At 41.5% G+C, this 57,671-nt stretch carries 46 protein-coding genes, 2 tRNA genes and 2 pseudogenes; 29 read left to right on the top strand and 21 right to left on the bottom strand.

The annotated features are described in order from the left end of the window. The first annotated feature begins 22 nt into the window (after window positions 1–22). Complete coding sequence (locus HMPREF0106_RS02365) at window positions 23–1,336, top strand: UDP-glucose dehydrogenase family protein (RefSeq protein WP_004315344.1); 1,314 nt, start codon at window positions 23–25, stop codon at window positions 1,334–1,336. 36 nt (window positions 1,337–1,372) lie between these two features. Then, complete coding sequence (locus tag HMPREF0106_RS02370) at window positions 1,373–2,170, top strand: DUF4738 domain-containing protein (protein ID WP_009041063.1); 798 nt, start codon at window positions 1,373–1,375, stop codon at window positions 2,168–2,170. Window positions 2,171–2,252: 82 nt separating this feature from the next. Here HMPREF0106_RS02370 and HMPREF0106_RS02375 read toward each other — a convergent pair whose 3' ends face one another. Then, entirely contained in the window at window positions 2,253–3,515 is a 1,263-nt protein-coding gene (locus HMPREF0106_RS02375; protein ID WP_008022427.1) for a DEAD/DEAH box helicase, read from the bottom strand. A gap of 46 nt (window positions 3,516–3,561) precedes the next feature. Next, a complete protein-coding gene (gene serB / locus HMPREF0106_RS02380) occupies window positions 3,562–4,791 on the bottom strand; it encodes a phosphoserine phosphatase SerB (protein WP_008017556.1) in 1,230 nt (409 codons plus the stop codon). A gap of 266 nt (window positions 4,792–5,057) precedes the next feature. Here serB and HMPREF0106_RS02385 point away from each other — a divergent pair, with 266 nt between their 5' ends. Next, the gene (locus HMPREF0106_RS02385) at window positions 5,058–5,561 is read left to right on the top strand and encodes a thioredoxin family protein (protein WP_009041062.1); all 504 of its coding nucleotides are present in this window, start codon (window positions 5,058–5,060) and stop codon (window positions 5,559–5,561) included. Between the two features lie 250 nt (window positions 5,562–5,811). Here HMPREF0106_RS02385 and HMPREF0106_RS02390 read toward each other — a convergent pair whose 3' ends face one another. From HMPREF0106_RS02390 to lon, 3 genes are read right to left on the bottom strand one after another with little or no spacing between them, the layout of a single operon-like run. Beyond that, on the bottom strand, window positions 5,812–6,909 hold the full coding sequence (locus tag HMPREF0106_RS02390; RefSeq protein ID WP_004315349.1) for an LptF/LptG family permease: 1,098 nt from the start codon (window positions 6,907–6,909) through the stop codon (window positions 5,812–5,814). A gap of 3 nt (window positions 6,910–6,912) precedes the next feature. Further along, on the bottom strand, window positions 6,913–8,043 hold the full coding sequence (gene tgt, locus HMPREF0106_RS02395; protein ID WP_004315350.1) for a tRNA guanosine(34) transglycosylase Tgt: 1,131 nt from the start codon (window positions 8,041–8,043) through the stop codon (window positions 6,913–6,915). Further along, window positions 8,040–10,505, bottom strand: coding sequence for an endopeptidase La (gene lon / locus HMPREF0106_RS02400; RefSeq protein ID WP_008022420.1), 2,466 nt, complete (start codon window positions 10,503–10,505; stop codon window positions 8,040–8,042). Before lon ends, tgt begins: the two co-directional genes overlap by 4 nt. 215 nt (window positions 10,506–10,720) lie before the next feature. Between lon and HMPREF0106_RS02405 the strand changes: the two genes are divergently transcribed. Continuing rightward, complete coding sequence (locus HMPREF0106_RS02405) at window positions 10,721–11,431, top strand: tRNA1(Val) (adenine(37)-N6)-methyltransferase (RefSeq protein ID WP_009041061.1); 711 nt, start codon at window positions 10,721–10,723, stop codon at window positions 11,429–11,431. 64 nt (window positions 11,432–11,495) lie between these two features. Here the strand turns inward: HMPREF0106_RS02405 and HMPREF0106_RS02410 are convergent, their stop codons facing one another. The 5 genes from HMPREF0106_RS02410 to HMPREF0106_RS02430 all read right to left on the bottom strand — a co-directional run bounded on the left by HMPREF0106_RS02410 (window position 11,496) and on the right by HMPREF0106_RS02430 (window position 13,671). Further along, entirely contained in the window at window positions 11,496–11,864 is a 369-nt protein-coding gene (locus tag HMPREF0106_RS02410; RefSeq protein WP_009041060.1) for a hypothetical protein, read from the bottom strand. Window positions 11,865–12,124: 260 nt separating this feature from the next. After that, entirely contained in the window at window positions 12,125–12,487 is a 363-nt protein-coding gene (locus HMPREF0106_RS02415; protein WP_009041059.1) for a membrane lipoprotein lipid attachment site-containing protein, read from the bottom strand. A 132-nt stretch (window positions 12,488–12,619) separates the two neighbouring features. Further along, window positions 12,620–12,694 (bottom strand) — tRNA-Pro (locus tag HMPREF0106_RS02420). A gap of 34 nt (window positions 12,695–12,728) precedes the next feature. Beyond that, window positions 12,729–12,803, bottom strand: a tRNA-Pro gene (locus HMPREF0106_RS02425). Window positions 12,804–12,933: 130 nt separating this feature from the next. Then, window positions 12,934–13,671: a class I SAM-dependent methyltransferase gene (locus HMPREF0106_RS02430; RefSeq protein WP_009041058.1), complete on the bottom strand. Its 738-nt coding sequence runs from the start codon at window positions 13,669–13,671 to the stop codon at window positions 12,934–12,936. Between the two features lie 892 nt (window positions 13,672–14,563). On the opposite strand from HMPREF0106_RS02430, the gene HMPREF0106_RS02435 reads away from it, so the two are divergent. Next, the gene (locus tag HMPREF0106_RS02435; RefSeq protein ID WP_008022408.1) at window positions 14,564–14,758 is read left to right on the top strand and encodes a hypothetical protein; all 195 of its coding nucleotides are present in this window, start codon (window positions 14,564–14,566) and stop codon (window positions 14,756–14,758) included. A 63-nt stretch (window positions 14,759–14,821) separates the two neighbouring features. Here HMPREF0106_RS02435 and HMPREF0106_RS02440 read toward each other — a convergent pair whose 3' ends face one another. Both HMPREF0106_RS02440 and HMPREF0106_RS02445 read right to left on the bottom strand, forming a co-directional pair. After that, window positions 14,822–16,111, bottom strand: coding sequence for a sensor histidine kinase (locus tag HMPREF0106_RS02440; RefSeq protein WP_008022406.1), 1,290 nt, complete (start codon window positions 16,109–16,111; stop codon window positions 14,822–14,824). Next, a pseudogene (locus HMPREF0106_RS02445) lies at window positions 16,108–17,484 on the bottom strand (sigma-54-dependent transcriptional regulator). Before HMPREF0106_RS02445 ends, HMPREF0106_RS02440 begins: the two are co-directional and overlap by 4 nt. A gap of 191 nt (window positions 17,485–17,675) precedes the next feature. On the opposite strand from HMPREF0106_RS02445, the gene HMPREF0106_RS02450 reads away from it, so the two are divergent. The 6 genes and pseudogenes from HMPREF0106_RS02450 (at window position 17,676) to HMPREF0106_RS02475 (ending at window position 28,294) form a co-directional block, all read left to right on the top strand. Further along, on the top strand, window positions 17,676–19,148 hold the full coding sequence (locus HMPREF0106_RS02450; protein WP_009041057.1) for a TolC family protein: 1,473 nt from the start codon (window positions 17,676–17,678) through the stop codon (window positions 19,146–19,148). A gap of 75 nt (window positions 19,149–19,223) precedes the next feature. Beyond that, window positions 19,224–20,474, top strand: a complete 1,251-nt coding sequence (locus HMPREF0106_RS02455) for an efflux RND transporter periplasmic adaptor subunit (RefSeq protein WP_009041056.1) — start codon at window positions 19,224–19,226, stop codon at window positions 20,472–20,474. A 13-nt stretch (window positions 20,475–20,487) separates the two neighbouring features. Further along, window positions 20,488–22,884, top strand: coding sequence for an ABC transporter permease (locus HMPREF0106_RS02460; RefSeq protein ID WP_009041055.1), 2,397 nt, complete (start codon window positions 20,488–20,490; stop codon window positions 22,882–22,884). Window positions 22,885–22,910: 26 nt separating this feature from the next. Next, window positions 22,911–23,585 (top strand): ABC transporter ATP-binding protein, encoded by a 675-nt coding sequence (locus HMPREF0106_RS02465; protein ID WP_009041054.1) that lies wholly within the window; start codon window positions 22,911–22,913, stop codon window positions 23,583–23,585. 27 nt (window positions 23,586–23,612) lie between these two features. Beyond that, on the top strand, window positions 23,613–25,958 hold the full coding sequence (locus HMPREF0106_RS02470; RefSeq protein WP_009041053.1) for an ABC transporter permease: 2,346 nt from the start codon (window positions 23,613–23,615) through the stop codon (window positions 25,956–25,958). Between the two features lie 15 nt (window positions 25,959–25,973). Continuing rightward, window positions 25,974–28,294, top strand: a pseudogene (locus HMPREF0106_RS02475) (ABC transporter permease). Between the two features lie 81 nt (window positions 28,295–28,375). On the opposite strand, the gene spt reads toward HMPREF0106_RS02475, so the two are convergent. Further along, window positions 28,376–29,560 (bottom strand): serine palmitoyltransferase, encoded by a 1,185-nt coding sequence (spt, locus tag HMPREF0106_RS02480; RefSeq protein ID WP_004312889.1) that lies wholly within the window; start codon window positions 29,558–29,560, stop codon window positions 28,376–28,378. A gap of 219 nt (window positions 29,561–29,779) precedes the next feature. On the opposite strand from spt, the gene HMPREF0106_RS02485 reads away from it, so the two are divergent. From HMPREF0106_RS02485 to HMPREF0106_RS02495, 3 genes are all read left to right on the top strand, one after another. Next, entirely contained in the window at window positions 29,780–30,805 is a 1,026-nt protein-coding gene (locus HMPREF0106_RS02485; protein WP_004312888.1) for a diacylglycerol/lipid kinase family protein, read from the top strand. Between the two features lie 108 nt (window positions 30,806–30,913). Further along, entirely contained in the window at window positions 30,914–32,677 is a 1,764-nt protein-coding gene (gene aspS, locus HMPREF0106_RS02490; RefSeq protein ID WP_009041051.1) for an aspartate--tRNA ligase, read from the top strand. Then, window positions 32,674–33,063, top strand: coding sequence for a GtrA family protein (locus HMPREF0106_RS02495; RefSeq protein WP_009041050.1), 390 nt, complete (start codon window positions 32,674–32,676; stop codon window positions 33,061–33,063). The genes aspS and HMPREF0106_RS02495 overlap by 4 nt, the downstream gene beginning before the upstream one ends. A gap of 294 nt (window positions 33,064–33,357) precedes the next feature. Here HMPREF0106_RS02495 and HMPREF0106_RS02500 read toward each other — a convergent pair whose 3' ends face one another. The 3 genes from HMPREF0106_RS02500 to HMPREF0106_RS02510 all read right to left on the bottom strand — a co-directional run bounded on the left by HMPREF0106_RS02500 (window position 33,358) and on the right by HMPREF0106_RS02510 (window position 36,017). Next, window positions 33,358–34,242 (bottom strand): carbon-nitrogen hydrolase, encoded by an 885-nt coding sequence (locus HMPREF0106_RS02500; protein ID WP_008022391.1) that lies wholly within the window; start codon window positions 34,240–34,242, stop codon window positions 33,358–33,360. Window positions 34,243–34,271: 29 nt separating this feature from the next. Continuing rightward, window positions 34,272–35,387, bottom strand: a complete 1,116-nt coding sequence (locus HMPREF0106_RS02505) for an agmatine deiminase family protein (RefSeq protein WP_009041049.1) — start codon at window positions 35,385–35,387, stop codon at window positions 34,272–34,274. 87 nt (window positions 35,388–35,474) lie between these two features. Beyond that, a complete protein-coding gene (locus tag HMPREF0106_RS02510; RefSeq protein WP_008022389.1) occupies window positions 35,475–36,017 on the bottom strand; it encodes a ferredoxin domain-containing protein in 543 nt (180 codons plus the stop codon). A gap of 86 nt (window positions 36,018–36,103) precedes the next feature. Between HMPREF0106_RS02510 and HMPREF0106_RS02515 the strand changes: the two genes are divergently transcribed. From HMPREF0106_RS02515 to HMPREF0106_RS02525, 3 genes are read left to right on the top strand one after another with little or no spacing between them, the layout of a single operon-like run. Next, on the top strand, window positions 36,104–36,724 hold the full coding sequence (locus HMPREF0106_RS02515) for an ATP-binding cassette domain-containing protein (protein WP_009041048.1): 621 nt from the start codon (window positions 36,104–36,106) through the stop codon (window positions 36,722–36,724). Window positions 36,725–36,775: 51 nt separating this feature from the next. Next, window positions 36,776–37,570, top strand: a complete 795-nt coding sequence (locus HMPREF0106_RS02520) for an ABC transporter permease (protein WP_009041047.1) — start codon at window positions 36,776–36,778, stop codon at window positions 37,568–37,570. Continuing rightward, window positions 37,567–37,827 carry a ClpXP protease specificity-enhancing factor SspB gene (locus HMPREF0106_RS02525; protein ID WP_009041046.1) on the top strand — a complete coding sequence of 87 codons (261 nt, stop codon included), beginning with the start codon at window positions 37,567–37,569 and terminating at the stop codon, window positions 37,825–37,827. The genes HMPREF0106_RS02520 and HMPREF0106_RS02525 overlap by 4 nt, the downstream gene beginning before the upstream one ends. Window positions 37,828–37,898: 71 nt before the next feature. Here the strand turns inward: HMPREF0106_RS02525 and HMPREF0106_RS02530 are convergent, their stop codons facing one another. Together HMPREF0106_RS02530 and HMPREF0106_RS02535 are read right to left on the bottom strand one after the other, a co-directional pair. Then, window positions 37,899–38,312: a DUF4891 domain-containing protein gene (locus tag HMPREF0106_RS02530; RefSeq protein ID WP_004312873.1), complete on the bottom strand. Its 414-nt coding sequence runs from the start codon at window positions 38,310–38,312 to the stop codon at window positions 37,899–37,901. 232 nt (window positions 38,313–38,544) lie between these two features. Then, a complete protein-coding gene (locus HMPREF0106_RS02535; RefSeq protein ID WP_004312907.1) occupies window positions 38,545–39,048 on the bottom strand; it encodes an RNA polymerase sigma factor in 504 nt (167 codons plus the stop codon). A gap of 280 nt (window positions 39,049–39,328) precedes the next feature. On the opposite strand from HMPREF0106_RS02535, the gene HMPREF0106_RS02540 reads away from it, so the two are divergent. From HMPREF0106_RS02540 to HMPREF0106_RS02560, 5 genes are all read left to right on the top strand, one after another. Then, complete coding sequence (locus HMPREF0106_RS02540) at window positions 39,329–40,423, top strand: Nif3-like dinuclear metal center hexameric protein (protein ID WP_009041045.1); 1,095 nt, start codon at window positions 39,329–39,331, stop codon at window positions 40,421–40,423. Window positions 40,424–40,428: 5 nt separating this feature from the next. Beyond that, window positions 40,429–41,259: a zinc ribbon domain-containing protein gene (locus HMPREF0106_RS02545; protein ID WP_004312909.1), complete on the top strand. Its 831-nt coding sequence runs from the start codon at window positions 40,429–40,431 to the stop codon at window positions 41,257–41,259. A gap of 220 nt (window positions 41,260–41,479) precedes the next feature. Beyond that, complete coding sequence (locus HMPREF0106_RS02550; protein ID WP_008022376.1) at window positions 41,480–42,877, top strand: efflux transporter outer membrane subunit; 1,398 nt, start codon at window positions 41,480–41,482, stop codon at window positions 42,875–42,877. A 34-nt stretch (window positions 42,878–42,911) separates the two neighbouring features. After that, window positions 42,912–44,045 carry an efflux RND transporter periplasmic adaptor subunit gene (locus tag HMPREF0106_RS02555; protein WP_015531120.1) on the top strand — a complete coding sequence of 378 codons (1,134 nt, stop codon included), beginning with the start codon at window positions 42,912–42,914 and terminating at the stop codon, window positions 44,043–44,045. 141 nt (window positions 44,046–44,186) lie between these two features. After that, window positions 44,187–47,342, top strand: a complete 3,156-nt coding sequence (locus HMPREF0106_RS02560; protein ID WP_009041043.1) for an efflux RND transporter permease subunit — start codon at window positions 44,187–44,189, stop codon at window positions 47,340–47,342. A 166-nt stretch (window positions 47,343–47,508) separates the two neighbouring features. Here the strand turns inward: HMPREF0106_RS02560 and HMPREF0106_RS02565 are convergent, their stop codons facing one another. Further along, the gene (locus HMPREF0106_RS02565; RefSeq protein ID WP_009041042.1) at window positions 47,509–47,958 is read right to left on the bottom strand and encodes a type I restriction enzyme HsdR N-terminal domain-containing protein; all 450 of its coding nucleotides are present in this window, start codon (window positions 47,956–47,958) and stop codon (window positions 47,509–47,511) included. Window positions 47,959–48,021: 63 nt separating this feature from the next. On the opposite strand from HMPREF0106_RS02565, the gene HMPREF0106_RS02570 reads away from it, so the two are divergent. The 5 genes from HMPREF0106_RS02570 to HMPREF0106_RS02590 all read left to right on the top strand — a co-directional run bounded on the left by HMPREF0106_RS02570 (window position 48,022) and on the right by HMPREF0106_RS02590 (window position 53,278). Next, the gene (locus tag HMPREF0106_RS02570; RefSeq protein ID WP_004312914.1) at window positions 48,022–48,798 is read left to right on the top strand and encodes an AMP nucleosidase; all 777 of its coding nucleotides are present in this window, start codon (window positions 48,022–48,024) and stop codon (window positions 48,796–48,798) included. 24 nt (window positions 48,799–48,822) lie between these two features. Next, window positions 48,823–49,842 carry a DNA polymerase III subunit delta gene (gene holA / locus HMPREF0106_RS02575; protein ID WP_004312915.1) on the top strand — a complete coding sequence of 340 codons (1,020 nt, stop codon included), beginning with the start codon at window positions 48,823–48,825 and terminating at the stop codon, window positions 49,840–49,842. Between the two features lie 1,213 nt (window positions 49,843–51,055). After that, window positions 51,056–51,526 carry a helix-turn-helix domain-containing protein gene (locus HMPREF0106_RS02580; RefSeq protein ID WP_009041041.1) on the top strand — a complete coding sequence of 157 codons (471 nt, stop codon included), beginning with the start codon at window positions 51,056–51,058 and terminating at the stop codon, window positions 51,524–51,526. A 76-nt stretch (window positions 51,527–51,602) separates the two neighbouring features. Next, window positions 51,603–52,379, top strand: coding sequence for a dihydroorotate dehydrogenase electron transfer subunit (locus HMPREF0106_RS02585; RefSeq protein ID WP_004312917.1), 777 nt, complete (start codon window positions 51,603–51,605; stop codon window positions 52,377–52,379). Next, window positions 52,367–53,278, top strand: a complete 912-nt coding sequence (locus HMPREF0106_RS02590) for a dihydroorotate dehydrogenase (RefSeq protein WP_004312918.1) — start codon at window positions 52,367–52,369, stop codon at window positions 53,276–53,278. Before HMPREF0106_RS02585 ends, HMPREF0106_RS02590 begins: the two co-directional genes overlap by 13 nt. 215 nt (window positions 53,279–53,493) lie before the next feature. Here HMPREF0106_RS02590 and trmD read toward each other — a convergent pair whose 3' ends face one another. After that, the gene (trmD, locus tag HMPREF0106_RS02595; RefSeq protein ID WP_004312919.1) at window positions 53,494–54,171 is read right to left on the bottom strand and encodes a tRNA (guanosine(37)-N1)-methyltransferase TrmD; all 678 of its coding nucleotides are present in this window, start codon (window positions 54,169–54,171) and stop codon (window positions 53,494–53,496) included. Window positions 54,172–54,246: 75 nt separating this feature from the next. Between trmD and ligA the strand changes: the two genes are divergently transcribed. Then, window positions 54,247–56,247: an NAD-dependent DNA ligase LigA gene (ligA, locus tag HMPREF0106_RS02600; protein ID WP_009041040.1), complete on the top strand. Its 2,001-nt coding sequence runs from the start codon at window positions 54,247–54,249 to the stop codon at window positions 56,245–56,247. Window positions 56,248–56,306: 59 nt separating this feature from the next. Further along, a complete protein-coding gene (gene dapA, locus HMPREF0106_RS02605; RefSeq protein ID WP_009041039.1) occupies window positions 56,307–57,200 on the top strand; it encodes a 4-hydroxy-tetrahydrodipicolinate synthase in 894 nt (297 codons plus the stop codon). A gap of 263 nt (window positions 57,201–57,463) precedes the next feature. Here the strand turns inward: dapA and HMPREF0106_RS0125250 are convergent. Then, a partial coding sequence (locus HMPREF0106_RS0125250) for a transposase domain-containing protein (protein ID WP_032851628.1) occupies window positions 57,464–57,671 on the bottom strand: 208 nt, incomplete at its 5' end.

The raw sequence follows: 57,671 nt of genomic DNA, 5'->3' as shown, positions 1-57,671 counted from the left end.
CTAAACAAACAATAGATTAAGTATGAAAATTGCAATCGTGGGAACAGGGTATGTGGGTCTGGTATCAGGTACATGCTTTGCCGAAATTGGCGTGAATGTAACGTGCGTAGACACAAATAAAGAGAAAATCGAATCTTTGCAGAAGGGGAATATTCCGATTTATGAGAATGGATTGGAAGAGATGGTGCTCCGTAATATGAAAGCAAAGCGATTGAAGTTTACAACCTCATTAGAAAGCTGTCTGGACGACGTGGAAGTTATATTCAGTGCGGTTGGCACCCCTCCGGATGAAGACGGCAGTGCTGATTTGAAATACGTGTTGGAGGTGGCCCGTACCATTGGTCGCAATATGAAACAATATAAACTGGTAGTTACCAAAAGTACCGTTCCGGTGGGTACTGCCAGTAAGGTTCGCGCGGTTATTCAGGAAGAATTGGATAAGCGAGGCGTGAAAGTTGATTTTGACGTGGCTTCTAATCCGGAATTCCTGAAAGAAGGAAATGCGATCAGTGACTTTATGAGTCCGGATCGTGTGGTAGTGGGAGTGGAGTCGGCACGTGCAGAGAAATTGATGTCCAAACTATACAAGCCATTCTTATTGAATAATTTCCGTGTGATTTTCATGGATATTCCATCTGCAGAAATGACTAAATATGCGGCAAACTCGATGTTGGCAACCCGTATCAGTTTTATGAATGATATCGCAAACTTATGCGAAATCGTTGGCGCGGATGTGAACATGGTACGTAGCGGAATAGGTTCGGACACCCGTATTGGACGTAAGTTCCTGTATCCGGGCATCGGATATGGTGGTTCCTGTTTTCCTAAAGACGTGAAAGCATTGATTAAGACTGCGGAGCAGAACGGTTATAGCATGCGGGTGCTTAGTGCTGTGGAAGAAGTGAACGAACAACAGAAAAGCGTCCTGTTTGAGAAGCTAAAGAAACAGTTTAATGGTGATTTGCAAGGTAAGACTGTTGCTTTGTGGGGGCTGGCATTTAAACCGGAAACGGATGACATGCGTGAGGCTCCGGCATTAGTCCTGATCGATAAATTGCTGGAAGCTGGTTGTCGGGTGCGTGCATACGATCCGGCTGCCGTGCAAGAGTGCAAGCGTAGAATTGGAGAAAAAATCTATTATGCTTGTGATATGTACGATGCAGTGCTGGATGCTGATGTATTGATGCTGGTTACCGAATGGAAAGAATTCCGTCTGCCCTCATGGGCCGTTATCAAGAAGACAATGGCCCAGCAGATTGTGTTGGACGGACGTAATATATATGATAAAAAAGAGATGGAAGAGCTCGGATTTGTTTACCATTGTATTGGTAAATAAAAAAAATAGGAGTATCTTTATACAAAACTAAGATAGATGATGAAAAATGTGGCTGTATCGTTAATGGCAATCCTTTTCGCGGCATGTAGCGGCAATAAGAGTCCCCATTCTCTTCAACAGGAGAAAGAGGATCTTAGCGCAAAAGAGTTACTGCAGGGAATTTGGCTGGACGATGAAACGGAGAGCCCGTTGATGCGTGTGGAAGGAGATACCATCTACTATGCAGACGCACAAAGTACTCCCATTGCATTTAAAATAATGCGGGACATTCTTTACACTTATGGAAATGATACCACTTATTACAAGATTGATAAGCAGGGAGAACATATATTTTGGTTTCATTCCATTACGGATAATGTAATAAAACTGCATAAATCCGAAGACCTCAATGATTCTATCTATTTTGTCCGTCAGGAACTAGTGGTTCCGACTTATACGGAAGTAACCAAACGCGATAGTGTAGTGACTTACAACGGCACTCGCTATCGTGCATACGTATATATCAATCCATCTAAAATGAGAGTCATCAAGACGACTTATTCCGAAGACGGGATTAGTATGGATAATGTGTACTATGATAATGTGATGCACATCTGTGTGTACGAAGGTAAAAAGAGCCTGTTTGCCAGCGATATAACCAAACAGATGTTCGACAAAGTGGTTCCTGCGGATTTTCTGGCGCAATCAATCCTGTCAGATACAAAGTTTGTGAAAGTAAACCGGAATGGTTTTCATTATCAAGCTGTATTAGCCATTCCGGAAACTTCCATATATAGCATTGTAAATATGGAAGTGAGCTTTAAAGGCGATTTGGAGATTACCTCATCCAAATAAGGTCTCTACATTCTATCCAAATAGGAATCAGGTTTCTCAAAATAAGAAATACAGATTCTATCCAAACAAGGAAATACAGATTTTATTTCTGTCTGGGCGCAGGGTAGTTGCTTTTCTTCCCTCCGTTGTTTCTTTTTCCCCGGAAATCTTTTCTTTTAGAGAAATTCCCGTTCCTGTTTTTGTTGAACGAACGCGGTTTGTATTCCGGAGCCTCTCCCAATCCTTCAGGGATAGGAATCTTATAAATCTCTTTCTCCAGAAAATTCTCAATGCTTTTGAAGTTACTCTGTTCCTTTTCGTTGATAAACGTAAGTGCCACCCCGTCATTGTTGGCACGTGCCGTACGGCCGATGCGGTGCACGTAGTCCTCGCTGTCGTGAGGCACGTCGAAGTTGATAACCAGGCGGATATCATCGATGTCGATACCACGTGCAACGATGTCCGTAGCTACCAATATATTGATTCGTCCGGCTTTAAACTCGTGCATGACCGTTTCCCGTTGAGCCTGTTCCAAGTCCGAATGCATTTCACCTACGTTCAGCTTCATTGATTTCAACGCCTTGGCAACTTCTTTAACCTTGATTTTGGAAGAAGCAAAGACAATCACACGTTCCGGAACCTCATCCATAAAAAGACTGCGTATGATGCCCAACTTTTGATTTTCATAGCAGACGTATGCCGCCTGAATAATCTTTTCCGCAGGTTTGGAAACAGCGAGCTTTATTTCTGACGGATCGTTTAAGATCGTATTTGCCAATTGCTGTATCTTTGCCGGCATTGTGGCTGAAAACATGATAGTCTGTCGTTCCTTCGGCAGATATTTAGCTATTTGCATGATATCTTCGTAGAATCCCATGTCGAGCATCCGGTCTGCTTCATCCAGAATAAAATAAGAAACCTTGGAAAGATCGACATATCCAAGGCTCAAATGGGCGATCAGACGTCCGGGAGTAGCAATGACAACATCAGCTCCCAATGTGAGTCCCTTTTTCTGTTGTTCGAACAATATTCCGTCATTTCCGCCATATACAGCAACGCTCGATACCGGCATGAAATAGGAAAATCCTTCCATTTGCTGGTCAATCTGTTGAGCCAATTCCCGGGTAGGAGACATGATGACACAATTAATCGCATCCTCCGGATGTTTACCTTCAGATAATTTGTTCAATACAGGAAGCAGAAACGCTGCTGTTTTACCTGTCCCTGTCTGTGCTACTGCGATCAAATCTTTACCCTCAAGTATGATTGGAATTGCTTGTTCTTGTATAGGCGTACATTCGTCAAATCGCATGGCATCAAGCGCCTCAAGCACATTTGCATTTAATTGTAGTTCGGAAAACTTCATTCTTTTATTTTATTTGTCAGCAAAGATAATCTATTTTTTGGTCTAATTACATATTCAAGTAAGAATCTTTGAACCCGAGGAAATAGAGCACTCCATCCAGTCCGATAGTGTTGATTGATTGCTTGGCATTTGCCACCACTTTGGGCTTGGCGTGGAAGGCGATTCCTAGTCCGGCAACCCCCAGCATAGGAAGGTCGTTGGCTCCGTCTCCTACGGCGATGGTCTGTGCTATATCCACCTTTTCCACTTGTGCAATGAGGCGGAGCAGTTCGGCTTTTCGTTTTCCGTCTACTACATCCCCCAGATAACGTCCGGTCAGTTTGCCGTCGATGATTTCCAGTTCGTTGGCATAAACATAATCTATACCGTATTTCTTTTGTAGGTACTGGCCGAAATAAGTGAATCCTCCCGAAAGGATGGCGATCTTGTAACCGTACTTCTTCAATACATACATCAGTCGCTCTACACCCTCTGTGATAGGCAAGTTCTCGGCTATTTCCTGCATTACCGATTCGTCTAACCCCTTCAATAAGGCTACGCGACGGGTAAAGCTCTCTGTAAAGTCTATTTCTCCACGCATGGCGCTTTCCGTGATGGCTTTCACTTCGTCGCCTACACCGGCACGGATAGCCAGTTCGTCAATCACTTCTGTCTCGATTAAGGTAGAGTCCATATCAAAACAAATCAGGCGGCGCATACGGCGGTACATATTATCCTGTTGGAAAGAAAAGTCCATTTCCAGTTCGCTGGCCAGCTTCATCAGCTTCTCCTGCATGGCAATGCGGTCTTTCGGAGTACCTCTTACTGAAAATTCGATGCAAGCCCGGGTGCGTGTATCAGTCTGACATTCGTCCAACGGGATACGGCCTGTCAGACGCTTGATAGCGTCGATATTCATACCCTGTTCGGCTAATATGCTTGTAGCGGCAGAAATCTGGCGGGCGGAAAGTTTGCGTCCCAATACTGTCAGGATATAGCGATTTTTTCCTTGCATGCCTACCCAGTTGTCATATTGTTCGGTGGTGATAGGTTCAAACCGGATGGTCACTCCCAATGAAGAAGCTTTGAACAGGAGTTCCTTCATAATGAATCCGGAGTGTCTTTCTTCACTCTTGAACAGAATTCCCAGCGATAATGTATTATGAATATCTGCCTGGCCGATGTCAAGGATCGTAGCATCATATTTGGCAAGGATTTCAGTCACAGAAGCAGTCAGTCCCGGACGATCTTCGCCGGTAACTCGAATCAGAATCAATTCAGTATTTGATGGTTGCATAAAAAATAGACTTTAACTCTGCAAAAGTAGAGAAAAAAGTTCGTTTTTATGCTAAATAACATAAAAAGTTATACCCAAAAAGTGAGATTTTTGCTTATTTGCTTGGAAGTTAATTTAATATTTACTTACCTTTGCACCCGGTTTCAAAAATAAAGGCTCTGATAATCAGCGGATTCCTCTTCGCCTGATGCCTGAAAAGACAACGTTTCGGGAAGAAACCACTGTTTAAGGACAGTCCCGGATAGTATTAACTAAAACCGAATTACATGAAGCATGTAAAATGGATTTTTGTTGTATTACTAATTTGTTCCTTGACCGCTTTCGTTGAGAAAGACAAACCTACCGGAGGTTTGAGTGAGGGCGACGTAGCCCCTGATTTTAAGATCGAATCTACGTCAAATGAGCAACCCGCCTTTAAGTTGGGAAATTTGAAAGGCAAATATGTGTTGCTAAGTTTCTGGGCAAGTTATGACGCGCAGTCCCGGATGCGAAACGTAAGTTTAAGCAATGCGCTTCGTTCTTCTCATAATGTGGAAATGGTTTCTGTTTCATTTGACGAATATCAGTCAATATTTAAGGAAACCGTTCGTAAGGATCAAATAGTTACGCCCACTTGTTTCGTGGAAACAGAAGGCGAGGATTCCGGATTATTTAAGAAATACCGTTTAAATCGGGGATTCACTAACTATTTATTGGATGGAAATGGTGTAATTATAGCCAAAAACATCTCTGCTGCAGATCTTTCTGCTTATGTAAAAGAAATCGGTTAACGATTTTAGGAATGTAAGGAGAAAGAGGGATTTTCCGGATCACCGTCAGGTGAAAACAATGGAGAATAGACAAAAGAGGAAATGGATACAACAAAAAAGTTCCGCCTACACTTGCATTAGCAGGAATAGGCGGAACTTCTTATTTTTATATCTTTCTTTCTGCGGTATATCCGAAACCTTGGGACAGTCTGCGGATCGAGTTCCTGAAGACTGCGGAAGGCTTGCAATCCTTTTATTTGTTGCTTTCTGGTTATTTGGGTGCTTTCTGATACAGGAAGAATGCGATACCTGCATAAAGGATATTGGGAATCCAGACTGCAATGGCAGGAGGCACATTTCCGTTCACGGCAAAGGTGGAGGTAATCGTTTGGAACAGGATATAAGAAAAACTTAATCCTAATCCGATACCTAAGTGGAGCCCCATACCACCTTTTGTTTTCCGGGATGAAAGCGATACACCGATGATGGTAAGGATGAAAGAAGCGAACGACATGGCAATGCGTTTGTGATATTCAATCTCAAACTCCTTGATGTTGGCAAATCCTCTTCGCTTTTGTTTTTCTATATAGTCACTTAGTTCGGGGCTGGTCAACATCTCCTGCTGATTTTTCATGATGAGAAAGTCAGAAGGTTCCATATTGATAATAGAGTCGATTCGATCTCCCTTAGTGATTTTTTCTTTTAAACCATCTAATTCGCGTACCATATAGTCGTGAATTGTCCATTTATGAACAGTTGCAGTGTCATAAGTGATACGGCGTGCAGTTAAATGCGAGACCAGCTTCTTGTCAACGAATTTATCCAATGAAAAACGGTTACCGGTTTTCATGGCGTTGTTATAGTTGTCAATGTAGGCTATAACCCCGCTGTCTACCTCTAACTGTACATTGCTTACCGAATTTTGTTTCTTGGGTTTAATATACCGGTCTTCAAAGTTCAGACGCGTCACGCTTCCTTTAGGAATCACGTACGAACTTAGCGTGAAGGTGGTCAGCGCAATGATAGCGGCCGAAATCATATAAGGACGCATCATCCTCTTAAAACTCATGCCGGTGGAGAACATAGCGATGATTTCAGAGTTCTCTGCCAGCTTGGAGGTAAAGAAAATAACAGCAATGAATACGAACAGCGGACTGAACAGATTGGAGAAATAGGGGATAAAGTTCATGTAGTATTCAAAGATGATCTTATCCCAGGGAGCTTCATGCTCCATCAATTTGTCCATCTTTTCGTTGAAATCGAATACCACTGCAATAGAAATGATCAATGCAATAGCAAATACGTATGTCCCCAAGAACTTCTTGATGATATACCAGTCCAGCCGTTTTATAAATCGATTGCTTTTCATTTCTTATAATCTAGTTGATACTCTTTTGACCATCATCGGCTTCCAGGTCGAGAAATCTCCGGCAATAATATGCTTTCTTGCTTCTCCTGCCAGCCACAGATAGAATGCCAGGTTGTGTATCGAGGCAATTTGCATGGCCAGTAGCTCTTGCGCATGGAAAAGATGGCGCAAATAAGCCTTGCTGTACAACGTATCTACGCTGGAAGCCCCGTCGGCTTCGATGGGAGAGAAGTCGGTTTCCCATTTCTTGTTTCGCATATTGATAATGCCATCTTTGGTGAACAACATGCCATTTCGTCCGTTTCGTGTAGGCATAACGCAGTCAAACATATCCACGCCACGCTCTATTCCTTCAAGAATATTGACAGGAGTTCCGACGCCCATCAGGTAACGAGGTTTGTCTTTGGGAAGTATTTCATTAACAATCTCGATCATTTCATACATCTTGTCTACCGGTTCGCCTACTGCCAAACCGCCAATAGCGTTCCCGTCGGCCCCTTTGGACGCGATAAACTCTGCTGATTGTTTGCGCAGGTCGGGATAGACACAACCTTGCACGATAGGAAAGAGAGCCTGATTGTAACCATATTTAGGTTCCGTCTCGTTAAAACGTTGTATACAACGGTCGAGCCATCTGTGCGTCAAACCTAATGACTTTTTGGCATACTCATAATCCGAGTCACCGGGAGGACATTCGTCAAAAGCCATCATAATGTCTGCGCCGATGGTGCGTTCTATGTCCATCACCTTTTCCGGAGTGAAGACGTGCTTGCTTCCGTCGATATGCGAGCGAAATTCGGCTCCTTCTTCCCGCAGCTTTCTGATTCCGGCCAAAGAGAATACCTGAAAACCACCGCTGTCAGTCAGCATCGGGCGGTCGAAACCGTTAAAACGGTGCAGTCCGCCTGCTTTCTCGATCACGTCCAGTCCCGGACGCAAATAGAGGTGATAGGTATTACCCAGAATAATCTGCGCCTGAATATCCTCTTTCAATTCGGTCAGATGTACTCCCTTAACCGTGCCCAGTGTGCCCACCGGCATAAAGATCGGTGTTTGTATCTGCCCGTGGTCTGTGGTAATCAGACCCGCACGGGCATTACTTTTAGTGTCTGTATATTGTAACTCAAATGTCATTCCTGGCTGGGTTTCTTAACGGATAAATCAATAGCATCCGACACTTTCTCATTGGTCAGCGCAATGGCAAATACCTCTTTTATATCGTTTACATAGTGGAAAGTCAGTCCTTTCAGATAAATCTCCTGAATCTCATCTATGTTCTTTTTGTTCTCGGCACTCATGATGATTTCCTTGATTCCGGCACGCTTGGCTGCCAATATCTTCTCTTTGATGCCACCCACGGGAAGCACTTTGCCGCGAAGGGTAATTTCGCCTGTCATGGCAATGTTGGCTTTCACTTTTCTTTGAGTCAGGGCAGAAGCCAGAGAAGTAGCCATCGTGATACCTGCCGACGGACCGTCTTTCGGAATTGCGCCTTCGGGAACGTGGATATGGATATTCCAGTTGTCGAAGATTTCTTCGTCCAGATTCAGGATAGAAGCGTGTGCCTTGATATATTCAAGTGCCAGCATGGCAGATTCTTTCATCACATCTCCCAGGTTACCGGTCAGTGTGAGACGTCCGCCCTTGCCACGGCTCAAGCTCGTTTCTACAAATAAGATTTCGCCTCCGACGGCTGTCCATGCCAATCCGGTGACTACGCCTGCGTAATCATTTCCCTGATACTTGTCACGTGTATATTCCGGTGCTCCCAGAAAGTCATACAAATCCGACGGTTTGATTTCTGTCTTGGCGAAATAACCGTCCGTAGCATATTGACGGGCTGATTTACGAAGGATTTTACCAATCTTCTTTTCCAGCTCACGGACGCCGCTCTCACGGGTATATGACTCGATGATAGCTTCCAACGTATCTTTGGGAAGCTTGATATCTGTCTTTTTAAGTCCGTTGGCTTCCAGCTCTTTGGGAACCAGATGCTTGCGGGCTATCTCTACTTTCTCTTCCGTGATATATCCGCTAACCTCAATCAATTCCATACGGTCGAGCAATGGGCCGGGGATTGTGTTCAGGTTGTTGGCTGTTGCGATAAACAATACCTTTGAGAGGTCGTAGTCTACATCCAGGAAGTTATCGTGGAAAGCAGTATTTTGTTCCGGATCAAGCACTTCCAGTAATGCGGAAGAGGGGTCTCCCTGACGGTCGGCGCTGACCTTGTCTATTTCATCCAGGATAAAAACAGGATTGGATGCACCGGCTTTAATCAAGCTCTTGATGATTCGTCCGGGCATGGCACCGATATAAGTTTTCCGATGTCCGCGGATTTCAGCTTCGTCATGCACGCCGCCCAAAGACATACGTACATACTTCCGTTTGAGCGCAGATGCAATGGATTTTCCAAGAGATGTTTTACCTACTCCCGGAGGGCCATATAAGCAGATAATCGGTGATTTCATATCACCTTTCAGCTTTAATACAGCCAAATGCTCCAAAATGCGTTCTTTCACTTTTTCCAGTCCGTAATGGTCTTTGTTCAACGTCTTTTCTGCGTTTTTAAGGTTCAGATTGTCAGTTGTATACGTACCCCACGGAAGATTGAGCATGGTTTGCAGATAGTTAAGCTGTACGCTGTAATCCGGAGATTGTGGATGGGTGCGTTCCAGTTTAGCCAGTTCTTTCATAAATGTTTCCCTGACTTCTGCGTTCCAACGCATTCTTTCTGCCTTTTGGCGCATTTCTTCTATTTCTTGTTCCTGGCCGCCGCCACCTAGTTCATCCTGGATAGTCTTGATTTGCTGTTGCAGGAAGTATTCGCGTTGCTGCTGGTCGATATCTTCACGGGCACGCATTTGGATGGATGCCTTGATTTCTGCCAGTTGCACTTCGCGGTTCAGGATTTCCAGTAAGTGATATGTGCGTTCACGTAATGAGTGGATGCTTAACAAGTCCATCTTCTCGTCTTTCTTGAACGGCAGGTTCGAGCAGATGAAATTGACCAGAAACATCGGGCTGTTGATATTCTTAATAGCAAATGCCGAATCCTGATGCATCACATCTGACGATTTGATATATCTCATTGTCAAGTCCTTGCAGGTTTCCACCAAGGCTTGAAACTCTTTATCGTCTTTGCTTGGAATGTCTTCTTCCAAAAGTTCTATTTCACCTTTCAGATACGGATGGGTTTCGATAATGTTTATCAGGTTCAGACGTTTCATTCCTTGAAGGATGACAGTCGTTGTCTGATCGGGCATTTCCAATATCCGCACAATTCGTCCTACGGTACCGATATTGTGTAAATCTTCCAACTTCGGGTCCTCTGTATGTGCCGATCTCTGACATACTACGGCAATATCTTTATGCTTCTTGTCAGCGTCTCGTATGAGTTTCAGAGAAGACTTACGGCCCACTGTGATCGGCAGGAATACTCCAGGAAACAACACCATGTTACGTAGAGGGAGTACCGGAAGAATTTCACCAGATTTCACATTTACATCAAATGCCTGTTCATCGTTCCCATCATAGTCAGTGATTAGCGAGAAGCCGTTATCGCTTCCATCTTCCAATAAATATCTTTCTTTCATCTTTTCGTTTTAATTTAGTTTATGTCATACTGATATGCATAAATCGTTTGCAAAGTTAATTGATTCTCTCTAATAATAAAGCACTGCGCAGAATAAAAACACAAAAACAATGCCAAAATATCGGCTTGTAGAGGGAGTATTCCATAATTATTATTTATTTTTGGCGATTTGCAATAAAATAGTAGAATAAAACAGCTTTAAGACAAACGGATAAAATGTCGAATCCTTATTTTCAATTTAAGCAATTTACAGTGTGGCACGACCAATGTGCTATGAAAGTTGGTACGGATGGGGTGCTTTTGGGAGCTTGGGCTTCGGTTGAGCGCGCGCGCCGGATATTGGATATTGGTACGGGGACGGGCTTGGTGGCTTTAATGTTGGCTCAACGCAGTTTGCCAGACGCAAAGATTGTGGCATTGGAGATAGACGAGGCGGCGGCCGGACAGGCCAGGGAAAATGTGGCTCGTTCTCCTTGGCAGGAGCGGATAGAAGTGGTGCAGGCTGACTTTAAGAAATACCGGTCTTCGGATAAATTTGATGTGATTGTTTCAAATCCCCCTTATTTTGTCGATTCGTTGGAGTGTCCGGATCGGCAGAGGGCTGCTGCCCGTCACAATGATTCTTTAACCTACGAAGAATTGCTGGAAGGGGGAAATAGGTTATTGGCAGCAGACGGACTTTTTACGGTCGTGATTCCAACGGATGTGGTTGATCGGGTAAAGGCGATAGCTTCTATGAATAAGTTGTATGCGATTCGTCAGCTCAATGTAATTACTAAGCCCGGCGGTATTCCAAAACGTACGCTGATTGCTTTTTCTTTTTCCAATCGGGAGTGTGTGATAGAAGAGTTGTTGACGGAATTGGCGCGTCATCAGTATAGTGAGGAGTATATAGCGTTGACGAGGGAGTATTATTTGAATATGTGATATGGATATATGTAAAAAATAAGGCTGATACTCGTTATGTCAGCCTTATTTTTTTCTCTATTGTTTAAAGTAGATACATCTTTGGTTCTTCGTATTTATTAAAGTCAGGAGCTGGCTTATCTATTTTTTTGAAGATACGGGTATATTTTTCTTTTATTTTTATATAATTATCGATCCAATCTTCATAAGATTCAGATGATTTAGAAAGCAAAGCTACTTCCTGCAGAAAAGCTTCATTTGCCAACCTTTCAGTTTCTTCCAAGTTGCCTTTTATATAAGAAACACAAGCATCGGAAAGAAAGTCCTTATTATCTATTTTCTTCCAAATGCGTTTGACGTTATTAGTCATTCCCCAAATTTTAAAGAAAAGGATGATTTGCAGTATTCCAAATACAATCATCACTATACCTGTAAATTGTATTAATCCTTCCATGATTTATTGTTTTGTTTTTGGTAAGCGATCATAAAGCAAATGAAAATCAAAGTCCATGCTATGAAGATGATAATGGATTGGATGTAATATGTCGGATACAAATAATCGGGGCGATTCATTATGATCATTTGGACAAACGAATAAAGGTGGCATAATAGAATTAGTCCTGACCCTATGCTGCCCAATAAAAAAGCTGTTTTCATAAATATTATTTTTTGTGTTATACAATCAATTCTAAGCATTTTTAAGTTTGGAAGTAGTTAGTATTCTAATTTTTCGTAAGTACCAGATTCCTCACCATTTTCAATTTTGAGTTTATTCTTTGATATTTTACAGTCCAAATAATATGGTGACTTACCTTTTGGGAATACATCATAGATGTAAATCTTACTATCTTCGACTTTGTATTTGAACGTTTGGAAAGAAATGGGATCTGCATTGCTATAAATTCCAAAAGAGCCTTTGTCATCGTCTCCGAAATTTAAAAACTTATGCGAGCCTTTAATGCCTGTCGACCAATTACCCACGATATTGTTTTCGTTAAGCTCGATCCAGTTATCATCATCTTTGCTACAGCTAGTTAAGATCAGAATAGCAAAAAGTGTAAATAAAATGTTTTTCATAATAATAATAATTTATAAGTTGTTTTGTTTTAGCTTGTTTAGTTGTTTCTTCGATGGCTTTTGGAGTTTTTGAATAAAAAGAAAACGCTGATAGCCAAGTTTGCAACTTAATTATCAGCGTTTTCTTTTTCGTCGGGGTAGCGGGATTCGAACCCACGACCCCCTGCTCCCAAAGCAGGTGCGCTAACCGGACTGCGCTACACCCCGAAAAACTTTTAACCGAACTCCCTCTTTTTTGTAGTCGGGGTAGCGGGATTCGAACCCACGACCCCCTGCTCCCAAAGCAGGTGCGCTAACCGGACTGCGCTACACCCCGCTACTTTTTTGAAGGGTTGTTCTTTTCAAAAGCGGTGCAAAGATAGGGAGTATTTTTTAATTAACAATAGCTAAACGAATGTTTTTTATCTATTATTTTTCAATACCTTGAATCTCATAGCTTTGCGTCTTTACTTTTTTTTCTTGGCAGAGATCAAAAGCATCATCGGACGCCGTAATTCATCTTTCATGCCCGGGATGGTATCCAGCAATCTTTCGTCCGGTTGTGGCTCTATAAGTTCGCATATCTCAAATCCGGTTTGAAGGAGTCCGTTTATATACGTAGTCAGCGTTTTGTGGTATTTGACAACCTCTTCGCCCAGAAAGATTGCTGTGCGCCTGCCTTCCGTAAAATAGCGGTCTACCGGCCAATGGATAGGCTTCCCGTCCTGGTCGTAATGCCATTCCTGATTGCCATAGGCTGTAAATATCGGGTGTTCTACGGAGAAGACGAAGGCGCCTCCCGGAGTCAGGCAGTTATTGATTTTCCTGCATATATCCGTAAAAGATTCGAGATAATGGAAGGTTAGCGAACTGATGACAATATCATAAGAATCCGGCTGGAAATCAAAGTCTTCGATGGCCATGCATTGGTATTCAATGAATGGAGAAGGATTCCTTTTCCGGGCTTCTTCGAGCATTTTCTCCGAAATATCAATTCCGGTAACGTGTGTTGCTCCGTGTTCTATCGCATAGACACAATGCCAACCGAATCCGCAGCCTAAGTCTAAAACTCTTTTTCCTGCAAAATCGGGGAGCATTTTCTGCAATACATGCCATTCTCCGGCTCCTTTCAAGCCTTCCACCGAGCGGGACATTTGAGAATATTGACTGAAGAAATCGCTATTGTCGTATTTGTTTTCTTTCATAATTTAATAAGAGGATGAGTTGAATGAAAGCACAAATATATGATTTAATTTATATATTTATAGAAAAGGTATACATAAATCAGGGCAACCGTCTCAAAAGTTTGTTTCATTAGAGCGCAGATTTGAATTAAATGCTACATAGTGAAAAACATCTATTATAAGTATCATTCATTTTAATAGTATTCTCATTATCAAAAGAATAAGTATGATAGATAGCTTTAAAAAAATGTATCTATCATACTTTTACCAGCAAAAACAGGTTATCTATCATCAATAGAATAGTCGAATAAAGGCCCTATATGCATAAGATAGCTTGTTTTTGTTGCAATGAATCCGTATAAATCCGATGATCATGGCTTAATAATCCAACTTTAATGGCGATAAGTTTATAGCCCACACCTGTAAACCGTGCAGCCCGCATCTGTAGGCTGTACAGTTTGCAGGTGTGGGCTGTACAGCCTGCATACGTGGGCTATATAAATACCACCGTTCCCAATAGATTATTAAGCTGTCAAATACAGGTTATCATCCTATAAAACGTGCATCCCTATGCCTTTAAATGGGTAATCTCACCTAATACTACACTAAAATAGGCAAAGTATAGGCATGATAGATAGCTGTTTTTTGCAATAAAAGTATGATAGATACCTTTTTTAAAAACGATCTATCATACTTATTCTTTTGATAATTAGAATTCTATTAAAATGAATGATAGCATGATAGATATTTTTTTCACTATGTAGCTATTCAATTTAAATCTTGTATCGGAATGAACAAGTCCATAGTGTGGTATATTGGGGTGTGGTTTCTTTGTACACGAATAATTTGTGAGTATGAACTATCTATCGATGTTTTCTGTTCTATAAATAAGAATTTTAAAATGAAAAGCCTTATGAAAACAAGAAAACAAAAAGAAACAGGTGAAAAAGAAGTCCACTTGTTAGAGCAAAAAGGATATGAAAAAATGGTGAATGAGATTGTTCCCGTTCAACAGGCGGAAGTATATCGCAAGCCGACTCATAAAGCAGTCAAAGAAGCTGTTAAGGAGTTAAATCCGGATACAAATAGTCTGGGCAGCAGAGGATGATTTATCCTCTACTGCCCAGATTAATCCATCGTATTAAAGGATCCGGAAGACTTTCGGTGGTTCTCATTTAGGGAAAGTAAGAACAAAACAGCTTCCTTTCCCTAATTCTGATTTTACGTTGATACTTCCGTCATGCAAAGCCATGATCTGTTTGCACAGGCTCAATCCGATACCCGAACCGGATGTTTTGGTAGTGAAGAAAGGAACGAAAATCTTATCCAAAACAGTTGGTAGAATTCCCTCACCATTATCAGATATTGCTAATGTCGGGTTGCCTTTAGAGAAAAACTTTATTTGTATTTCTTTATCTGCTTTCCGCTCGCACGTTTCGCGGGCATTTTTTAATAAGTTGATAAGCACTTGCTCTATCTGTGCACGGTCTGCATATAAATATAAATCGGATGCGGGCATTTCGAAATGAATATACTCTTCCGGAAATAATTTCTTTAAGTCCGTAAACAATTCGGCAACAGATACTTTGGTGCGGACAGGTGTCGGAATACGTGTCAGTCGCCGGTAATTCTCCACAAATCCCAATAATCCTTTACTTCTTCTGTGAATAGTCTGCATGGCTTGCAACATGATAGAATACTCCTTTTCTCCGAGTGATTCGGGGATTCCTCTTTCACTTAATGTTTCCGAAAGAGAGATAATAGGAGTGATGGAATTCATGATCTCATGTGTCAATACACGAATCAGCTTTTGCCAGGCTTCCATTTCATTTCGTTCCAGTACGGAATGGATATTCTTTAAACTAATTAGCCGTTGCTTTTTGCTTTGTGTGGCGAACGCACCTTGTGTGACAAATGTGGTGCAGGAAATTGCCATTTCCAGAACGATGCCATTTTGCTCGATGCGAATAATGGATATGTCATTACTGGTAGAAGCCTCCTGAAGAACTTCCGGAAGTTGTGATAGTTGCCCCAGATGAGTGACTGCTGCCTGATTCATCCATTCGATATGCCCGGTTACATCGGTTACGAGTACGGCGGTATCTACTTTATTCAATAAATTCTCGTAATATTGATGCTTGATTTCTTCTGCCAATAGCTTTCCCCGAAAGTCCTTTAATGCATTAGATAGTTCCTGTGCCCACTCATCCATCATTTTATTTTTAAAAGGAGGATGAAGATTCTGCGTTATATCGTTGTATCGGAGTCCATCCGTTAATTGCCGTAATAAGGCGATTTGTTTGAACTGTATTCGGTAGAGATGTATGCCGACGCCTATTAGAAGGAGAATACAGACGGTAGTACTGAACCATAACTGCCTTTGATACAGCAGACAACTGCTAATGGAAAGTAGAAAGATAACTATGATGTGCAGAATTACTTTAAACTCAAATCGTTTCATAAGCCTAATTTTTCAAGTTTGCGATATAATGCAAAACGGGTAATTCCTAAATATTCGGCAGCACGGGAGATGTTTCCGTTGCTGATTCGGAGTGCTTTCTCAATGGCCTGTCGTTCTAGTTGTTCGAGATTCAGTATCACTTCTTCCTCTTTTTTCTGTTTGGACGTGGTGTGAAAAAGAAAGTTTTCAGGTTTCAGCATGGAGCCGTCTCCTAAAATTACGGCACGTTCTATCGTATGTTAAAGTTCCCTTACATTTCCGGGCCATGCATATTTCAGCAGTTTGTTTTTGGCTTCCCGGGTCAGTCCGTGTATTTCCTTTTTATATTTACGGGTATAACGGTCCAGAAAGTGATCTGCAAGCAAGATGATGTCATTGCCACGTTCACGGAGTGGAGGTATATGTATTTCAATCGTGTTGATACGATATAATAAGTCCTGACGGAAATTCCCGTCTTCCACCATCTGACGGATATCAGCATTAGTGGCGCAGATTAAACGGACGTCAATGGGAACGGTTTGCGTACTTCCCAAACGACTGATTTGCCTTTTTTCGATGGCAGTCAGTAATTTGGATTGCATAGGAAGTGATAGATTGCCAATTTCATCCAGAAATAAAGTCCCGTTGGTTGCTACTTCCATTCGTCCCGCTTTCGATTTCTTGGCATCGGTGAAAGCGCCTTTTTCGAAGCCGAACAGCTCACTTTCAAACAATTGTTCGGGGATACTTCCCAGGTCGATCGTGACAAAAGGTTTGCCGTATCGTGGAGAACAACGATATATTAGTCGGGCAATCACGTCCTTGCCTGTACCGTTTTCTCCGAGAATTAGTATATTGGCATCTGTATTACTTAGTTTATTTATCGTGGTAAACACTTCCTGCATAACAGATGATTCTCCAATAATATCATTCTCCGAAGTATTCTGACCGCTAAGAACTTCCACTTGTTCTTTCAAAATGCTGACTTCCTGTTGTGACTGACGCAATCGCATTCCTGAAGTAAGCGTAGCCAGCAATTTATCCTTTTCCCAAGGCTTGGGAATAAAATCAGTAGCACCAGCTTTGATGGCCCGAACAGCTTTGTCTGTATCTGTATAGGCAGTCATGAAAATAACAATAGCCTGTGGGTCAATCTGCAATATCTGCTTTAGACTTTCAAATCCCTCTTGTCCGCTGATGGCATCCCGGCTGAAATTCATGTCTAATAAGATAAGATCGGGATGAAAGGTGGTCATGAAATACTCGATACGGTCAGGGGTAGTAGCTACTTTTATTTTTTCCGTATAAGGTTCCAGTAACAGGTTGAGAGCAAAGAGCACGTCCTCGTTATCATCTACTATAAGTATCTTTCCTAATTTGTTCACTTCTTCCATATCTTATAATCTATTAGATTCCGGGAGCAAAGATATGGATAAATCTCATGTGTTGTGTGTGCGATTGCGCACTAATTTTGTGCGTATATGCACACACAATCAACTGAATGGATATTGATAAATTGTTGAATGATAGTGATTTATGCAAATGGCACATCTTTTGAATGATGAATAACAAATAAAGCCAACGAATGAATCTGAAATTAATCTTCATATATCTCGGACTATTGTCGACAGAATTATTGATTGCTCAAAATCAAATTACAGAGTTATCATTGAAGCAAGTCATAGAAATGGCCCGTATGGAATCTCCCGATGCACAAACGGCACGTCACAGTTTCCGTTCTGCATATTGGAACTATAAATATTATCGTGCCAATTATCTACCGTCTTTAAGTTTGACATCCGATCCGAATCTGAACCGTGCCATTAATAAGATAACGATGGGGGACGGTTCGGTAAAGTTTGTCGAACAAAATTTATTGAATACGGATTTAACCTTGAATCTTTCACAGAATTTATTCTGGACTGGTGGTTCTTTCTTTCTTGAAACCTCTGCTCAACGTATGGATTTATTCAGCGAACATAAATACTCATGGCAGACTTCCCCTATTATGATAGGTTATCGCCAGTCTCTTTTTGGCTACAATAGCCTGAAATGGGATAGACGGATAGAACCTGTACGCTATCAGGAGGCAAAGAAAAGCTACGTAGAGACACTCGAACTCGTATCAGCCAATGCGATTCATAAATTTTTTGCCTTGGCCACTGCCCAAAGCGATTACGATATTGCTTCCTTTAATTATGCCAATGCCGATACACTTTACCGTTATGCACAAGGCCGTTATAATATAGGTACCATCACAGAAAATGAAATGCTACAACTGGAACTCAATCGTCTGACGGAAGAGACGAATCGCATGAATGCCCGTATTGAAATGGATAATTGTATGCAGGAACTCCGTTCTTATCTCGGTATTCACGAAGACCGGGATCTGCGTGTTCTTGTCAGTCCCCAAGTTCCGGATTTCAGTGTGAACCTGAATGAAGCACTGGTTTTAGCTTACGAAAACAGTCCGGACATACAGACGATGGAAAGACGCAAACTGGAAAGTGAGAGTGCAGTTGCGAAAGCCCGTGCCAATGCTGGCCTGAAAGCAGATATCTATCTCCGTTTCGGATTGACGCAGACTGCTGACAAACTGCCCGAAGCTTATCGAAATTTGTTGGACCAGCAATACGTGAGCATCGGCATTTCTCTTCCTATCCTGGACTGGGGGCGTGGAAAAGGACAGGTACGAGTAGCCCGTTCCAATCGTGATTTGGTGTACACACAAGTAGAACAGAGCCGGACAGACTTTGAACTGAACGTCCGTAAACTCGTCAAACAATTCAATCTGCAAACGCAACGTGTCCGCATCGCTGCCCGTACAGATGAAACAGCCCAACGAAGAAGCGAAGTGGCACGCAAGCTCTACTTATTAGGTAAATCTACTATTCTTGATTTGAATGCCTCCATTTCAGAGAAAGACAGTGCTCGCCGTAACTATATTTCGGCTTTATATAATTATTGGAGTTTATATTATACACTCCGTAGCATGACACTATATGATTTTGAGCGAAATACGATGCTGACAGAAGACTATCATCTTCTGATTGAATAGAGAACAACGAAAAGTCAGTAAAGAATAGAAATTGAACCATAGCTAGTAGAAACTTGTAAAACACCAGATAATTTCATGGATATAAAATTAGAAAAGAAACCGTGGTACATTCGTTACAGATACTATCTGATAGGAGGGATATTATTTGTCGCCTTCCTGATTTATGTGATTACTTTGTCTTTAGGTCCCAGAAAACTGCGGATAGATGCCGAAGATATACAGATTGCAGAAGTGAAAGTGTCTAATTTTATGGAATATGTGGACGTGGAAGGGCTCATTCAGCCTATACTAACCATCAAGATCAATACCCGTGAAGCAGGAAGTGTGGAAAGAATTGTCGGTGAAGAGGGAAGTTTGCTTCAACAGGGAGACACTATTCTTGTTCTTTCCAATCCCGATTTGCTTCGTAGTATTGAAGACCAGCGCGACGAGTGGGAAAAGCAAATGATTACCTATCAGGAGCAGGAGATTGAAATGGAACAAAAAAGTCTGAACCTGAAACAGCAAGCCCTTACCAACAACTACGAATTGGAACGCCTGAAAAAAAGCATTGCTCTCGACCGCGAAGAATTCCAGATGGGCGTGAAGAGTAAGGCTCAATTGCAGGTAGCAGAAGATGAATACGGCTACAAACAGAAAAATGCAGCCCTGCAGCAAGAGAGTCTGCGGCATGATTCTGCCGTTACGATGATACGCAAGGAACTGATCCGTAACGACCGGGAGCGGGAACGGAAGAAGTATGAACGTACTTGCAAACGGTTGAATAGTTTGGTGATTACAGCTCCCTTGAAAGGCCAGCTTAGTTTTGTAAAGGTCACTCCGGGGCAACAGGTTTCCTCTGGTGAAAGTATTGCTGAAATAAAAGTATTAGACCAATACAAAATCCACACTTCACTTAGTGAATATTACATTGACAGGATCACCACCGGATTACCGGCTACAGTGAATTATCAGGGAAACAAATATCCGCTGAAAATAACAAAAGTGGTCCCCGAAGTGAAAGACCGTATGTTTGATGTCGATCTTGTCTTTACAGGAGATATGCCCGATAATGTACGAGTTGGCAAGAGCTTCCGTGTGCAGATTGAATTGGGACAGCCGGAGCAAGCACTCATTATTCCGCGAGGCAACTTCTACCAGTCTACAGGCGGACAATGGATTTACAAAGTAAATACATCAAAGACAAAAGCAGTCCGTGTGCCATTGAGTATTGGTCGCCAAAATCCGCAGCAATATGAAATAGTAGAAGGTTTACAGCCGGGAGATTGGGTAATTACAACCGGATATGATACCTTTGGGGATGCAGAAGAGTTGATTTTGAAATAAACACATATAATTTATGATTTTACATTATATAAAAGTAGCATTTAGAAACTTGTGGAAGTACAAGGCGCAGAATATAATCTCTGTCATCGGATTGGCAGTAGGACTACTGTGTTTCAGCGTATGTATGTATTGCAGCCGTTTTGTAGAATTCACCAATCATTGTTTTGATAATTATTCCCGCATAGCAGAACTAAATTTTTATAATGAACAGACTGGGGATTATTTTTCCGGTACACAAGTAGCGTTATCCGAAGAACTTCGTACTTGGGCTATGGGCGAAGTGGAAGCGATTTCCTGTATGGCATATTCCCGTGAGCGTTCTTTTCTGGTTGAACTATCTTCGGATAAATCATTGCCATACGATCTTGAAATCATGGAAGTAGATACCCTATACGATAAAGTCTTTACTCCACAAATAGTAGTTGGTAGCTGGCAGACAGCAAGTCGGATGCCGAATGCCGTTATTATAAGCCGGTCCACTGCCATAAAGATATTTGGTCAGGTGGAAACTGCCATTGGCAAACACCTGACTCTAACAGAACGGCTTTATACTTCTCCGGACAGTACCCCGAAGGCAGGAGGTATTGTGTACACAGTGCAAGCAGTGATGGAAGATATTCCGCTGAACAATGGTTTTAGTTTTATGTGTCATATCGATGCATTGGTTATCAACGATAGTGAAGGACTTTTTCAGAGTCCGAAACGTAATGATATAACGGGGGCTCGGACATACGTTTTGTTATCTCCGCAGGCTGGCATTACCGATTTCGAAAAACAATTCTCCAAGCGCGACTATACTTATATCTTACATAACCAGACTTATACCGTTATTGCCCGCTATATAGGAAACCTATCGCAGGAGAAAGGTGCTTATATTTTGGGATGGGTCACCGGAATCGTCGGTACATTGATATTGCTGGTCGGATTGATTAATTTCTTTCATTTTCTTATCGGCTCTTTCCTGAATCGCACTAAGGAATACGCTATAATGAAAATGCTTGGTGCTGACTGGAAACGGCTGTTCTGCCTGTTATTAATACAATCTCTGATTGTCGTATTTGCATCCTCGTTTCTGGTTGTATGGGGTGTGGAGCTGATTGGTGATAGAATGGATTTTTCTTTACCAGGTCTCACAATGAATTTCCCTTCTGAAACACTTCTAAAGCATATTCTGCAATACATTGTTTTGCTTGTGTTACTTTGTGTGGCAGTCTGCTTGCTCGTCTCTGTCCGTATTCGCAGATTTTCCATACAAACAGGTATATATGGAGGCCAAAAGCGTCGTGGGAAACAATGGGGACGTAACTTTATGCTTGGCATCCAATTTTTAATTTGTTGGGTATTCGTAGCGCTGACCGCCAGCCTGTTCCTACAATCGGGAAAGATGACTGAAACCTTATTCCATACGTTAAGTCAGGAAGATAAAGAAGCGATTCTTAGTATACCGCTGGACTATTCATTCCTAGAGAATAAAGAGAAACTAGAAATGGTGGAACGTTTCAGGCAGCATGCCGGTGTGAAAGATATTTTGTTATCTGACATATCCTATACTCACGGAGTATCCGGAAACTTATTAATGACGGAGAAGGGAAATGATAACTCTTGGATTGATATCAATGTAATGTGTGTACCATTGAATTTCTTCACCTTCATGAACATTCCGATGACGGAGGGTAGGACGATCCGGACAAAAAAGGATCTCGTAATGGATGAAGTTTGGCAGAAAAGACAAAAGAGAGATATCATCGGAATGAACTTCTACGACTGGACCAGTGATTTTACCGTCTGTGGAGTATGTGCCCCCTTTCAGACAGATGTACATAATCATAATGGCGGATTTGCTTTCACGCTTTATGATTCTTCCGAATACGTAGGGCACTGCTATGTGAAATGTTATCCCGAACAGCAAAAAGAAGTAATTAAATGGATTGAGACTATCCGTCGTGAAGTGCTGCCGGAGAATATTCCCTCCCAAGTACGTACATTTCAGGATGATTTGTACGAAGTGCAGGCACTGGAATATATCCTGAAAGACATCATCTCATTTTTTGCAATTGTAAGTATTATCATTACCCTGTTGGGAGTGTATTCCAGCATTACGCTTGATACAGAACGGCGCCAGAAAGAAGTTGCCATTCGCAAAGTGAACGGAGCTGGAATATGTTCTATCATCTGGTTATTTGCACGTTTGTACCTGATTTTGCTGGTAGCGACTGCCGCCATCGCTTTTCCGCTCATTTACGTGGTATTGCAACTGTGGAAACAAATGTACACCGTATTCTTTAATGATGGAATATTATACTGGGGAAGCATATTTGGAGGAGTAACCTTATTAACAGTAATCACCATTATTTTTAAAATACTGAAGATTGCGCGTATCAATCCCGCAGAAGTAATCAAAAACGAATAAAAATATAATTCTAAAACAATACAGTTATGATTAAGACCATTAACTTACAGAAGATTTTCAAAACGGAAGAAGTAGAAACTTGGGCGTTGAATAACGTCAGTATCGAAGTGAAACAAGGCGAATTTGTAGCCATCATGGGGCCCTCCGGCTGTGGTAAGTCAACATTGCTCAACATTTTGGGGCTGCTCGATAACCCGACAGGAGGGGAGTATTACCTGAATGGAACGGAAGTCTCTCGGTATACCGAATCGCAACGTACCAGTCTTCGCAAAGGTGTGATAGGGTTTGTGTTTCAGAGCTTTAATCTGATAGACGAGTTGAATGTATACGAAAACATCGAACTACCTTTACTCTATATGGGTATTTCCGCTTCCGAACGGAAAAAGAGGGTAGAGGCAGCTATGGAGAGAATGGCTATCACCCATCGTAGCAAGCATTTTCCGCAACAACTCTCCGGTGGTCAGCAGCAACGCGTCGCTATTGCCCGTGCCGTCGTGGCAAACCCTAAACTGATTCTGGCTGATGAACCGACCGGTAATCTGGACTCCAAAAACGGTAAAGAAGTGATGGGACTGTTGAGCGAACTGAATAATGAGGGAACCACCATCGTCATGGTGACCCACTCACAACATGATGCCGGTTATGCCGACCGCATTATAAACCTGTTTGATGGACAGGTGGTGACTGAAGTTAGTATGTAAACATAAGTTGTCGATAAAGAATATATCATGATAAAACACTATCTGAAAGTAGCCTTTCGCAATCTGATGAAATACAAGACACAAAGCCTTGTCAGTATCATTGGACTGGCAGTCGGCTTCACCTGTTTTGCGCTATCGGTATTATGGATTCGTTATGAGATGACTTATGATACTTTCCATAAAGGGGCTGAACGTATTTATATGGTACGTGCACATTATACTGATATTCCGGAACATATATCCAATTCAACTCCTTACCCTTTGGCAGCCTATCTTCAGGAAAAAATGCCGGAAATAGAAGCAAAGGCTACTACTTCTGTACATCAGAATGTGAAAATCCGCATGGAAAATGATGAGTATGAAGTAGTAATGGCTGCGGCAGATTCTGCTTTTATGAACTTCTTTCATATACAGTTACTGAAAGGAACTGTCAACTTCTTGAAAGAAAATAATCCTGAAATTGCAGTAACGGAAGAGTTTGCCAAAAAGCTTTTTGGTAGTGAGGATGATGCTTTGGGAAAAGAAGTGGAGGTAAACGGACGTTCCCGTCAAATAGGGGCAATTGTGAGTGGATGGTCCCGCCATTCCAATATTCCGTATAGTGTATTAGTCGCAGCCAGGCACAGTCCTCGATGGAAAAGTGGTCCTGAACAATTATTTATTCGTGTTCGTGCAGGGATGGATATGGATACATTCCGGAAAAAAATAAGTACCATGGATCTTTCAGATATTCAAAAAGAGAGTGAACTTTCGGATCTTCTGATAACCCGGATTTCAGCTTTGCGTTATTCTGATTATGTTTCCAAAATCGATGTTGTCATTTCCTTCAGCTATATTTTCTATTTTTCCTTAGCTGGTGGATTAGTTATCATCTGTTCACTATTCAATTACCTGACTCTTTATATCAGCCGGCTTTATATGCGCAGTCATGAAATGGCACTTCGTAAAGTGAATGGTGCCAGTCATAACGCTTTGTCCGTTCAATTTGCCATTGAACTGTTGATGATTTTGTGCATAGCTTTGGCGGGTGGATTATTGATGATAGAGATAAGCATGCCTTATTTCTTGAATTTCACTCAAATAGAAGCTGATTCGTATTATGGGGAAATCATTCTATATCTTCTGATTGTAATCATTCTGTCTTTCCTGTTTGCACAAATACCATTGTCTTACTTTCGTCGCCGGACATTGCAGGAAGCAATAAAAGGAAAGGGGGGATCTGCGAGACCTTACTTGTTTCGTAAGACAGCCATTGTGATACAGTTAATAGTCAGCCTTGTTTTTATCTTTTGCACAGTAATGATTATGAAGCAACTTTACTTCCTGAAGAATACTGATTTAGGTATGGAGCGTCATAATATAGGTAACGTTGCCTTATGGAATGGAGACATCAAACAATGGGAAGAGAAAATAAAAGCTTTACCCATGGTAACAGAAACGTTGCCTCCCTCATATTTCCCGATTATTCCTACAGGTCCGATGATGTATATCGAAATAAATAATTGGGATGATCTTCCCAAAATATCGGAGGAATCTCTCACTATCGGTATGATGCCTGCCAAAGGAGATTTTTTTGAATTTTACGGCTTGAAGTTATTGGAAGGTGAGTTTATATCAGATAAGAATCAAGGGAATGATGTCGTGATAGATGAAAATACATGCCGGAGATTTGGTTGGAAACAGGCCTTGGGAAAAAGTTTCTATTATGAGTGGAACGGTCAGCGTAGTGCCTATAAAGTTGTCGGAGTGGTAAAGAACTTTAGTTATCGCTCTCCTACAAGTAAACCGGGGCTTATTGCATTTCAACATCCCAAGGCACAGGAGTATCTGCTGAATCGAGCCAGTATCCTTTTTAAATTTAGAGAAGGTGCCTGGAATGAATGCCGTGAAGCAATAGAGAAACTGTATAAAGACGAATTTCCAAATGCTTATATGCGATTGTTTAATGAAGAAAAGGAATATGATAAGTATCTCCGCTCCGAAGATGCATTGATGAAATTATTGAGTATCGTATCATTGACATGTGTTATCATCTCCATATTCGGAGTCTTTTCATTGGTTACTTTATCGTGTGAACAACGTCAAAAGGAAATTGCTATACGTAAAGTGAACGGAGCACAGGTCTGTCATATCCTGCGTATGTTTTTCCAAGAGTATTTGTTGTTGATGACCATATCTGCCGTTGTTGCATTTCCGATAGGATATGTGGTGATGAGTCATTGGATCGAGAGTTATGTAAGACGGACAACAATGGATGGTTGGATATATATAAGTATTTTTGTTGTCGTAGCAGTCATCATTTTACTTTGTATCATTGGACGAGTGTGGAAAGCGGCGCGACAGAATCCGGCAGAAGTAATCAAAAACGAATAATAAAATAACAATATCATGATAAAACACTATCTAAAAGTAGCCTTTCGCAATCTGATGAAGTATAAGCCACAAAGTTTTGTTAGTATTATCGGATTAGCAGTTGGCTTTACTTGTTTTGCGCTATCGGTATTATGGATTCATTATGAAATGACTTATGATAATTTTCATGAGGGAGCCGATCGTATTTATCTGGCAGGCAGTAGCTTTCGTCTTTATGGAGACGGATTTACCTATAATTCATCTAGTTTTCTAGCTGATTATTTGGCAAAGAATTGTCCGGAGATAGAGAAAGTATGTCGTATCTTTTATGACTGGAATGAAAAAAAGATTAAGAATGAGGATGTTGAGTTTGTGGTACGACGTATAGAGGTAGATTCAAATTTCATTTCAATGTTCAATATTAAAGTATTGGATGGAGATAACCATCTACAGCTAAAAAAGGATGAAATTGCTATAACAGAAAATACGGCAAAGCGAATATTTGGGAAAGAATCTCCGATAGGTAAACACTTGATTTTAGAGGAAAGTAACGAAGAAAAAATAATCGTTGCAGTTGTAAAGTCATGGGAAGGACACTCTTTGTTTTCATTTGATATATTATTGCCATTTCATGATACAAACCCCAATTGGGGGAACCAACGATGCCAAACGCTTTTTCGTATTTATCCCAACTGTGATATAGAAGCATTGAAACAGAGGTTGTCAGAATATGAAGTACAACAAGATGGTCATAAATATCCAAATTCTACGCTTATTGCTCCATTATCCACATTGCGGAGTAGTCATCCGAGGGAAGATGTGAATGTGAAGTTGAATCATATTCGTCTTTTTGCATGTATTAGTGGTTTGGTGATAATTTGTGGAATATGTAATTATTTAACAATGTTGATAACTCGTATCCGGATGCGTAAACGTGAGTTAGCGTTGAGGAAAGTCAATGGTTCATCAAATGGTGGATTACTCACTTTACTTCTTACAGAACTTGTCTTATTACTAATTTTATCTTCAGGAATAGGACTGGTATTGATAGAGCTTATCCTGCCCACTTTCAAACGTTTGTCACAAATTGATGAGGGTACTTCATCTTTTTATATCGAAGTATTTGTTTATATACTATCATTGATTGCCGTGACAGTTGGTTTTGCATCTCTGCTTATACGATACATCAGCAGGCGAACTCTACTTAGTAATATAAACAAGAAATCCAATCTTCATCTCTCCGGCTGGTTTTATAAGAGTAGCATTTTATTTCAGTTGTTTATTAGTATAGGCTTTGTCTTTTGTACTTTGGTAATGATGATGCAACTTCATTTTTTACTAAATACTAGAGAACTTGGAATAGAACGGCATAATGTAGGAGCTGTTGTTTATTGTTCTGAAAATATCCCTTTCAAAGAAATTGTGAGTCAGATACCAGAAGTATCAGAATGTTTGAATGGTTTTCATACACCTATTCCTAAGATGTTCTATTCAACATATAGGGTAAAAGAATGGGATGGAAAGACCACTGATGGTGAACAATGTATTGATTTGGAAGATGAAACAATTAATCAGGACTATGCCGATTTCTTTGGAGTTGAGGTGCTGGACGGAAGCATGCTGGATGAAAAGGATGGAAAAAATATGGTTGTTATAAATGAAGCTGCTGTGAAAGCTTTCGGATGGCACAACCGATTGGAAAGAAAATTGATAAATTAGGAAGGCATTATATAGTGAAAGGGGTTATTAAAAATATTTCATATAATGCCCCAATACACCCGGTAGCCCCTGCTATGTTTTTTTTGCCGGATAATATAGGCAGAGGAGGTATTATATTCAAAGTGAAAGAGGGAACTTGGAATATTGTTTCTGAAAAGATAAAAGCGGAAGTGAATAAAGTTAATCCAAATGCAGAATTGATGTTGTCTAATATTGAAGAAGTTTACGACGCTTACATGAAATCAGAGAGAACATTGTGCAAACTGTTGAGTGTGGTTTCTGCTATTTGTATATTAATTGCGGTATTTGGTATATTCTCGTTAGTGACTTTATCCTGTCAGCAACGTCGTAAAGAAATAGCTATACGCAAGGTAAATGGAGCCAATATAGGAATAATCTTGAATCTATTCTTTAAAGAATATTTATTTTTACTTGTACTTTCATCGTTCTTTGCTTTTCCGCTAGGATATGCTATGATGAAGCATTGGCTTGAAAATTATATAAAGCAAACACCGATGGAATGGTGGTTATATGCAGTTATATTTATAGGAATGGGCCTTGTCATTTTCTTAAGCATCATCTGGCGCGTGTGGAAAGCCGCCCGGCAAAATCCAGCAGAAGTACTCAAGAGTGAATAAGATAAAATAAAAGTCTGGCACATTGATTTGTGTCAGACTTTTATTTTATTCACTTGATATGAGTGATTTATTTTTCGTAGATTATAAAAGATCCAATGCTTTAAATGCCTTAACTAGCTTTTCTACAGCACGGTCTATTTGATCTTTTGTATGAGTAGCCATTAATGCTACGCGCACCAAAGTATCTTGTGGTGCACATGCCGGCGGAATAACCGGATTGATGAATACACCTTCATCAAAAGCTAATTTGGTAACCATAAACGTTTTTTCCGTGTCACGTACGTAAAGAGGGATGATAGGTGATTCTGTTGCACCGATTTCAAAGCCAGCTTCACGGAAACGTTTCAATGCATAGTTGGTAGCTTCCCACAACGCTTCAAGTCTTTCCGGTTCATTTTGGATGATGTGGAGAGCTTCGAGAGCAGATGCAGTAGCAGCCGGAGTGTTGGATGCACTGAAAATATAAGTACGTGCGTTGTGACGTAACCAGTTGATGATAGAAGAATCAGCAGCGATAAATCCGCCGATAGAAGCCAGTGACTTGCTGAAAGTACCCATAATCAAATCAACCTCGTGAGTCAGACCGAAATGGTCGCAGACGCCACGTCCTTGTTTTCCGAATACGCCCAAGCCGTGAGCTTCGTCTACCATGATAGTAGCGTTGTATTTATGTTTCAAGCGTACGATTTCGGGCAAGTTTGCCAAGTCACCTTCCATAGAGAACACACCGTCCACTATGATTAGTTTCACTGAATCCGGATTGCACTTTTGAAGTTGCTTTTCCAGATCCGCCATATCGTTATGCTTATATTTTAATTGTTGGGAGAAGGAGAGACGACGGCCATCTACGATAGATGCGTGGTCGCGGTCATCGCAAATGATATAATCATTGCGGTCTGTCAAAGCAGGAATAACTCCGGAATTCACCGTAAAACCGGTTGAGAAGCAGAGCGCTTCATCTTTGCCTACAAAGGCAGCCAGTTCTTTTTCCAACTGAACGTGCAGGTCAAGCGTACCATTCAAGAAGCGCGAGCCTGCGCAACCGGAACCATATTTATGCATGGCGTTGATACCAGCTTCAATCACTCTTTCATCTCCCGTAAGGCCAGTGTATGCATTGGAACCGAACATCAACACTTCGTGTCCGCCCATTTCTACCTCTGTACCCTGCTTTCCTTCTATCTCACGGAAATATGGGTAAACGCCCTGTGCCATAAACTTTTGTGGCAGGTCGTACTTAGCTAACTTCTCTTGTAATAATCCCATGAATTATAATTTTTATACTCATACTCAGATCGTTCGCTGACGATCTTACATCCTTTTATCTTAACAAGTGTTTAAAAACAGGGGGCAAAGATAACAAAATTTGCTTTTATCTGTTCTTTTTAAGAGAAAAAAGTTGCTCTCGTATGATTAGAAACCTCTAATAGATTAAAATTTAAGATATTTATATTACTTTTGTCGTCTACAATCGACAAGAATAGCATGAACGAAAGAATGAAAAAAATAAAATTCGTCGTCAATCCTATTTCGGGAACACAAAGTAAAGAATTGATTCTTAACTTGCTGGACGAAAAAATAGACAAGGCGAGATACTCTTGGGAAGTAGTGTATACGGAAAGAGCCGGTCATGCAGTAGAAATAGCTGCCAAAGCTGCCGAAGAGAAAACAGATATAGTAGTGGCTATTGGTGGGGATGGAACGATCAATGAAATAGCTCGTTCGTTGGTGCATACTGATACCGCGCTGGGAATTATTCCCTGCGGATCGGGCAATGGACTGGCGAGGCATCTGCATATACCGATGGAGCCGAAGAGAGCATTGGAAGTGCTGAACGAAGGTTGCATGGATGTGATAGATTATGGTAAGATCAACGGTACAGATTTTTTCTGTACTTGCGGAGTGGGATTCGACGCGTTTGTCAGTCTGAAGTTTGCGCATGCCGGTAAACGGGGGCTATTGACTTATCTGGAGAAAACCCTGCAGGAAAGTCTTAAATATGAGCCGGAAACGTACGAACTGGAAACGGAAAACGGAGTCTCCAAGTATAAAGCCTTCCTGATTGCCTGCGGAAACGCGTCGCAATATGGAAACAATGCTTATATCGCACCACAAGCCACTCTGACAGATGGTTTGCTGGATGTGACCATTCTCGAACCGTTCACCGTATTGGACGTTCCTTCATTGGCCTTTCAATTATTCAATAAAACAATCGATCAGAATAGCCGTATCAAGACTTTCCGCTGCAAGCAGTTGTGCATCCGCCGGACTACTCCGGGCGTCGTGCATTTTGATGGTGACCCCATGGAAACGGATGCCAATGTAAATATTCAACTGATTCAAAGAGGATTGCGCGTGGTAGTGCCACGAGCATCGGAAAAGGACGCAGCCAATGTGCTCCAAAGAGCGCAGGAATATATGAATGGCATCAAATTGATGAATGAAGCCATCGTCGACAATATAACAGATAGAAACAAGAAAATATTGAAAAAGCTGACAAAGAAAGTCTGATAAAATAACGGATTACTGACACCGAATTACAAATTATTGCGTACTTTTGCGCAGTTTTGGTTCGATCAAAATAAAAACGCGAGTGATAATCGTTTAAATAAAAAATATATGTTTAGAACGCACACATGTGGAGAACTTAGAATCTCTGATGTAAACAAGCAAGTCACGCTGTCCGGATGGGTACAGCGCAGCCGTAAGATGGGAGGGATGACTTTCATTGACCTTCGCGACCGTTACGGAATTACCCAATTGGTTTTTAATGAAGAAATTAATGCTGAACTCTGTGAACGTGCTAATAAATTGGGACGTGAGTTCGTCATTCAAGTGACAGGAACGGTTAATGAACGTTTCAGCAAGAATGCAAACATTCCTACCGGAGACATTGAAATCATTGTTTCCGAACTGAACGTACTAAATACTGCCATGACTCCTCCGTTCACTATCGAAGATAACACGGATGGGGGTGATGATATCCGCATGAAATACCGTTATCTGGATTTACGCCGTAACGCTGTACGTTCCAATTTGGAACTGCGTCATAAAATGACAATTGAAGTTCGCAAATATCTGGATAGTCTGGGTTTTATCGAAGTGGAAACGCCCGTTTTGATCGGTTCTACTCCTGAAGGCGCACGCGACTTCGTGGTGCCGTCACGTATGAATCCGGGACAGTTCTACGCACTTCCGCAGTCTCCGCAGACCTTGAAACAGTTGTTGATGGTTTCCGGTTTCGACCGTTATTTCCAGATTGCGAAATGTTTCCGTGACGAGGACTTGCGTGCCGACCGTCAGCCGGAATTTACACAGATCGACTGTGAAATGAGCTTCGTTGAGCAAGAAGATATTATCACTACTTTCGAAGGAATGGCTAAACATTTGTTTAAGACTCTTCGTGGTGTGGAACTGAATGAACCATTCCAACGTATGTCTTGGGCGGACGCCATGAAATATTATGGTAGCGATAAACCGGATTTGCGTTTCGGCATGAAATTCGTGGAACTGATGGACGTCATGAAAGGTCACGGATTCTCTGTATTCGATAATGCGGCTTATGTGGGCGGTATCTGTGCAGAAGGTGCTGCGACTTATACCCGCAAGCAGCTGGATGCATTGACCGAATTTGTAAAGAAACCGCAGATTGGTGCGAAAGGAATGGTTTATGCCCGTGTGGAAGCCGACGGAACGGTGAAATCGAGTGTAGATAAATTCTATACGCAGGAGGTGCTCCAGCAAATGAAAGAAGCATTCGGAGCTAAACCGGGTGATTTGATTCTGATTCTGTCTGGCGACGATGTAATGAAAACACGTAAACAACTTTGTGAGCTTCGTCTGGAAATGGGTGCTCAACTGGGATTGCGTGATAAGAATAAGTTTGTTTGCCTTTGGGTGATTGACTTCCCGATGTTCGAATGGAGCGAGGAGGAAGGACGCCTGATGGCTATGCATCATCCGTTTACTCATCCGAAAGAGGAAGACATTCCGATGTTGGACACTGATCCGGCTGCTGTACGTGCAGATGCATACGATATGGTAATCAACGGTGTGGAAGTTGGCGGCGGATCTATCCGTATCCACGATGCGAAATTGCAGGCGAAGATGTTCGAGATTCTTGGATTCACTCCGGAGAAGGCAGAGGCACAGTTTGGCTTCCTGATGAATGCCTTTAAGTATGGTGCGCCTCCTCACGGTGGTTTGGCATACGGACTCGACCGTTGGGTGTCTTTGTTTGCAGGATTGGATTCTATACGCGACTGTATTGCGTTCCCGAAAAATAATTCCGGACGTGATGTAATGCTGGACGCACCCTCTGCAATCGACCAGAGCCAGCTTGATGAACTGAATTTGATCGTAGATTTGAAAGAGGGCGAGTGAAAGAATCTGTACGCATATTCCGTTTTATAGTCATCGGTACAATGAACGCTTTGATTATGGCGTTGGTTGTATGGTTAATGATGAAAGAAATGTCATTTGACGGCGACTATATGGTGGCTAATATAACAGCGTATCTGATAGCTCAAATCCATAACTTTATCTGGTGCAAATACTGGATATTCCCTGTAGAAAATAAAAAGAATAGTATCTGGAAACAGATACTGCTCTTTTGTTCTGCTTTTGCCGTGGCTTACACCGCACAGTTTTTATTTCTTATCTTATTGGTAGAAGGACTGGACATGAATGAATATCTGGCTCAATTTCTGGGATTGTTTATTTATGGAGGAGCTAATTTCCTAGCCAACAAGAAAATAACTTTTCAATGAAATAGTTATTAAATATAATATATAGAAAGGGCACAGAGTTTTAAATTTAGATTTTGACTCTGTGCCCTTCTTATTTCCTTATTGTAGCAGAGACATTTCCCACATAATAAATATAATAGGGACTGTCTGACAAGTCCCTATTAATAATTTCACCCACGCTATAACTATCTGTAGCGTGGGTGATTTTCAATATTTAGAATTCGTTAGACAGCTCCTTTTTTGTTGTGATATTTATAAATATCCTCTCTTATGTCTTTGGGAGTGAACTTTATTGGGGAACTTCTGCATTGAACTTTAATCGAGAAAGCGTTTGGTAAGTCCTTCGTATTCGTCAATCCGGCGATCACGGAGGAAAGGCCACCAGCGGCGGACGTTTTCCGAGCGTTCCATATCTATTTCCACTACCATGTTTTCCGGATGATCGTTTCCGGCTTGTGCCAGGAATTCTCCTTGCGGTCCTGCTACGAAACTGTTTCCCCAAAATAGGATGCCGTTTGTCTGTCCGGAAGGATCGGGCTCGTGTCCTACACGGTTGACGGAGATAACAGGAAGACCATTGGCAACGGCATGGGCACGCTGCGAAATAATCCAGGCGTTGAGTTGGCGGGCTTTTTCGTCGTCCGTGTCACTGCTTTCCCAGCCGATGGCAGTAGGATAAATTAAAAGTTCCGCACCTTTCAGTGCCATCAGGCGGGCAGCTTCCGGATACCATTGATCCCAGCATACCAGTACGCCCAGCTTTCCTAAAGAGGTTTGAATAGGTTCAAAACCGATGTCTCCGGGAGTGAAATAGAATTTTTCGTAGTAAGCCGGATCATCGGGAATATGCATTTTCCGGTATTTACCCGCAATGCTTCCGTCGCGGTCGAACACAACAGCGGTGTTATGATATAGTCCGGGGGCACGTTTCTCAAAAAGAGAGGTGACAAGGACTGCTTTATTGGCGGCTGCCAACTCGGAATAAAAGCCTGTGGATGGTCCGGGAATGGGTTCAGCCAGATCAAACAGGTTGGTGTTTTCTGTCTGGCAGAAATAAAGTGAATTGTGTAGCTCTTGAAGCACAATCAGTTGCGCACCGTGAGCAGCGCAAGCCTCGATACTCTTTGCGAGGTTCATCAGGTTGACCCGAATATCTGCGGTATTGGATTGTTGGATGATTCCGACTTTTATCTTTTTCATGATGAATAATTACTTGGTTGATTCATTCGTTATTTTATAACTCCCAATGGGTATTGCATGGTGACACAATGCAGGGAACCGTGTTGCTTAATCAGGGCACGGCAGTCTATTCCGATTATCTGATGCCCTGGAAATGCTTGTTGTAACACATCTCTTGCTTTTTGGTCATTCGCTGGCTGATGGTATGTCGGGTAGAGAATAACTTCGTTCATAATCAGGAAGTTGGCGTAAGTTGCGGGCAGGCGTTCGCCGTCTTCTTCGATCTTGTCCGCCATCGGTAAGGCTAACAGGCGATAGGGTTCTCCTGCTAAGGTGCGGAATGTTTTCAGTTGTTCCTCCATTGCGAGTAATGCTTGGTAGTGTTCGTCTTCTTTGTCGTCGCATTTTACGTAAGCAATGGTGTCGGTAGAACAGAAACGTGCCAAAGTGTCGATGTGGCTGTCAGTGTCATCACCGGCAAGATAGCCGTGGCCTAACCAAAGAACCTTTTGAAGGTGGAAGGTTGATTTCAGGTATTCTTCTATCTCTACCTGGTTCAGTCGCCCGTTCCGTTGGGGAGAAAGCAGGCATTCGGAGGTAGTGAGCAGTGTGCCCATTCCGTCGCTTTCGATGGAGCCTCCTTCGAGAACGAAGTCGAGGCGGTCTATATACTGGCCTTTCAAGGCTCCGGCTTCTACCGCTTGTTTGGTGATTTGATTATCCAGTTCGGAAGCAAATTTCAGTCCCCAGCCGTTGAATGTAAAGTCGAGCAGGGAAGGGGTGCCGGTGTCTATCATGGTGATGGCTCCGTGGTCGCGTGCCCATGTGTCATTGGTGGCACATTCCAGAAAGCGGACGTTGTTCATGTTGACGGTAGCGGCTATCTGTTTTTTCACTTCTTCCGGTTCGGGGGTGACAATCAATAGTAACTCTCGCTTCGCTATTTCCCGGGCTATGTTTATAAAACACTCTTGCACTTCTGCCAGCATGTATGCCCAGTCTGTACCGGCGTGTGGCCATGTCAACTGTATACCACTCTGCATATGCCATTCGGCGGGCAAATGAGGGACTCTCATTTCTACCTGCACGGTCATGTTTTTGCCGAAATTCAGCTGCAAATCTTTCTCCGAGCCACTTGGGCTGGGAAGTCCAACCATGATTCCCATTAGACTATTATCTATTTAGTTATTTATAAAATCAGTTTATTGTCTGCGTCAGTCGTCAGTGTGCCTGTTACGCATCATTACGCATTATTATGAATTCGCTTCCTGCTTTGGCTTCCGGTCAAAGAACGGATTCTTGGAGGATGCACTTACAGGGATGGCCATTACCATCTTGCAGTCTTTCAGCCAGTTCAGACGTTGTGCTGCTAGTCCGGCAGAGAACATCACACGTGTGTCTACACGCAAATCGGCTGCCGTAGCGCAGGCGGAACCTATGGCGATACCTACATCTATGCTGTTCAATGCGCAGGGAACTCCTTCTGTACGTCCGTCGCAGGTGGTGAAGCCGCAATGACCGCAGTTTAAGCCTTGTGTCTGCTCGCGTGTTCCTATCAATACAACACATTCGGCACTTAAGATGTTGTCGGCATCACGAAGGAAAAATTTCATTCCGTGTTCTTCTACCATAGCTATCATAGTGTCCGATAGTTGTTTAATCTCTTCATCCGTGATTAGGGCCACTTCGATAATATCGATTCCTTTTCCTTTCGGAGCAGTACGCGCAGCCGTCATCATCTGGCGGGCTACTTGTAATACATGTTCATGACGGGCATCTCTTTCGTTCAGTATCATAACTTTTCTTGAATTAATTAGTGAGGCAAAGATAACGTTTTTCAAGAAAATAGTACCTTTGCCGGAGAGAAAGAATTAAAAACGCTATGCTACATATTAATAACGCCTGTATTGCTTTTGGTACGGAAGTGCTTTTCTCCGGTTTTAATATGAAACTGGAAAGGGGAGAGACAGCCTGTATCGTAGGGCAATCCGGTTGTGGAAAAACTTCGTTGCTGAATGCGGTGATGGGGTTTGTACCTTTGAAAGAAGGATCTGTGCGGGTAGGGGAAACATTGCTTGATAGATCAACCATCGATAGTGTCCGTAGACAGATTGCATGGATTCCCCAGGAATTGGCATTGCCTTTTGAATGGGTGAAAGAGATGGTAGCTCTCCCGTTCGGACTGAAAGTGAACCGTTCTGTCCCTTTTTCGGAAGAAAGGCTTTTTGCCTGTTTTGATGAATTGGGACTGGAACATGAATTATATACCAAGAGAGTGAATGAAGTGTCGGGCGGTCAGCGTCAACGCATCATGCTTGCTGTAGCCGCTATGCTCAATAAACCTCTGATTATTATAGACGAACCTACTTCTGCTTTGGATGCCGATTCGACCGGTAGGGTCTTGTCTTTCTTCCGGCGACAGGCGGAAAGGGGAACAGCAGTGCTGGCCGTATCGCATGATAAGGATTTTGCTTCGGGTTGTCATTATTTAATAGAGTTGTAACGATTGGAGAGAACTCTAATACGAATCGGATAGAATTGTTAAGAATACACTGTGGGAACGATTGATATATCATATTATAATCTTTTTATAGGCTTGCTTCTGCTTGCCATCCCGTTCTTTTATCTTTGGAAGTTTAAAACGGGACTACTGAAACCTGCCCTGATTGGTACAGTACGGATGATTATCCAACTGTTCTTTATCGGCATGTATCTGAAATATCTCTTTTTATGGAACAATCCCTGGATTAACTTCCTTTGGGTGATAATTATGATATTCGTAGCTGGACAGACAGCACTGGTGCGTACCCAGTTGAAACATCGTATCTTATTAATCCCTATTACGGTAGGATTTCTTTGTAGTGTTGTACTGGTAGGCTTGTACTTTATCGGTGTTGTTCTTCAATTGGACAATATATTTAGCGCCCAATACTTTATTCCGATATTCGGTATCCTAATGGGTAATATGCTTTCGAGCAATGTGATAGCTTTGAATACGTATTATAGCGGATTGAAACGTGAGCAACAGTTGTACCGTTATTTATTAGGGAACGGAGCAACAAGGCAGGAAGCGCAGGCTCCATTTATCCGACAGGCCATTATTAAATCCTTCAGTCCGCTGATTGCGAACATTTCCGTGATGGGATTGGTTGCTCTTCCCGGCACAATGATCGGACAAATCTTGGGAGGAAGCAGTCCGAATGTTGCCATCAAGTATCAGATGATGATTATGGTGATTACTTTTACGGCATCTATGCTGTCGCTGATGATTACTATTTCATTGGCTTCACGCCGATCTTTTGACGCATATGGGAAATTATTAGAGGTAACGAAAGAACCCCGAAAATGACAGTTACCGATCAGATATTCCGTAAAGTGGCTGAAACTTCTATTCCGCATTTTTTTATAACAGTGGAGTTTTCGGCATCCGGCACTGAAATGCCGGAACATATCGAATCGTTCCTGCGGGAAAAGCACAAAGTAATTCTTCGTGGAGCCAGCGGGCGTAAATTTATCTATAAAGAAGGAGAGTGGCGGCTTATTTTTACTTTCTTTCCTACCGACAGGGTGGTAGACGAACGGTATGCGCTGAAAAACAAAGTATAGATGAAAAGCGAAAGATAGACGCTAAGACAACGGGTTATCTTTGTTTTTAGCTCCGGTTGTGAGCACATTGATTACTTGCCTTTCAACATTCCCCATAAGCAGCGAAGCTGCACGAATTGTTCTCCGGGTTGCACATATCCGCCTTCAAACATCTTTTCCGACACTTTAAATTTGGAAAGATGATGGCGTATGTACGTCTCTACAGCCGGGGATTGTTTTTTGACGAATGACATCAAATCGACCTTTCCATCTTCACGAATAAGAACATGGGCTTTGATGGTACGAAAGCCGTACTCTTTGCAGTGTTTGGTTTCTGCCTTATCAATCCAGAAGATAGCAGTAGCTTTGACCGTATCTGCCGTGCAATCTTCGGCATTGTCAATTTCTGTAGACTCGGCTACAGCTGTTTCCGTATTATCACTCTTTTTGAGTTGACAGGAGGCCGTCACAACTATCAGCAACAGTAGAGTCAGAATTGTTTTCATCGTATTTATTATTTAGTGGAAGTAAAAATACAGATTTTCAATAAATAACGGAAGTTTTACGCAGAATTTTATAATTAGTTTTTATTCCGGCATTGATTTTTATCCATATTTGTCCGATGAAAATAGGCAAAAGGCAAAAAGAATATACACTCTCTTTGCCTTTTGCCTATTGATAAAACTGAAAAATGAAATCAATTGTTTAATCTGAAACTGATGTAGATATAGTTAGGGTTTAGCGGAAGTCTTTCAGTTCTTCCTGTAATTTCTGGCGCGTGAAGAAGATACGGCTCTTTACAGTGCCCAACGGAAGATTCAGTTTTTCTGCAATCTCGCGGTATTTGAATCCGGAAACGTGCATGGCGAACGGAACTCTGTATTCTTTCGGAAGAGCATTGACTACGCGGTGCATCTCTTTCAGGTCGTACGTTTTTTCCGTACTTTCAAACCCTGCATCTTGCGGTAAATTAAGATGGTAGAGATTGTCCGTATGGTCAATAAATGTCTGGTCACGAACTACCTTACGATAGTTATTGATAAAGATGTTGCGCATGATGGTATACATCCATCCTTTGAAATTTGTATCAGGTGTATATTTTTCTTCGTTATCTAATGCTTTTAATGAGGTTTCCTGCAGCAAATCGTTTGCTTCTTCGCGGTCTGTTGTCAGTTTGTATGCGAAACGTAGTAGTTCTTCCTGAACGCCTACCAAGTCTTTTCTGAAGCTTAAACTTTTCATATGTGTTGTTTTTAAAATGTGAGTATTCGTTGTTAAAATTTTGATGTTGCAAGTTTAAGGTATTTTGTCGATCCCGCTGGGGGAGAATCCGACGGAATTTAGGGGAATTTCTATCATCGGATAGTTTTTAGGTCTTATTTGATAGTTTTCGGGTGGTGTTTGATATCTTTTACGGTGGTCTCAAGAAAACGGATAACGATAAATTCTCTAAAAAACGACCGTTTAGTATGATTATTCCTTTTTTATTTATTATATTTGCAACCAAATTTTCTACCAAATAATGAAAATTAAGCAAATAGTAAGCGCCCTTGAACGATTCGCGCCTCTGCCATTGCAAGACGGCTTTGATAATGCCGGCCTGCAAATCGGATTGACAGAAGCGGAAGCAACAGGGGCTTTGTTGTGTCTTGACGTTACTGAAGCCGTGTTGGATGAAGCGATCGCGTTGGGTTACAATCTCGTCATATCTCATCATCCGCTGATTTTTAAAGGGTATAAATCCATTACGGGCAAGGATTATCTGGAACGCTGTATATTGAAAGCAATAAAGAATGATATTGTGATCTATTCGGCGCATACCAATCTGGATAATGCGCAAGGTGGAGTCAATTATAAGATAGCCGAAAAAATCGGATTGAAGAATTTGAAAGTGCTTGAGCCGAAAGAGAATAACTTGGTTAAGTTGGTGACGTTTGTCCCTTACGCACAAGCTGACGCGGTACGCGAAGCACTGTTTGCTGCCGGATGCGGAAATATAGGCGACTATGATTCATGCAGTTACAATCTGAAAGGAGAGGGAACTTTCCGTGCAAAAGAGGGAACGCATCCTTTCTGTGGAACAATCGGAGAACTGCACCACGAAGAGGAGGTGAGGATTGAAACGATTCTTCCTTCCTTTAAAAAGGCGGAAACCATCAAGGCTTTATTGGCTGCCCATCCTTATGAGGAACCGGCATTCGACATTTATCCTTTATTGAACGACTGGTCGCAGGCGGGATCGGGAATTGTCGGTGAATTGGATGAATCGGAGACAGAGCTCGAATTTTTGAAACGCATCAAGAAGACATTCGAAGTGGGATGTTTGCGTCACAATAAGCTGAAGGGAAGAGAGATACAGAAAGTGGCATTGTGCGGCGGTGCAGGTGCATTTTTGCTTCCACAGGCAATCCGGTCGGGAGCGGATGTTTTTATTACCGGCGAAATTAAATATCATGATTATTTCGGCCATGAAGAAGATATTCTGATGGCAGAGATTGGTCATTACGAAAGCGAACAATATACAAAAGAAATTTTTTATTCCATAATCCGGGATTTATTTCCTAATTTTGCACTCCAATTGAGTAAAATAAATACGAATCCCATAAAATATTTATAAGTAAAATGGCTAGAGAAGCAAAAAAAGATCCGAATGAGTTGACGGTAGAACAGAAACTGAAGACACTGTTCCAACTGCAAACGATGTTGTCTAAGATTGATGAAATCAAGACATTGAGAGGTGAACTTCCGTTGGAAGTGCAAGACCTTGAAGATGAAATTGCCGGTTTGAGTACCCGTATCGACAAGATCAAAGCTGAAGTGGATGAACTGAAATCTGCTATTGCCGGCAAGAGAGTAGAAATCGAAACAGCAAAGGCTTCAGTAGAAAAATATAAGTCACAACAAGACAATGTTCGCAACAACCGTGAATATGACTTCTTGACAAAGGAAATCGAATTCCAGACATTGGAGATCGAACTTTGCGAAAAGAGAATCAAAGAATATTCTGCTGATAAAGAAGAAAAAGAGGCTGAAGTGACAAAGAACGATCAGATTCTTAACGAAAGAATGAAAGACCTGGAGCAGAAAAAGAGCGAACTGGATGAAATTATCTCTGAAACCAAACAGGAAGAAGAGAAATTGAGAGACAAAGCTAAAGACTTGGAGACTAAGATTGAACCACGTCTGTTGCAGTCTTTCAAACGTATCCGCAAGAACTCTCGTAACGGATTGGGTATTGTGTATGTGCAACGTGACGCATGTGGTGGTTGCTTTAACAAGATTCCGCCCCAGAGACAACTGGATATCCGTTCTCGTAAGAAAGTAATCGTTTGCGAATACTGCGGACGTATTATGATTGACCCGGAATTGGCTGGTGTGCAAATCGAACACAAGGTGGAAGAAGCTCCGGCAACTACTACTAAAAGAGCTATCAGAAGAAAAACTGCTGAATAAAGAAAGCAGTGAAGTAGTAAGTAAAGTTACTATTTTGATATATAAAGTAAGCCCTGCAGCAATGCGGGGCTTTTTTTGTTTTAGTAAGTGCCCGTATAAAGGGAAATCGAATACTTCAAAATAATATTGCGTCGCGTGGGAGTTTTACTCCAATTTTACTCCGGTAAACAAACTTACCCTTTAGTTGTTATCTTTTCATTTCATAAAAACCTGAACTGATATGAGTATACGAGTGTGGGGCACATCGCTCCTTATGTTTCTTTCAACTGTAACTGCGGTTGGACAGACTGCAAACCGTTATTTGAAAGCTCCGCTCCCTAACGATTGGGAAGAGAGCGGGGAAGTGTTTCAACAGATACTTCCGGTGGATGACCATTGGTGGAAGTCATTCCAAGACGCCAAACTGGACTCTTTGATAGCTCTGGCAGTAGATCGTAATTATTCCGTTGCAATGGCAATCAACCGTATAGCCGCTGCCCGTGCCAATCTTTGGATAGAACGTAGTAATTTCTTTCCTTCCATCGGACTGAATGCAGGGTGGACCCGTCAGGAAACAAGTGGAAATACCAGTTCGCTACCTCAAACAACGGATCATTATTATGATGCTTCGTTGAGTATGAGTTGGGAGTTGGATATCTTTGGCAGTATCCGCAAGCGGGTAAAAGCACAGAAAGAGAATTTTGCCGCCAGTAAGGAAGAGTACACAGGTGTTATGGTTTCGTTGGCTGCGGAGGTAGCCTCGGCCTATATCAATCTAAGGGAATTGCAACAAGAACTTGAGGTGGTGAAGAAAAACAGTGCTTCGCAGGAGGAAGTACTGAAAATCACCGAGGTACGCTATAATACCGGACTTGTTGCCAAGCTCGATGTGGCACAGGCTAAGTCTGTGTTGTATAATACGAAAGCCTCCATTCCTCAACTGGAAGCGGGTATCAATCAGTATATAACGACATTGGCCGTTTTATTGGGAATGTATCCGCAGGATATTCGTCCGGTTCTCGAATCCGGCGGAACACTGCCCGATTACATGGAACCGATCGGAGTGGGGCTACCTGTCGATTTGTTATTGAGACGGCCTGATGTACGAGGTGCGGAATTGAGCGTGAATGCACAAGCGGCATTGCTGGGAGCCTCAAAAGCGGATTGGTTGCCGAAAGTTTTCTTGAAAGGATCATTTGGATATGCCGCCCGTGATTTGAAGGATCTCACCAAAAGTAAAAGTATGACTTATGAAATCGCTCCGTCATTGAGCTGGACTATTTTCAGCGGAGGACAGTTAGTGAACGCAACCCGACTGGCAAAAGCGCAACTGGATGAAGCGATCAATCAGTTTAACCAGACGGTTTTGACTGCCGTACAGGAGACTGACAACGCTATGAATGGCTATCGGAATTCAATCAAACAGATTGTAGCCCTGCGGGAAGTGCGTAATCAAGGGATTGAGACATTGAAACTTTCACTGGAATTGTACAAGCAGGGGCTCTCGCCTTTCCAAAACGTACTCGATGCGCAACGTTCTCTGTTATCTTACGAGAATCAGCTGGTACAGGCACAAGGGAGTTCACTTTTGCAACTAATAGCCCTCTACAAGGCTTTGGGAGGCGGTTGGAGAGAATAAAAAAATCAATCAAAAAATATATAACCTAACAGATATGAAAAAACTGATGTATATCTTTCTTGCACTGCCTATATTGACAGGTTGTAAGGAGAAGAAAAGTACAGGAGCGATGGGAGGTATGCCAACTCCGGAAATTAGCGTGACCAAACCCATAGTGGAGGATATTACTTTGACGAAAGATTACCCGGGCTATCTGACAACTGAAAAAACGGTGAATCTTGTGGCCCGAGTGAACGGAACCTTGCAGTCTACCTCGTATGTCCCCGGCGGACGGGTGAAACAAGGACAATTGTTGTTTATCATTGAACCTACCTTATATAAAGACAAGGTGGAGCAGGCAGAAGCAGAGCTGAAAACCGCCCAGGCTCAACTGGAATATGCCCGTAATAATTATAGTCGTATGAAAGAGGCTGTAAAGAGTGATGCTGTCAGTCAGATACAGGTACTTCAGGCGGAATCGTCTGTGGCAGAAGGGGTTGCAGCTGTCAGCAATGCGGAAGCTGCTTTGAGCACCGCCCGTACAAACTTGGGATATTGTTATGTTCGTGCGCCGTTTGATGGCACTATCAGTAAGGCGACGGTAGATGTAGGAAGTTATGTAGGCGGCTCGTTGCAGCCAGTTACATTGGCTACTATTTATAAGGATAATCAGATGTATGCTTACTTCAATGTAGCTGATAATCAATGGTTGACGATGGCTATGGATAACCAACAATTACCTGCCAATCTTCCGCAGAAAATAATGGTTCAACTGGGAAAGGAGGGAACTGAAACTTATCCGGCTGCCCTCGACTATCTTTCACCCAATGTAGATTTGAATACAGGAACGCTGACGGTTCGTGCCAATTTTGATAATCCGAAAGGGATATTGAAGAGTGGGTTGTATGTAAGCATTACTTTACCTTATGGAGAAGCTAAAAATGCGGTGTTGGTGAAGGAAGGTTCTATCGGGACCGATCAGTTGGGTAAATATTTATATGTTGTAAATGATTCGAATATAGTTCATTACCGGCATATTGAAATAGGGCAGTTGGTCGACGGCACTTTACGGCAGGTAGTGGGAGGACTTTCTCCGCAAGAACAGTATGTCACAGAGGCTTTGATGAAAGTCAGAGACGGAATGAAGATAAAGCCTCTTCCTGATTCTCTTCCTAAGAGAGAAAAGTAAAGTCTCTTTGCTAACTGATTGACTAACAACTGAAATCAATAAAGGTGATGTACTTAAAACCGATTAATTAACAAAAGTAACTTTCTTGCTCCTTCTCTTTGGGAGAAGGCTGTGGAGAGGCTGCTTTTAAACCTATATATTATGTTTTCTAAGTTTTTTATCAACCGACCGATATTTGCTACTGTCCTTGCCCTGCTTATTGTAGTAGCCGGTCTGGTCACACTCAATATATTGCCTGTGGCGCAATTTCCGGAGATCACGCCGCCAACAGTGCAGGTCTCTGCCGTTTATCCCGGGGCAAATGCTGAAACTGTTGCCCAAACAGTGGGTATTCCTATCGAACAGCAGGTGAATGGTGTAGATGGTATGCTTTATATGTCTTCCAATTCTTCCTCTTCGGGAGCGTATTCTCTGACCATTACATTCGCTGTCGGTACGGACATCGATATGGCAACTGTGCAGGTACAAAACAGGGTAAGTATCGCGCAGTCATCACTGCCGGAACCGGTAGTTGTGCAAGGAGTCACTGTGCAGAAACAGTCTTCAAACATTGTGATGTTCCTGACAATGACTTCGCAGGATTCTGTATACAATAGCCTGTATCTGACTAATTATGCCAAACTGAATTTAGTAGACCAGCTGACACGTGTGCCCGGAGTGGGTGCTGTGAATGTTATGGGAGCGGGGGACTATTCGATGCGCATCTGGCTCGATCCGGAGGCTATGCGTATACGGAATATTTCACCGCAACAGGTTTATCAGTCTATCCAGTCGCAGAATGTGGAAGTATCTGCCGGATATATCGGTCAACCTATCGGGCAGGATAATAATAATGCTTTTCAGTATACATTGAATGTCCAGGGACGATTGAAATCTCCAGAACAGTTCGGCGATATTATTATCCGCCGCGAACAGAACGGAGCGATGCTTCGCCTGAAGGATATTGCACGCATCGATTTGGGTTCTGCGTCATATAGCGTAGTGTCACGATTGAATGGAAAACCTACGGCTGCCATTGCTATTTACCAGCAACCGGGTTCCAATTCGCTGGATGTCTCCAAAGGAGTGAAGGCTAAAATGGAGGAATTGGCGGCAAGTTTTCCGAAAGGAGTTTCGTATAATGTCACTTTGGATACGACCGATGTGATCCATGCTTCTATTGATGAAGTGATGGTCACATTCTTTGAAACGACTTTGCTGGTGATTCTCGTTATTTTCCTGTTCTTGCAGAATTGGAGGGCTGTGATTATTCCTTGTATTACCATCCCGGTATCGTTGATTGGTACATTTGCTGTGATGGCGGCATTTGGTTTCTCTATCAACACACTGACGTTGTTCGGGCTGATTCTGGCAGTTGCCATTGTGGTGGATGACGCGATAGTGGTGGTGGAGAATGCTTCGAGGTTACTGGAAACCGGGCAGTACTCCCCCCGCGAAGCGGTGACGAAAGCGATGGGAGAGATTACAGGTCCGATTGTCGGGGTAGTGCTTGTATTGCTGGCTGTGTTTATTCCAACGATGATGATTAGTGGAATTTCGGGGCAGTTGTATAAGCAGTTTGCATTGACTATTGCTGCTTCTACTGTGTTGAGCGGTTTTAATTCGTTGACATTGACTCCTGCGCTCTGTGCGTTGTTTCTTGAAAAGAGCAAACCTTCTAACTTCTTTATATACAAAGGTTTCAATAAGGCTTATGACAAGACACAAGGAGTGTATGACAAGATTGTCAAATGGTTACTTCAACGTCCCGGAATGGCTCTTGTTTCCTACGGTGCCTTGACTGTTATTGCTGTATTGCTCTTTATGCATTGGCCGTCTACTTTCATTCCGGACGAGGATGACGGATATTTTATTGCTGTTGTTCAACTTCCGCCTGCAGCCAGCCTTGAACGTACGCAGGCAGTGGGAGATAAGGTTAATGCAATTCTGGATTCTTATCCTGAAGTGAAGAATTATATTGGCATTTCCGGCTTCTCGATAATGGGTGGCGGCGAGCAGAGCAACTCGGCAACTTATTTTGTGGTACTGAAAAACTGGGATGAAAGGAAAGGGAAGGAGCATACGGCTGCTGCCGTAGTCAACCGTTTTAATGGTGAAGCGTATATGACTATTCAGGCTGCGGAAGTATTTGCGATGGTTCCTCCGGCTATTCCGGGACTGGGTGCTTCCGGCGGTTTGCAACTTCAGTTGGAAGACCGGCGTAACCTGGGACCGACGGAAATGCAACAAGCTATCAATGCGTTGCTTGCTTCTTATCATTCTAAGCCAGCTTTAGGATCTGTGTCCAGTCAGTATCAGGCAAATGTTCCGCAGTATTTCTTGAATATTGATCGTGATAAAGTGCAGTTTATGGGGATTGCCTTGAATGATGTTTTCTCTACATTGGGCTATTATATGGGAGCGGCTTATGTGAATGACTTTGTTGAATTCGGCCGTATCTATCAGGTAAAGATTGAGGCACGGGATCAGGCACAGCGCGTGATTGATGATGTCTTGAAACTAAGTGTGCCGAATGCGGCAGGAGAGATGGTACCTTTTTCTTCTTTCACCAAAGTGGAGGAACAGTTAGGACAGGATCAAATAAACCGTTATAATATGTACTCGACTGCTTCTCTGACTTGTAATGTTGCTCCGGGAAGTAGCACCGGGCAGGCCATACAGGAAGTGGAAGCATTATTTAAGGAACAGCTGGGAGATGAGTTTGGATATGAATGGACTTCTGTGGCTTATCAGGAAACACAGGCAGGAAATACAACTACCATTGTACTCGTGATGGCTCTAATTGTTGCTTTCCTGGTACTTGCTGCACAGTATGAGAGTTGGACCAGCCCGGTGGCAGCCGTTATCGGATTGCCGGTCGCATTATTGGGTGCTATGATTGGCTGTCTGATTATGGGAACTCCGGTCAGTATTTATACGCAAATCGGTATCATTCTGCTCATTGCGCTTTCGGCAAAGAATGGTATTTTGATTGTGGAATTTGCCCGTGATTTCCGTGCCGAAGGTAATTCGATTCGGGAAGCTGCTTTTGAAGCGGGACATGTCCGCTTGCGTCCGATCCTGATGACATCTTTTGCTTTTGTACTAGGAGTGATGCCGTTGTTGTTCGCCACCGGTGCAGGTGCACAAAGTCGTATAGCATTGGGGGCCGCTGTTGTGTTCGGTATGGCTATGAATACTTTATTGGCTACCATTTATATTCCTAATTTTTACGAATTGATGCAGAAATTGCAAGAGCGGTTCAGTAAAAAGAAAGCAGATGATGGTGACGGAAGAGATGCTGTAACGCAGAAGTAAAAAGCTGTTTGAAGACTGTCTGAAAGGGTAGTTGGTATAGTGACGCTATCTGTTCGGGATAGCGTCACCATAGTAGGCAAATAGCGTCACTATCCCCTCAGGATAGTGACGCTATTTTATTCTTGTCGGCAAGGCTGTTTTTTAAAGGCGAATACAGCAGATTATTTTATAAAGAATGGTAATCAGGAATATCCTGAAGGAACGTATAACTCTGATGTTCATAATCCATGCAGCAGCAATAATGTTGCATTCCGTTGCTGACAATCAGGTAATCTACTTTCAGTACCATATTATACCGGGTGATCTGGTCGAAAACGGCCTGTGTTATTTCAATGTGTGGTGCTTTATATTCTACAATCATCCGGGCTGATAAATCCCTCCGGTAAAGTACTGTATCGCATCGTTTGGTAGTACCGTTCAACTTCACCATTACTTCATTGGCAAGAAGGGTAGTCGGATATCCTTTGTGTGCAATAAGAAAGTGAACAAAGTGTTGCCGTACCCATTCTTCAGGGGTAAGGGCGACATATCGTTTACGAATAACGTCGAAAATTACATTTTTTCCGTTTCGTACGTTTATTTTAGTGTCGAATACTGGTAGGTTTAACGATAACATTTATTATTTTTGTAAATTAAATAATGGTTCCCATTATTGGGAGCACAAATTTAATAGATAATTATGAAAACAAAAGAAGAAATCGTAGCTAATTGGCTGCCGCGTTACACAAAACGTAACCTGGAGGATTTTGGAGAGTATATTCTGTTGACTAACTTCAACAAGTACGTTGAGATTTTCGCAAATCAGTTTAATGTTCCTATTTTAGGAAGGGACGCAAATATGATTTCTGCTTCTGCCGAAGGTATCACAATGATTAACTTCGGTATGGGAAGTCCCAACGCTGCTATCATCATGGACTTGCTGGGTGCTATTCGCCCCAAAGCATGTTTATTCCTCGGAAAATGTGGTGGTATCGACAAGAAAAACCAGCTTGGTGACTTGATTCTTCCTATTGCGGCTATCCGTGGGGAGGGAACTTCCAATGATTATTTTCCTCCCGAGGTTCCTGCGTTGCCTGCATTTATGTTGCAGCGTGCCGTTTCTTCATCCATTCGTGACAAAGGCCGCGACTATTGGACCGGTACTGTATATACCACTAACCGTCGTATTTGGGAACATGATGATGCGTTCAAAGAATATCTGACAAAGACACGGGCTATGGCAGTCGATATGGAAACTGCAACTCTGTTTAGTTGTGGCTTTGCCAATCATATTCCTACCGGTGCGTTATTATTGGTATCCGATCAGCCAATGACTCCCGATGGAGTGAAAACGGATAAAAGCGATAATTTGGTGACCAGAAATTATGTAGAAGAGCATGTTGAAATTGGCATTGCTTCTCTGCGTATGATTATTGATGAAAAGAAAACTGTTAAACACTTGAAATTCGACTGGTAATCCGGTCTTTCTGAAAAAATATATATGGCAAAACAAGAATTGACCTGTGATGACATCCTCAAGGAATTGAGAGCAAAGCAGTATCGCCCTGTCTATTACCTGATGGGAGAAGAGTCGTATTATATCGACTTGATTGCAGATTACATAACGGATAATGTGTTGAGTGAAACGGAAAAAGAATTCAACCTGACTGTTGTGTATGGTGCTGACGTGGATGTGGCAACGATTATAAATGCCGCAAAGCGTTATCCCATGATGTCAGAACATCAAGTAGTAGTCGTTAAGGAAGCACAGGCCGTGCGTAATATGGAGGAGTTGTCATATTATCTTCAAAAGCCTTTACTTTCCACTATCTTAGTGATATGCCATAAGCATGGAACTTTGGATCGTAGAAAGAAGTTAGCTGCCGAGGTGGAAAAAACGGGTGTATTGTTTGAGTCTAAAAAAATCAAAGATGCGCAACTTCCCGGTTTTATCGCTTCATATATGAAACGAAAAGGGGTTGATATGGAACCGAAGGCAACTTCTATGCTTGCTGATTTTGTAGGCTCGGATTTAAGTCGTCTGACCGGAGAACTTGAAAAGCTGATTATCACTTTACCTGCCGGACAAAAACGTGTTACTCCTGAACAGATAGAAAAGAATATCGGCATAAGCAAAGACTATAATAACTTTGAATTGCGCAGTGCTTTAGTGGAAAAGGATATATTGAAAGCGAACAAAATAATAAAATATTTTGAGGAAAATCCGAAAACAAATCCAATCCAAATGACGCTGTCTCTATTATTTAGCTTTTACTCCAACTTGATGTTGACTTATTATGCGCCGGATAAATCAGAGCAAGGAATTGCAAACATGCTAGGATTAAGAACTCCATGGCAGGCTCGGGATTATATGGCGGCAATGAGAAAATATAGTGGAGTAAAGACGATGCAAATTGTTGGAGAAATACGATATGCTGATGCAAAATCTAAAGGAGTCCAAAACAGTTCTATGACAGATGGAGATATTCTTCGCGAGCTGGTGTTTAAAATTTTGCATTAACTCGAATTAAGAATTACATATATCATCAGACATATACTTTTACCATAGATAGAAATGGGGAGTATATGTCTTTTTTATATTCCCGCAATTATACTTATCTCAAAAAGGCCTCTCACTATTTTCTGTGATTATTTTTACAAATAAAATTAGTTATTTCATCGTTTTATAGAGTTACTGTTTGGCTAATCACACAAACAGTTTTTTTAATTTTATATTGCCCTATCTTTTCAGAAAATACATTTTCATTAAATCTAAAGCTTGAATTTTTTAACGAGAAAAGTTTACTGATCCTTGAGTTTTATCAAAAAAGCATTTTAGATTTTGATGCTACCATTTTATAGTGAGAATGGAGATTTTCTCTTTTTCTAAAGCTGCCCATTAATGTCATTTTGATAGTTCAGACTATATTGGATTGTTACAGCATGATTTTTTTCTAGTTTAATAGAAATATAGATTCACTTTATTGGGCTTAAATTCTTGTATATCATTTATTTATGCGAAAAATAAGCCTTCTAGAATCGAAAAAAAATAAATATCTGGAGATTGGTACAGAAATATCGCAAGGATTTGCTTTTTAGAGAAAATTGTAAAGGATGATTAGACAAAAATAGTAATATACATTGGTAAAGTATGGGTTGATTCCTTCCTTTTATTGCTTTTGCAACTATCGATATTTACTTTTGTACATTTAGCATGTTACCAATGTGTAATGCAGGAATGTGAATTCAATACAAATGTAATCCAAAAGGATTATTCACAATAGTGTATTTGTGCGTTTACAATATTAATATTATATATACAAATGTAGTTGTATGACAATTAACAAATAAGAAATGTCCGCTTATTTTGTTGTAATTCAGTATGATATGTGTTATTACATCAATTTATACTATAAAAGCTTCTTTTAGGTGGTGTGTATATTTGTGAATAACTTTATTTTGGCTTATATGTATATCAGTTATACATCTATATATCTGCACTTTATATATATTTATTTAATTAAAGATTTATGTTTGTATTTACTGTTTTTGTTTGATATACAAACGTAATATTCGATTTGTATAGAACGGTGTATTTTTGTGATATTAATATTTTTATATTTGTAATTTGCTTTTGTGAATCTAAATATTTACCTTTGTATTATCAATGATGTAATACGTATTTTTGTGAATCAGGTGCATAACACATACAATTGTACTAAAAAGAAGGTAGTATGGAGATAAAAGACAGAATCAGAATGATAATGGAGAGAGAAAAAGTTCCTCCTAAAGTTTTTGCTAAAACAATCGGAGTACAACAATCTACTCTCTCTCATATTTTAAATGGCCGGAATAAACCCAGTTTAGATGTCATAATGAAGGTTCATCAAAAGTATGACTATGTAAATCTTGAATGGTTGCTTTATGGAGAGGGCGAAATGATGGTATCTGAAGAAGAGACATCTTTTTCTTCTTCTAATAGCGATTATCTGCCTTCTTTATTCGACGAGAATCTCATAAATTCGTCCAAAGAGCCGGCTATTCCGGAAAATCGCAAGGAAATGCCATTAAGAAACGCTGAAAATTCCCCTAAAGAGATTGTAAAACAAGAGATTAGGTATATAGAAAAGCCTGCCAGGAAAATCACGGAAATAAGAATATTTTTTGATGATAATACCTATGAGACGTTTAGGCCTGAAAAATAAAGAGTAAAATCGGTGGTTTGAGCAATTTCCTGTATCTTTGCACCCGGAATACGAATTTATACTTTTATATCCATACATGAAGAAATTTATTTTAGATCTGACAGTGACCGAGAATATCAGATTGAATGCAAACTATGTATTGCTAAAATTGACGTCTCAGTCATTACTGCCCGAAATGTTACCTGGGCAGTTTGCAGAAATCCGGGTGGACGGTTCGCCTACTACATTCTTGCGTCGTCCTATTTCTATTAATTTTGTAGATAAACAGCGAAATGAGGTCTGGTTTCTGATCCAGCTGGTTGGTGATGGAACAAGACGTCTGGCAGAGGCTAATTCTGGTGATACAATTAATGTGGTGCTTCCGCTGGGAAATGCATACACAATGCCTCAAGAGGCTTCTGATAAGCTCTTATTAGTTGGTGGAGGTGTCGGAACAGCTCCCATGTTGTATTTAGGTGAACAATTGGCTAAAAAAGGCCACAAACCTACGTTCTTGTTAGGTGCCCGTAGCGACAAAGATTTGTTGCAGCTGGAAGAGTTTGCTAAATATGGAGAGGTGTATACTACTACGGAAGATGGTAGCCATGGCGAAAAAGGATACGTAACTCAACATTCTATATTAAATAAGGTACGATTTGAGCAGATTTACACTTGTGGTCCTAAACCAATGATGGTGGCTGTGGCAAAATATGCCAAAAGTAATCAGATAGAATGTGAAGTTTCTTTGGAAAATACAATGGCTTGTGGTATCGGAGCATGCTTGTGCTGTGTGGAAAATACGACAGAAGGTCACTTGTGTGTATGTAAAGAAGGTCCTGTTTTTAATATAAATAAACTACTATGGCAGATTTGAGTGTAAACATTGGTGAATTACAAATGAAGAATCCGGTAATGACGGCATCCGGTACATTTGGATATGGTGAAGAGTTCTCTGATTTCATTGATATAACGCGAATAGGTGGTATTATTGTAAAAGGAACGACTCTTCACAAACGTGAAGGGAATCCTTATCCGCGTATGGCAGAGACTCCTTCTGGTATGTTAAACGCTGTAGGACTGCAAAATAAGGGTGTTGACTACTTCGTGGAGCATATATATCCTCGTATAAAAGACATTCAAACGAATATGATTGTAAACGTTTCGGGGTCTGCGATCGAAGATTATGTAAAAACGGCTGAAATCATTAATGAACTTGACAAAATTCCTGCTATAGAACTAAACATCTCTTGCCCCAATGTGAAGCAAGGAGGTATGGCTTTTGGTGTGTCAGCAAAAGGGGCATCAGAAGTAGTGAAAGCAGTGCGTTCTGCTTACAAAAAGACACTTATCGTAAAACTCTCCCCAAACGTTACGGATATCACCGAAATAGCTCGCGCGGCAGAAGAAAGTGGTGCAGATAGCGTGTCATTAATCAATACATTGCTGGGTATGGCGATTGATGCGGAACGTAAACGCCCTATTTTATCAACGATAACAGGAGGAATGTCGGGAGCGGCCGTAAAACCTATCGCATTGCGTATGGTGTGGCAAGTTGCTAAGGCGGTAAATATTCCTGTCATTGGTTTAGGGGGTATTATGGACTGGAGAGATGCTGTCGAATTCATGCTTGCAGGTGCAACGGCTATCCAGATTGGTACGGCAAATTTCATAGATCCTGCTGTCACTATTAAAGTGGAAGATGGTATAAATAATTACCTGGAAAGACACGGGTGTAAGTCTGTAAAGGAAATTATTGGTGCACTTGAGGTGTAATTGAAAACATACAATAACCATTCGCACTAAGTCTGCGAGAAAAATGCTATTTGTCTTTTGAATAAAGGAAGAATAAGCAGGCTGGAAACAGCGGATGAAAAATAGGTCTGTGTTTAAGATTAGCTATCAGCAAGATCTTTATAAACTGAAGGCAAAATAAAAACGACGGTGAAGATTTACATATTCTTCACCGTCGTTTTTATTTACACTTTATTTTATTCTCCCAATAAGTCGGGACGAAGTTTTCTGGTACGTTCCAGGGATTGTTGCAGTTCCCATTCTTTGATTTTTGCTTCATGACCGGATAAGAGAATATCGGGGACTTTCCAACCTTTATAATCCGCAGGTCGTGTATATACAGGTGCTGCCAGCAAATTATCCTGGAAAGAATCGGAAAGTGCGGACTGTTCATCAGAAATGACTCCGGGGATGATACGTACGATGGCGTCCGCCATCACCGCTGCTGCCAATTCTCCTCCTGTTAATACGTAATCTCCAATGCTGATTTCTTTAGTAATCAGGTGTTCTCGGATGCGGTAATCGATACCTTTGAAATGTCCGCAAAGAATAATGAGATTCTGTGCCAACGAGAGGCTGTTGGCCATCGGCTGGTTGAACTGTTCTCCGTCGGGGGTCGTGAAAATAACTTCATCGTAGTCGCGTTCTGCCTTCAGAGCATTGATGCAACGCTCGATGGGTTCTATTTTCATAACCATTCCGGCAAACCCTCCAAAAGGATAATCATCGACACGGCGATATTTATCTTCGGTATAATCACGCAGATTGTGAATATGTATCTCTGCAAGTCCTTTATCTTGAGCTCGTTTCATGATAGAACAATTGAAGAAACCTTCAATCATTTCGGGTAAAACTGTTATAATATCAATACGCATAATCTTTTAATTTTTCGCAAAAGTACAAATATTCAAAGATAAACATGTATTTTTGCCTTAAACAATCGAATAAATATGGATATAAAGGAAAAAATAGAGGAATTGCGTGCCGAACTTCACCGGCATAATTATAATTATTATGTGTTGAATGCTCCTGAAATCTCAGATAAAGAGTTTGACGACAAGATGCGTGAACTTCAGGATTTGGAACAGGCACATCCGGAATATAAAGATGAAAATTCGCCTACGATGCGTGTAGGTAGCGATTTAAACAAGAATTTCACGCAAGTGGCTCATAAATATCCTATGTTGTCATTGGCAAATACATATTCGGAAGCGGAAGTGACGGACTTCTACGACCGTGTCCGTAAGGCATTGAATGAGGATTTCGAGATTTGTTGTGAAATGAAATATGACGGTACTTCTATTTCGCTGACTTATGAAGATGGAAAGTTGGTTCGTGCCGTCACCCGTGGGGATGGAGAAAAGGGGGATGATGTGACGGATAATGTGAAAACGATCCGTTCTATTCCGCTTGTATTGCATGGTGATAATTATCCTGCTTCTTTTGAGATACGTGGAGAAATTCTTATGCCATGGGAAGTGTTTGAAGAGTTGAATCGAGAGAAAGAAGCGCGTGAAGAGCCGCTTTTTGCCAATCCGAGAAATGCGGCTTCCGGTACATTGAAGTTGCAGAATTCTTCTATTGTGGCTTCCCGCAAACTGGATGCTTATTTGTATTATTTGCTGGGTGATAACCTGCCTTGTGACGGACATTATGAAAATCTTCAGGAAGCGGCAAAATGGGGCTTTAAAATCTCTGATTTGACGCGTAAGTGCCAGACATTAGAGGAGGTTTTTGAATTTATCAATTATTGGGATGTAGAGCGTAAAAATCTGCCGGTTGCCACAGATGGGATTGTTTTAAAGGTGAATAGTTTGAGGCAGCAGAAGAATTTGGGCTTTACGGCTAAATCTCCTCGATGGGCTATTGCTTATAAATTCCAGGCAGAACGTGCGTTGACCCGTTTGAATAAGGTGACTTATCAGGTAGGAAGAACCGGAGCTGTTACACCAGTAGCTAATCTGGATCCTGTGCAGCTTTCAGGGACGGTTGTAAAACGTGCGTCCTTGCATAATGCGGATATTATCGAGGGGCTTGATTTGCATATTGGAGACATGGTTTATGTAGAAAAAGGCGGTGAAATTATTCCTAAGATTACAGGGGTTGATAAAGATGCACGTAGTTTTATGCTTGGTGAGAAGGTTCGGTTCATCGTTAATTGTCCCGAATGTGGCAGTAAACTAGTCAGATATGAAGGAGAAGCTGCTCATTATTGCCCGAATGAAACAGCGTGTCCTCCTCAAATCAAAGGCAAAATAGAGCATTTTATTAGTCGAAAGGCTATGAATATTGATGGATTAGGGCCGGAAACGGTGGATATGTTCTATCGTTTGGGATTAATTGAAAATACGGCCGACTTGTATAAACTTACAGCTGATGATATCAAAGGTTTGGATCGTATGGGTGAAAAATCGGCAGAGAATATTGTAACGGGAATTGCGCAAAGTAAAACAGTTCCTTTCGAGCGTGTAATCTTTGCTTTAGGAATCCGCTTTGTTGGTGAGACTGTGGCTAAAAAGATTGCGAAGTCGTTTGAGAATATCGATGATTTACAGCAGGCAGATCTTGAAAAATTGGTAAGTATCGATGAAATCGGAGAAAAAATAGCTCAAAGTATACTTGCTTATTTTGCTAATGAGTCTAATCGTGAGTTGGTTAACAGGCTAAAGGAGGCCGGACTACAACTTTATCGTACAGAGGAAGATTTGAGTGGATACACTGATAAGTTGGCAGGACAGTCTATTGTTATCAGTGGTGTGTTTATCCATCACTCGCGTGACGAATATAAGGAACTTATCGAGAAAAACGGAGGGAAAAATGTTGGAAGCATTTCCGCGAAAACGAGTTTTATATTGGCTGGAGATAATATGGGACCTGCAAAGCTCGAAAAAGTAAAAAAACTTGGAATAACCATATTAAGCGAAGACGAATTTCTGAAACTTATATCGTAAGATAAGAAAAATATTCGTACTTTTGCGGCTAAATAAATTAGAGATTATAATTAAAACTCATGATACAGACTAAATTGAAAGGAATGGGGGTAGCACTGATTACTCCTTTCAAAGAGGATGAGAGCGTTGACTATGACGCGTTGATGCGTATGGTGGACTATCTATTGCAGAATAATGCGGATTTCTTGTGTGTGCTGGGAACTACAGCTGAAACACCGACTCTGACCGAGGAAGAAAAGAAAACCATAAAAAAGATGGTAATTGACCGCGTTAACGGAAGAATTCCTATTCTGTTGGGTGTAGGTGGTAATAATACTCGCGCTATTATAGAAACATTGAAAAACGATGATTTTACAGGGGTTGATGCTATATTGTCTGTGGTGCCGTATTATAATAAACCTTCTCAAGAAGGTATTTATCAGCATTATAAAGCGATTGCGGAAGCTACGGAGCTCCCTATCGTATTGTATAATGTTCCGGGACGTACGGGAGTAAATATGACTGCTGAAACTACGTTGCGGATTGCCCGTGATTTCAATAATGTAGTTGCTATTAAAGAAGCATCCGGCAATATCACGCAAATGGATGATATTATTAAAAATAAACCGGAAAATTTTAATGTAATCTCTGGAGATGATGGTATCACCTTTCCTCTCATAACATTGGGAGCTGTTGGCGTGATTTCGGTAATTGGTAATGCTTTTCCTCGTGAATTTAGTCGCATGACACGTTTGGCGCTTCAAGGAGACTTTGCCAATGCGTTGACTATTCATCATCGATTTACGGAATTATTTAACCTGTTATTTGTCGATGGAAATCCGGCAGGCGTAAAATCAATGTTAAATGCGATGGGGATGATTGAAAATAAGCTTCGTTTGCCGCTGGTTCCTACTCGTATTACTACATTTGAAGCAATACGCAAGGTTCTGAATGAATTAAATATTAAATGCTGAAAAAAGATGGACTCTTGACTAGTTCATAATAAACATCGAAGTGTTTAAAATAAATATCCCAATGATTAAATTCAATCATTGGGATATTTATTTTAAATCAGCCTATGATTTTTTTATTTTTATTCTCCCCTTCATCTTTCTTCTGAATAGCCTATGAATAAGGAATTTAGAGATGAAGGAGCTTCTTAAAAGCTGTTGTTTGTTGGTAAGCGTCTCCGCGATTCTATATAGTTTGCTAAAATAAAAAGGCTAATGCTCCCTTTTTATCCATTAGCCTTTTCCCATCTGTCAGGAAGCAGTTCCCTGTATTTTTCAAGTGGTGTGTTCGGTTGCCATTCAGCTGTTCTGTTTATCACATCCGTGAGATACTCAAATAGATTCACTTTATGCATCCTACAGGTGAGTGCTATCGTGTAGAGTATGGCGCCTCGTTCGGCTCCCTTATGGCTGCCGAAGAACAATGAGTTTTTT

It is taken from the genome of Bacteroides sp. D22 (assembly GCF_000163675.1).
Taxonomy (GTDB): domain Bacteria; phylum Bacteroidota; class Bacteroidia; order Bacteroidales; family Bacteroidaceae; genus Bacteroides; species Bacteroides xylanisolvens.
The sequence above is the reverse complement of the archived record's forward strand: the minus strand, read 5'-3'. Positions and strand labels throughout refer to the sequence as shown.

Coding starts and splice junctions, on each gene's coding strand:
- HMPREF0106_RS02385 (WP_009041062.1), top strand. CDS start 5,058: ATGAAGCATGTAAAATGGATTTTTGTTGTATTACTAATTTGTTCCTTG.
- HMPREF0106_RS02470 (WP_009041053.1), top strand. CDS start 23,613: ATGATAAAACACTATCTGAAAGTAGCCTTTCGCAATCTGATGAAATAC.
- HMPREF0106_RS02485 (WP_004312888.1), top strand. CDS start 29,780: ATGAACGAAAGAATGAAAAAAATAAAATTCGTCGTCAATCCTATTTCG.
- HMPREF0106_RS02565 (WP_009041042.1), bottom strand. CDS start 47,958: ATGTTATCGTTAAACCTACCAGTATTCGACACTAAAATAAACGTACGA.
- HMPREF0106_RS02545 (WP_004312909.1), top strand. CDS start 40,429: ATGGCTAGAGAAGCAAAAAAAGATCCGAATGAGTTGACGGTAGAACAG.
- HMPREF0106_RS02375 (WP_008022427.1), bottom strand. CDS start 3,515: ATGAAGTTTTCCGAACTACAATTAAATGCAAATGTGCTTGAGGCGCTT.
- HMPREF0106_RS02515 (WP_009041048.1), top strand. CDS start 36,104: ATGCTACATATTAATAACGCCTGTATTGCTTTTGGTACGGAAGTGCTT.
- HMPREF0106_RS02550 (WP_008022376.1), top strand. CDS start 41,480: ATGAGTATACGAGTGTGGGGCACATCGCTCCTTATGTTTCTTTCAACT.
- HMPREF0106_RS02525 (WP_009041046.1), top strand. CDS start 37,567: ATGACAGTTACCGATCAGATATTCCGTAAAGTGGCTGAAACTTCTATT.
- HMPREF0106_RS02455 (WP_009041056.1), top strand. CDS start 19,224: ATGGATATAAAATTAGAAAAGAAACCGTGGTACATTCGTTACAGATAC.
- HMPREF0106_RS02430 (WP_009041058.1), bottom strand. CDS start 13,671: ATGAAAGAAAACAAATACGACAATAGCGATTTCTTCAGTCAATATTCT.
- HMPREF0106_RS02435 (WP_008022408.1), top strand. CDS start 14,564: ATGAAAACAAGAAAACAAAAAGAAACAGGTGAAAAAGAAGTCCACTTG.
- dapA (WP_009041039.1), top strand. CDS start 56,307: ATGATACAGACTAAATTGAAAGGAATGGGGGTAGCACTGATTACTCCT.
- HMPREF0106_RS02560 (WP_009041043.1), top strand. CDS start 44,187: ATGTTTTCTAAGTTTTTTATCAACCGACCGATATTTGCTACTGTCCTT.
- HMPREF0106_RS02505 (WP_009041049.1), bottom strand. CDS start 35,387: ATGGGAATCATGGTTGGACTTCCCAGCCCAAGTGGCTCGGAGAAAGAT.
- HMPREF0106_RS02370 (WP_009041063.1), top strand. CDS start 1,373: ATGATGAAAAATGTGGCTGTATCGTTAATGGCAATCCTTTTCGCGGCA.
- HMPREF0106_RS02500 (WP_008022391.1), bottom strand. CDS start 34,242: ATGAAAAAGATAAAAGTCGGAATCATCCAACAATCCAATACCGCAGAT.
- HMPREF0106_RS02590 (WP_004312918.1), top strand. CDS start 52,367: ATGGCAGATTTGAGTGTAAACATTGGTGAATTACAAATGAAGAATCCG.
- ligA (WP_009041040.1), top strand. CDS start 54,247: ATGGATATAAAGGAAAAAATAGAGGAATTGCGTGCCGAACTTCACCGG.
- HMPREF0106_RS02580 (WP_009041041.1), top strand. CDS start 51,056: ATGGAGATAAAAGACAGAATCAGAATGATAATGGAGAGAGAAAAAGTT.
- HMPREF0106_RS02585 (WP_004312917.1), top strand. CDS start 51,603: ATGAAGAAATTTATTTTAGATCTGACAGTGACCGAGAATATCAGATTG.
- trmD (WP_004312919.1), bottom strand. CDS start 54,171: ATGCGTATTGATATTATAACAGTTTTACCCGAAATGATTGAAGGTTTC.
- HMPREF0106_RS02440 (WP_008022406.1), bottom strand. CDS start 16,111: ATGAAACGATTTGAGTTTAAAGTAATTCTGCACATCATAGTTATCTTT.
- HMPREF0106_RS02365 (WP_004315344.1), top strand. CDS start 23: ATGAAAATTGCAATCGTGGGAACAGGGTATGTGGGTCTGGTATCAGGT.
- HMPREF0106_RS02390 (WP_004315349.1), bottom strand. CDS start 6,909: ATGAAAAGCAATCGATTTATAAAACGGCTGGACTGGTATATCATCAAG.
- HMPREF0106_RS02465 (WP_009041054.1), top strand. CDS start 22,911: ATGATTAAGACCATTAACTTACAGAAGATTTTCAAAACGGAAGAAGTA.
- HMPREF0106_RS02510 (WP_008022389.1), bottom strand. CDS start 36,017: ATGATACTGAACGAAAGAGATGCCCGTCATGAACATGTATTACAAGTA.
- aspS (WP_009041051.1), top strand. CDS start 30,914: ATGTTTAGAACGCACACATGTGGAGAACTTAGAATCTCTGATGTAAAC.
- HMPREF0106_RS02570 (WP_004312914.1), top strand. CDS start 48,022: ATGAAAACAAAAGAAGAAATCGTAGCTAATTGGCTGCCGCGTTACACA.
- HMPREF0106_RS02530 (WP_004312873.1), bottom strand. CDS start 38,312: ATGAAAACAATTCTGACTCTACTGTTGCTGATAGTTGTGACGGCCTCC.
- HMPREF0106_RS02450 (WP_009041057.1), top strand. CDS start 17,676: ATGAATCTGAAATTAATCTTCATATATCTCGGACTATTGTCGACAGAA.
- HMPREF0106_RS02460 (WP_009041055.1), top strand. CDS start 20,488: ATGATTTTACATTATATAAAAGTAGCATTTAGAAACTTGTGGAAGTAC.
- HMPREF0106_RS02405 (WP_009041061.1), top strand. CDS start 10,721: ATGTCGAATCCTTATTTTCAATTTAAGCAATTTACAGTGTGGCACGAC.
- HMPREF0106_RS02535 (WP_004312907.1), bottom strand. CDS start 39,048: ATGAAAAGTTTAAGCTTCAGAAAAGACTTGGTAGGCGTTCAGGAAGAA.
- serB (WP_008017556.1), bottom strand. CDS start 4,791: ATGCAACCATCAAATACTGAATTGATTCTGATTCGAGTTACCGGCGAA.
- HMPREF0106_RS02410 (WP_009041060.1), bottom strand. CDS start 11,864: ATGGAAGGATTAATACAATTTACAGGTATAGTGATGATTGTATTTGGA.
- HMPREF0106_RS02540 (WP_009041045.1), top strand. CDS start 39,329: ATGAAAATTAAGCAAATAGTAAGCGCCCTTGAACGATTCGCGCCTCTG.
- tgt (WP_004315350.1), bottom strand. CDS start 8,043: ATGACATTTGAGTTACAATATACAGACACTAAAAGTAATGCCCGTGCG.
- HMPREF0106_RS02555 (WP_015531120.1), top strand. CDS start 42,912: ATGAAAAAACTGATGTATATCTTTCTTGCACTGCCTATATTGACAGGT.
- lon (WP_008022420.1), bottom strand. CDS start 10,505: ATGAAAGAAAGATATTTATTGGAAGATGGAAGCGATAACGGCTTCTCG.
- spt (WP_004312889.1), bottom strand. CDS start 29,560: ATGGGATTATTACAAGAGAAGTTAGCTAAGTACGACCTGCCACAAAAG.
- HMPREF0106_RS02415 (WP_009041059.1), bottom strand. CDS start 12,487: ATGAAAAACATTTTATTTACACTTTTTGCTATTCTGATCTTAACTAGC.
- holA (WP_004312915.1), top strand. CDS start 48,823: ATGGCAAAACAAGAATTGACCTGTGATGACATCCTCAAGGAATTGAGA.